The organism is Kitasatospora sp. NPDC085879 (genome assembly GCF_040686255.1).
Lineage (GTDB): Bacteria > Actinomycetota > Actinomycetes > Streptomycetales > Streptomycetaceae > Kitasatospora.
Window position 1 is genome coordinate 114,655 of sequence record NZ_JBFBJZ010000001.1, and the last position, 55,170, is coordinate 169,824.

At 75.2% G+C, this 55,170-nt stretch carries 53 protein-coding genes and 1 pseudogene (2 of these 54 cut by a window edge); 26 read left to right on the forward strand and 28 right to left on the reverse strand.

What is annotated here, in order from left to right; all coding sequences use genetic code 11:
* Positions 1–179: the final stretch of a methyltransferase gene (locus AB0P35_RS00475; RefSeq protein WP_363504372.1), read on the forward strand. The gene continues 1,513 nt to the left of window position 1, outside the view; only the last 179 of its 1,692 coding nucleotides appear in the window; the start codon falls outside the window, past its left edge; its stop codon occupies positions 177–179.
* A 46-nt stretch (positions 180–225) separates the two neighbouring features.
* On the opposite strand, the gene AB0P35_RS00480 is transcribed toward AB0P35_RS00475, so the two are convergent.
* Positions 226–819 (reverse strand): DUF308 domain-containing protein, encoded by a 594-nt coding sequence (locus tag AB0P35_RS00480; protein ID WP_363504374.1) that lies wholly within the window; start codon positions 817–819, stop codon positions 226–228.
* 190 nt (positions 820–1,009) lie between these two features.
* Here AB0P35_RS00480 and AB0P35_RS00485 point away from each other — a divergent pair, with 190 nt between their 5' ends.
* Positions 1,010–1,411, forward strand: a complete 402-nt coding sequence (locus AB0P35_RS00485) for an SHOCT domain-containing protein (RefSeq protein ID WP_363504377.1) — start codon at positions 1,010–1,012, stop codon at positions 1,409–1,411.
* Between the two features lie 93 nt (positions 1,412–1,504).
* Here AB0P35_RS00485 and AB0P35_RS00490 read toward each other — a convergent pair whose 3' ends face one another.
* Complete coding sequence (locus AB0P35_RS00490; protein ID WP_095872439.1) at positions 1,505–1,705, reverse strand: hypothetical protein; 201 nt, start codon at positions 1,703–1,705, stop codon at positions 1,505–1,507.
* A gap of 113 nt (positions 1,706–1,818) precedes the next feature.
* Positions 1,819–4,509, reverse strand: coding sequence for a LuxR C-terminal-related transcriptional regulator (locus tag AB0P35_RS00495; protein ID WP_363504380.1), 2,691 nt, complete (start codon positions 4,507–4,509; stop codon positions 1,819–1,821).
* A gap of 210 nt (positions 4,510–4,719) precedes the next feature.
* Between AB0P35_RS00495 and AB0P35_RS00500 the strand changes: the two genes are divergently transcribed.
* The 8 genes and pseudogenes from AB0P35_RS00500 (at position 4,720) to AB0P35_RS00535 (ending at position 13,170) form a co-directional block, all read left to right on the forward strand.
* Entirely contained in the window at positions 4,720–5,163 is a 444-nt protein-coding gene (locus tag AB0P35_RS00500) for a hypothetical protein (RefSeq protein WP_363504382.1), read from the forward strand.
* Positions 5,164–5,195: 32 nt separating this feature from the next.
* Complete coding sequence (locus tag AB0P35_RS00505) at positions 5,196–5,642, forward strand: DUF6325 family protein (RefSeq protein WP_363504385.1); 447 nt, start codon at positions 5,196–5,198, stop codon at positions 5,640–5,642.
* Positions 5,643–5,684: 42 nt separating this feature from the next.
* Positions 5,685–5,984: an SHOCT domain-containing protein gene (locus AB0P35_RS00510; protein WP_095872437.1), complete on the forward strand. Its 300-nt coding sequence runs from the start codon at positions 5,685–5,687 to the stop codon at positions 5,982–5,984.
* 30 nt (positions 5,985–6,014) lie between these two features.
* Positions 6,015–7,622 carry an MFS transporter gene (locus tag AB0P35_RS00515; RefSeq protein WP_363504389.1) on the forward strand — a complete coding sequence of 536 codons (1,608 nt, stop codon included), beginning with the start codon at positions 6,015–6,017 and terminating at the stop codon, positions 7,620–7,622.
* A pseudogene (locus tag AB0P35_RS00520) lies at positions 7,619–7,834 on the forward strand (hypothetical protein); the annotation flags it as partial. The gene AB0P35_RS00515 and the pseudogene AB0P35_RS00520, both read left to right, overlap by 4 nt.
* 107 nt (positions 7,835–7,941) lie before the next feature.
* The gene (locus AB0P35_RS00525) at positions 7,942–8,487 is read left to right on the forward strand and encodes an IclR family transcriptional regulator C-terminal domain-containing protein (RefSeq protein ID WP_363504392.1); all 546 of its coding nucleotides are present in this window, start codon (positions 7,942–7,944) and stop codon (positions 8,485–8,487) included.
* Between the two features lie 29 nt (positions 8,488–8,516).
* Positions 8,517–8,843: a putative quinol monooxygenase gene (locus AB0P35_RS00530; RefSeq protein WP_095872436.1), complete on the forward strand. Its 327-nt coding sequence runs from the start codon at positions 8,517–8,519 to the stop codon at positions 8,841–8,843.
* A gap of 193 nt (positions 8,844–9,036) precedes the next feature.
* Positions 9,037–13,170 (forward strand): bifunctional nitrate reductase/sulfite reductase flavoprotein subunit alpha, encoded by a 4,134-nt coding sequence (locus tag AB0P35_RS00535; RefSeq protein ID WP_363504395.1) that lies wholly within the window; start codon positions 9,037–9,039, stop codon positions 13,168–13,170.
* Between the two features lie 24 nt (positions 13,171–13,194).
* On the opposite strand, the gene AB0P35_RS00540 is transcribed toward AB0P35_RS00535, so the two are convergent.
* A complete protein-coding gene (locus AB0P35_RS00540; RefSeq protein WP_095872435.1) occupies positions 13,195–14,007 on the reverse strand; it encodes a hypothetical protein in 813 nt (270 codons plus the stop codon).
* 56 nt (positions 14,008–14,063) lie between these two features.
* Positions 14,064–14,996 (reverse strand): hypothetical protein, encoded by a 933-nt coding sequence (locus AB0P35_RS00545; protein ID WP_363504398.1) that lies wholly within the window; start codon positions 14,994–14,996, stop codon positions 14,064–14,066.
* A 246-nt stretch (positions 14,997–15,242) separates the two neighbouring features.
* On the opposite strand from AB0P35_RS00545, the gene AB0P35_RS00550 reads away from it, so the two are divergent.
* A complete protein-coding gene (locus AB0P35_RS00550) occupies positions 15,243–16,010 on the forward strand; it encodes a crotonase/enoyl-CoA hydratase family protein (protein WP_363504401.1) in 768 nt (255 codons plus the stop codon).
* A gap of 267 nt (positions 16,011–16,277) precedes the next feature.
* Here the strand turns inward: AB0P35_RS00550 and AB0P35_RS00555 are convergent, their stop codons facing one another.
* A complete protein-coding gene (locus AB0P35_RS00555; RefSeq protein ID WP_363504404.1) occupies positions 16,278–17,834 on the reverse strand; it encodes a PucR family transcriptional regulator in 1,557 nt (518 codons plus the stop codon).
* A gap of 245 nt (positions 17,835–18,079) precedes the next feature.
* Between AB0P35_RS00555 and AB0P35_RS00560 the strand changes: the two genes are divergently transcribed.
* The 4 genes from AB0P35_RS00560 to AB0P35_RS00575 all read left to right on the forward strand — a co-directional run bounded on the left by AB0P35_RS00560 (position 18,080) and on the right by AB0P35_RS00575 (position 22,669).
* Positions 18,080–19,546, forward strand: a complete 1,467-nt coding sequence (locus AB0P35_RS00560; protein ID WP_363504407.1) for a sodium:solute symporter — start codon at positions 18,080–18,082, stop codon at positions 19,544–19,546.
* A 38-nt stretch (positions 19,547–19,584) separates the two neighbouring features.
* A complete protein-coding gene (speB, locus tag AB0P35_RS00565; RefSeq protein WP_363504410.1) occupies positions 19,585–20,547 on the forward strand; it encodes an agmatinase in 963 nt (320 codons plus the stop codon).
* Entirely contained in the window at positions 20,544–22,172 is a 1,629-nt protein-coding gene (locus tag AB0P35_RS00570; protein WP_363504412.1) for a thiamine pyrophosphate-binding protein, read from the forward strand. The genes speB and AB0P35_RS00570 overlap by 4 nt, the downstream gene beginning before the upstream one ends.
* Before the next feature lie 77 nt (positions 22,173–22,249).
* Positions 22,250–22,669 (forward strand): acyl-CoA thioesterase, encoded by a 420-nt coding sequence (locus tag AB0P35_RS00575; protein WP_363504415.1) that lies wholly within the window; start codon positions 22,250–22,252, stop codon positions 22,667–22,669.
* 4 nt (positions 22,670–22,673) lie between these two features.
* Here the strand turns inward: AB0P35_RS00575 and AB0P35_RS00580 are convergent, their stop codons facing one another.
* Positions 22,674–23,597 carry a LysR family transcriptional regulator gene (locus tag AB0P35_RS00580; RefSeq protein WP_363504418.1) on the reverse strand — a complete coding sequence of 308 codons (924 nt, stop codon included), beginning with the start codon at positions 23,595–23,597 and terminating at the stop codon, positions 22,674–22,676.
* 84 nt (positions 23,598–23,681) lie between these two features.
* The gene (locus AB0P35_RS00585) at positions 23,682–24,110 is read right to left on the reverse strand and encodes a hypothetical protein (RefSeq protein ID WP_363504421.1); all 429 of its coding nucleotides are present in this window, start codon (positions 24,108–24,110) and stop codon (positions 23,682–23,684) included.
* A 212-nt stretch (positions 24,111–24,322) separates the two neighbouring features.
* On the opposite strand from AB0P35_RS00585, the gene AB0P35_RS00590 reads away from it, so the two are divergent.
* Positions 24,323–25,705: a glutamate decarboxylase gene (locus AB0P35_RS00590; RefSeq protein WP_363504952.1), complete on the forward strand. Its 1,383-nt coding sequence runs from the start codon at positions 24,323–24,325 to the stop codon at positions 25,703–25,705.
* 43 nt (positions 25,706–25,748) lie between these two features.
* Entirely contained in the window at positions 25,749–26,456 is a 708-nt protein-coding gene (locus AB0P35_RS00595) for a pyridoxamine 5'-phosphate oxidase family protein (RefSeq protein WP_363504424.1), read from the forward strand.
* Between the two features lie 10 nt (positions 26,457–26,466).
* Here the strand turns inward: AB0P35_RS00595 and AB0P35_RS00600 are convergent, their stop codons facing one another.
* Both AB0P35_RS00600 and AB0P35_RS00605 read right to left on the reverse strand, forming a co-directional pair.
* Positions 26,467–28,068 (reverse strand): amidohydrolase, encoded by a 1,602-nt coding sequence (locus AB0P35_RS00600; protein ID WP_363504427.1) that lies wholly within the window; start codon positions 28,066–28,068, stop codon positions 26,467–26,469.
* A gap of 19 nt (positions 28,069–28,087) precedes the next feature.
* On the reverse strand, positions 28,088–29,566 hold the full coding sequence (locus AB0P35_RS00605; RefSeq protein WP_363504430.1) for an APC family permease: 1,479 nt from the start codon (positions 29,564–29,566) through the stop codon (positions 28,088–28,090).
* A 122-nt stretch (positions 29,567–29,688) separates the two neighbouring features.
* Here AB0P35_RS00605 and AB0P35_RS00610 point away from each other — a divergent pair, with 122 nt between their 5' ends.
* Entirely contained in the window at positions 29,689–30,306 is a 618-nt protein-coding gene (locus AB0P35_RS00610; RefSeq protein WP_363504433.1) for a TetR/AcrR family transcriptional regulator C-terminal domain-containing protein, read from the forward strand.
* Between the two features lie 52 nt (positions 30,307–30,358).
* Here the strand turns inward: AB0P35_RS00610 and AB0P35_RS00615 are convergent, their stop codons facing one another.
* The 3 genes from AB0P35_RS00615 to AB0P35_RS00625 form a co-directional block, all read right to left on the reverse strand.
* Positions 30,359–32,353: a fructose-specific PTS transporter subunit EIIC gene (locus tag AB0P35_RS00615; protein ID WP_363504435.1), complete on the reverse strand. Its 1,995-nt coding sequence runs from the start codon at positions 32,351–32,353 to the stop codon at positions 30,359–30,361.
* Between the two features lie 119 nt (positions 32,354–32,472).
* Positions 32,473–33,417 carry a 1-phosphofructokinase gene (gene pfkB, locus AB0P35_RS00620; protein ID WP_363504438.1) on the reverse strand — a complete coding sequence of 315 codons (945 nt, stop codon included), beginning with the start codon at positions 33,415–33,417 and terminating at the stop codon, positions 32,473–32,475.
* Positions 33,414–34,175, reverse strand: a complete 762-nt coding sequence (locus AB0P35_RS00625) for a DeoR/GlpR family DNA-binding transcription regulator (RefSeq protein ID WP_095872420.1) — start codon at positions 34,173–34,175, stop codon at positions 33,414–33,416. Before AB0P35_RS00625 ends, pfkB begins: the two co-directional genes overlap by 4 nt.
* 301 nt (positions 34,176–34,476) lie before the next feature.
* Here AB0P35_RS00625 and AB0P35_RS00630 point away from each other — a divergent pair, with 301 nt between their 5' ends.
* Positions 34,477–34,755: an HPr family phosphocarrier protein gene (locus tag AB0P35_RS00630; protein WP_363504441.1), complete on the forward strand. Its 279-nt coding sequence runs from the start codon at positions 34,477–34,479 to the stop codon at positions 34,753–34,755.
* The gene (locus tag AB0P35_RS00635) at positions 34,752–36,419 is read left to right on the forward strand and encodes a putative PEP-binding protein (RefSeq protein ID WP_363504444.1); all 1,668 of its coding nucleotides are present in this window, start codon (positions 34,752–34,754) and stop codon (positions 36,417–36,419) included. The genes AB0P35_RS00630 and AB0P35_RS00635 overlap by 4 nt, the downstream gene beginning before the upstream one ends.
* Before the next feature lie 9 nt (positions 36,420–36,428).
* Here AB0P35_RS00635 and AB0P35_RS00640 read toward each other — a convergent pair whose 3' ends face one another.
* Both AB0P35_RS00640 and AB0P35_RS00645 read right to left on the reverse strand, forming a co-directional pair.
* Positions 36,429–37,616: a hypothetical protein gene (locus tag AB0P35_RS00640; protein ID WP_363504447.1), complete on the reverse strand. Its 1,188-nt coding sequence runs from the start codon at positions 37,614–37,616 to the stop codon at positions 36,429–36,431.
* Between the two features lie 37 nt (positions 37,617–37,653).
* Positions 37,654–38,184, reverse strand: coding sequence for a SigE family RNA polymerase sigma factor (locus AB0P35_RS00645; RefSeq protein ID WP_363504450.1), 531 nt, complete (start codon positions 38,182–38,184; stop codon positions 37,654–37,656).
* 108 nt (positions 38,185–38,292) lie between these two features.
* Here AB0P35_RS00645 and AB0P35_RS00650 point away from each other — a divergent pair, with 108 nt between their 5' ends.
* Complete coding sequence (locus AB0P35_RS00650; protein ID WP_363504453.1) at positions 38,293–38,835, forward strand: SLATT domain-containing protein; 543 nt, start codon at positions 38,293–38,295, stop codon at positions 38,833–38,835.
* Between the two features lie 13 nt (positions 38,836–38,848).
* Here the strand turns inward: AB0P35_RS00650 and AB0P35_RS00655 are convergent, their stop codons facing one another.
* The 6 genes from AB0P35_RS00655 to AB0P35_RS00680 form a co-directional block, all read right to left on the reverse strand.
* Positions 38,849–39,451: a DUF4291 domain-containing protein gene (locus AB0P35_RS00655; RefSeq protein ID WP_363504456.1), complete on the reverse strand. Its 603-nt coding sequence runs from the start codon at positions 39,449–39,451 to the stop codon at positions 38,849–38,851.
* 109 nt (positions 39,452–39,560) lie between these two features.
* Positions 39,561–40,406: a pentapeptide repeat-containing protein gene (locus AB0P35_RS00660; protein WP_363504459.1), complete on the reverse strand. Its 846-nt coding sequence runs from the start codon at positions 40,404–40,406 to the stop codon at positions 39,561–39,563.
* A 71-nt stretch (positions 40,407–40,477) separates the two neighbouring features.
* Positions 40,478–40,651, reverse strand: coding sequence for a hypothetical protein (locus AB0P35_RS00665; protein WP_363504462.1), 174 nt, complete (start codon positions 40,649–40,651; stop codon positions 40,478–40,480).
* 85 nt (positions 40,652–40,736) lie between these two features.
* Positions 40,737–41,261 (reverse strand): DUF4240 domain-containing protein, encoded by a 525-nt coding sequence (locus AB0P35_RS00670; RefSeq protein WP_095875333.1) that lies wholly within the window; start codon positions 41,259–41,261, stop codon positions 40,737–40,739.
* A 46-nt stretch (positions 41,262–41,307) separates the two neighbouring features.
* Entirely contained in the window at positions 41,308–41,724 is a 417-nt protein-coding gene (locus AB0P35_RS00675; protein WP_363504465.1) for an HIT family protein, read from the reverse strand.
* The gene (locus tag AB0P35_RS00680) at positions 41,721–42,506 is read right to left on the reverse strand and encodes a sterol desaturase family protein (protein ID WP_363504468.1); all 786 of its coding nucleotides are present in this window, start codon (positions 42,504–42,506) and stop codon (positions 41,721–41,723) included. The genes AB0P35_RS00675 and AB0P35_RS00680 overlap by 4 nt, the downstream gene beginning before the upstream one ends.
* Positions 42,507–42,659: 153 nt before the next feature.
* Between AB0P35_RS00680 and AB0P35_RS00685 the strand changes: the two genes are divergently transcribed.
* Positions 42,660–43,871, forward strand: a complete 1,212-nt coding sequence (locus AB0P35_RS00685) for an MFS transporter (protein WP_363504471.1) — start codon at positions 42,660–42,662, stop codon at positions 43,869–43,871.
* A 7-nt stretch (positions 43,872–43,878) separates the two neighbouring features.
* On the opposite strand, the gene AB0P35_RS00690 is transcribed toward AB0P35_RS00685, so the two are convergent.
* From AB0P35_RS00690 to AB0P35_RS00720, 7 genes are all read right to left on the reverse strand, one after another.
* Positions 43,879–44,727: a helix-turn-helix domain-containing protein gene (locus tag AB0P35_RS00690; protein ID WP_363504474.1), complete on the reverse strand. Its 849-nt coding sequence runs from the start codon at positions 44,725–44,727 to the stop codon at positions 43,879–43,881.
* A 105-nt stretch (positions 44,728–44,832) separates the two neighbouring features.
* Entirely contained in the window at positions 44,833–45,675 is an 843-nt protein-coding gene (locus AB0P35_RS00695; RefSeq protein ID WP_363504477.1) for a class I SAM-dependent methyltransferase, read from the reverse strand.
* The gene (locus AB0P35_RS00700) at positions 45,672–47,144 is read right to left on the reverse strand and encodes a 4-hydroxyphenylacetate 3-hydroxylase N-terminal domain-containing protein (protein WP_363504480.1); all 1,473 of its coding nucleotides are present in this window, start codon (positions 47,142–47,144) and stop codon (positions 45,672–45,674) included. The genes AB0P35_RS00695 and AB0P35_RS00700 overlap by 4 nt, the downstream gene beginning before the upstream one ends.
* Positions 47,141–47,668 carry a flavin reductase family protein gene (locus AB0P35_RS00705; protein ID WP_363504483.1) on the reverse strand — a complete coding sequence of 176 codons (528 nt, stop codon included), beginning with the start codon at positions 47,666–47,668 and terminating at the stop codon, positions 47,141–47,143. Before AB0P35_RS00705 ends, AB0P35_RS00700 begins: the two co-directional genes overlap by 4 nt.
* Positions 47,665–49,494, reverse strand: coding sequence for an asparagine synthase (glutamine-hydrolyzing) (gene asnB, locus AB0P35_RS00710; RefSeq protein ID WP_363504486.1), 1,830 nt, complete (start codon positions 49,492–49,494; stop codon positions 47,665–47,667). The genes AB0P35_RS00705 and asnB overlap by 4 nt, the downstream gene beginning before the upstream one ends.
* Entirely contained in the window at positions 49,494–50,282 is a 789-nt protein-coding gene (locus AB0P35_RS00715; RefSeq protein ID WP_363504489.1) for a hypothetical protein, read from the reverse strand. Before AB0P35_RS00715 ends, asnB begins: the two co-directional genes overlap by 1 nt.
* A gap of 271 nt (positions 50,283–50,553) precedes the next feature.
* Entirely contained in the window at positions 50,554–51,459 is a 906-nt protein-coding gene (locus tag AB0P35_RS00720) for a response regulator transcription factor (RefSeq protein ID WP_363504492.1), read from the reverse strand.
* Positions 51,460–52,060: 601 nt separating this feature from the next.
* On the opposite strand from AB0P35_RS00720, the gene AB0P35_RS00725 reads away from it, so the two are divergent.
* The 4 genes from AB0P35_RS00725 to AB0P35_RS00740 form a co-directional block, all read left to right on the forward strand.
* Entirely contained in the window at positions 52,061–53,005 is a 945-nt protein-coding gene (locus AB0P35_RS00725; RefSeq protein WP_363504495.1) for an ABC transporter permease, read from the forward strand.
* Position 53,006: 1 nt separating this feature from the next.
* On the forward strand, positions 53,007–53,849 hold the full coding sequence (locus AB0P35_RS00730; protein WP_095872402.1) for an ABC transporter permease: 843 nt from the start codon (positions 53,007–53,009) through the stop codon (positions 53,847–53,849).
* Positions 53,846–54,625, forward strand: a complete 780-nt coding sequence (locus AB0P35_RS00735) for an ABC transporter ATP-binding protein (RefSeq protein WP_363504498.1) — start codon at positions 53,846–53,848, stop codon at positions 54,623–54,625. Before AB0P35_RS00730 ends, AB0P35_RS00735 begins: the two co-directional genes overlap by 4 nt.
* A gap of 82 nt (positions 54,626–54,707) precedes the next feature.
* A protein-coding gene (locus tag AB0P35_RS00740) for an ABC transporter ATP-binding protein (protein ID WP_363504501.1) crosses the window boundary here: on the forward strand, positions 54,708–55,170 show its 5' portion. The gene runs 326 nt beyond the window's last position; the window shows 463 of its 789 coding nt (coding positions 1–463); the start codon lies at positions 54,708–54,710; the stop codon falls past the right edge of the window.

Genomic DNA, 55,170 nt, shown 5'->3' on the forward strand with positions numbered 1-55,170 from the left:
GCGACACCGCGCCCTCGCTCGCGGTGCCGTGGGACGTCCACATGCTGTGCAACGTCGGCGGCCGCGAGCGCACCGCCGAACACTACCGCCGGCTGCTCGCCGAGGCCGGCTTCGACCTCACCGGTGTGGCCGAACTCCCGCTGGACGGCGCCCTGCTGGCCGCACGGCGGATGCGCTGACAGCTCCGGGCGGGGCGGCGCGCAGGCCGTCCCGCCCGGCGTCCGCTCACTGCGGCGGCAGTGCCCGGCGCACTGCCGAGCGCAGGACGAACGCGCCGCCGACCTCGATCAGTCCGAGCAGCACCAGCCACAGTCCGAGCAGTCGGGCCAGCGCGACGGCCGACTCGACCGGGTAGGCGAGCACCACGATGCCCGCGATCACGCCGATCGCGCCCAGGAAGACCGACAGGCCGCGGCCGGGCATCCCCTTGCTGGAGATCGCCACGAACAGCGTGACCACGCCGGCCACCAGCCAGTAGAGGCCGACCACGATCGCCAGGAAGCCGACCGTCTGCAGCTGGTGGCGCAGCACCAGCACACCGGCGACGAAGGACAGCAGGGCGATCAGCACGTGCAGCACCCGGCCGCCGGTGCCGTCCTCGTGGGTGAAGGCGGTGACGAAGCGGACCACACCGGCCACCAGCAGCTGCAGGCCGATGATGATCGCCACCACCCGGGTGGTCTCCTCGGGCCAGGCGAGCATGACGATGCCCGCCACGAGCGTCAGCACACCGAATCCCAGCGGCCACAGCCACGACCGGCCGAGACCGGTCAGCAGGTCCTGCGGGTCCGCGGGGGCGGGGCGGGAGGGTGCGGTCATGGGGTGCTCCCTCGGGGGACGGAGCCGGCGCACACGGCGCCCGGAGCCTTCAGTCTCCCGCCCGTCCCGCCCGCGGAGATCACCCGCGCCGGGTGGTGCGGGTCCACCCCGGGCCGGGGACGGTGGATGCCGGAGCACCTCTCGCCTGCCGCACCTCCCGGGGCAGGCCGCCCGAGACAGGAGGCGCACGGTGAACGACTACCCGCTGCTCAACATCTTCTGGACCATGCTGTGGTTCTTCCTGTGGATCCTCTGGTTCTTCCTGCTGTTCCGGATCTTCGGTGACCTCTTCCGGGACGACTCGGTCGGCGGCTGGGGCAAGGCAGGCTGGAGCATCTTCGTGATCCTGGTGCCCTTCCTCGGCGTGTTCGTCTACCTGATCGTCCGCGGCAAGGGCATGGGCGAACGCGAGCTCCGGATGAGGATGCAGGCCGAACAGGACTTCCGCTCCTACGTCCAGCAGGCCGCGGCCGGCTCCGGCACCGGGCCGTCCGGACACGTCGACGAACTCGCCAAGCTCGCCGACCTCAAGAAGAGCGGGGCCATCACCGACGAGGAGTACCAGCAGGCCAAGGCGAAGGTGCTGGCCTGACCGGCCCGGCAGGAACGACGGCGCCGGACCGCCCGTCACGGGTGGTCCGGCGCCGTCGTCCGCGCGCCCGCGGCCCGGCACACCGTCCGGCACTCAGTCCGGCAGCTGCCGGAACTCCACCACCCGCAGCCCGAGCGCCCGGAATCGGTCCAGCAGGCCGTACAGGTGCGCCTCGTCGACCACCTGGCCGAACAGCACGGTCTGGCTCGGCACGACGTAGCTGTCGAGCTCGGGGAACCCCTCGGAGAGCATGGTCTCCGACATCGTCCCGGCGACGCGGATCTCGTAGTGCATGGGCACACGCTTCCCTCGACACCCCACGGCCTCGGCCCCCCTGCACCACGGTCCCCGGTGGGGCCGTCCGGGTCATCACCCGGCCGGAGTGAGAGCCCGCCCGGCGGCCCGGCTCAGAGCAGGTCCAGCTGGCGGGCCCGGCGCACCGCCTCGCCGCGGCGGGTGGCGCAGAGCTTGCGGTTGATGCTCTTCAGATGCGTCTTCACGGTGTTCACCGACAGGTGCAGGTCGCCGGCGATCTCGTCGGTCGACATCATCTGGGCCACCCGGACGAGCACGTCGTGCTCCCGCTCGCTGAGCCGTTCCACCACCGGCGCCGGCGCCGCCGGTTCGTCCGGCCGGGGCAGCCCGGCGACCAGGTCCCGGGGCAGCCAGCCGTGCGCGGCGGCGAGCGCCGGCCGCTCCTGCAGCCGCCGCCGCACCCACGGGCCGGCCTCACGGAACGGGCGCCGCAGCCGGTCCGGGCGGGCCGCGGTCAGCGCCTGCGCCAGCAGCCGGTGGGCGGCCGCCGGGTCGCCGGCGGCCGACACCGCCCGGGCCCGCACCAGTTGGGCCCGCACCGCGACGGCCGGCCGCGCCCCGCGGGCGGGCACCGCCTCCAGCGCGGCCAGCGCGGCCCGCGGATCGCCCGCCGCGAGGTGCGCCTGCGCGGCGGCGACGGCCGGCTCGGGCCCCTCACCGGCCGCGGTCAGCGCCCGCAGCGCCGCCGCCGGGTCGCCCACCGCCAGGTGCGCCGCGCACTGCCCGAGCGCGATCCGCTCCCGGGCCCACGGCGAGGGCTTGTCGGCGGGCGACGGACGCTCCGCCGCGGCCAGCGCCAGCAGGGCCGCCCGGGCGTCCCCCGCAGCCAGCAGCAGCCGGGCGCGCAGCACCGCGAGGCCGACCACCAGCAGCGGATCGCGCCCGGCCCCCGACCCGGCGGCGGCCCGCTCCAGGGCCGCCCGGGCGACCGCCAGGTCGTCCCGGTCGAAGGCGACCTCCGCCAGCACCAGGTGGCCCACCCCGCTGTGCGCCGAGGGCGGCAGCCCGCACCGTGCGGCCTCGGCGATCGCCTCCACGGCGTGCGCCTCCGCCCGCCCCGGCGAACCGAGCAGCAGGTCGATCAGCGCCAGCCGGCCCAGCGACTCGTGCCGCGCGGCGGCCTGCGCCGCACCGTCCGCGGCCTCGGCCGCCGCCGTCAGGCCGGCCCGCGCCGCGTCGAACCGGCCCTCCCACAGCTGCGCCGAGCCGAGCTCCGCCAGCAGCAGGGCCCTCAGCTCCGGGTGCGCCCGCAGCCGCTCCTCCGGTACCGCCCGCTCCAGCTCGGCCGCGGTCTCCGCGGCGTTCTCCGCCATGTCCGCCGACCCCAGCAGCCGGGCCGCCAGGACCCGCAGCACGGCGCCGCTCAGCCGGGCCGCGGCGCTGCCGGTGCCGGGCGGCGCGGACTCCTCGGCCCGGCCCAGGTGCGCCAGCCCGCGGTCGACGTCCCAGCGGGCGAGCGCCAGGGCGGCCCGGACGAGTTCCACCGCAGGCCCCTCGGCCTGCTCGGGCATCCGGGTGAACAGCGCGCCCAGCCGGGCGGCGTCCAGGCCGCCCAGCAGCTGACCGAGCGCCAGGTCGTCGACCAGCCAGGCGGCCGCCTGCTCCCAGTCCCCGGCGGCCGCCGCGTGCGGCAGCGCATCGGCGAGCCGGCCCGCCGCGTGCAGCCAGCCGGCCGCCCGCCGGTGCAGCTCCTGCTCCAGCCCGGGGTTCCGGGCGCGCAGGTGCACCCGCAGGATCTCCGCGAACAGCGTGTGCTGCCGGTACCAGCCGTGGCCGAGCGGGGTGACGAAGGCGTTGGCGTGCCTCAGCTCCTCAAGGATGCGGGCGGCGTCCTGCCGTCCGGTCAGGGCGTCCGCCAGCCCGGTGTGCGTCCGCTCCAGGACGCTGGTGCGCAGCAGCAGGTCCTGGGTCTCGGCCGGCTGCGCCTGCAGCACCTCGGCCAGCAGGAAGTCCGCCACCGTGCTGTTGCCGGCCTCGAACTCGCGCAGGCACGCCTCCGGGTCGTCGGCGTGCTCGGTGGCCAGCGCGCAGAGCCGCAGCCCCGCCGCCCAGCCCTCCGTCCGGCGGTTCAGCGCGTGCACGCCGTCCTCGGACAGCGCCAGGCCGTGCCGGGCGAGCAGGACGGCGGTCTCCTCGGCGGTGAAGGCGAGGTCGGTGCCGCGGATCTCGGCGACCGCGTCGGCGGCCCGGTAGCGGTGCAGCGGCAGCAGCGGCTCGGCCCGGCTGATCAGGACCGTCCGCAGCCCGCCCGCCGCGTGCCGCAGCAGCCCGTCCAGCCCCTCGGCGACGGCCGGCGAGCCGGCGTGCTCGAACTCGTCCAGCACCAGGACGACCGGGGTGCCGCGCCCGCTCAGCCCGGCGGCCAGCCGGTCGGGCAGGGCGGTGTCCACCTCGGCGGCGCGGGCCGGGCCGGCCACGTCCGCGGGCAGCGGGACGCCGGCGTGGCGCAGCGCCGCCAGCAGCTGGGCCCAGAACACGCCGGGGGCCTCGTCGCCGCGCTCCAGGGTGAGCCAGACGACCGGACCGGGAAGCTGCGCTGTCGCCGCCCAGTCCGCGACCAGCAGCGTCTTGCCGGCCCCGGCCGGGCCGTTGACCAGCAGCAGCGGCCGTTGCAGCCCCTCGGAGAGCCGCTCGCCGAGGCGTTCCCGGCGGACGAAGGTCCGGGGGACGGGCGGCGCGGCGAACCGCGCGGCCAGCACCGGGTCGCCGCCGGGCAGCGGGGAGGGGAGCGGGACCGGCGCACCGTCGGCGGGCGGCCGCCGCGAAGGAGCACTGTCTGGCATGGCGACCACCGGAGGATCGGGCGCGCGCCGGGTGCACACGTCGTCCCGGCTTCAATCATCGGCAGGCACTCCGACCGCCGCAACGCACGCAGCGTGACCGCCGCGGGGCCGGTCACCCGCGCGGGGTGGTGCGAAGCCGACCGGTTGCCCGCACCCTGATCTGGGGGGAGTACGCCGGGCCGGCCGGCCCCACCCCGTACGGAGGTCTCGATGGCGACCGCACCCTATCCCGCCGGACAGTTCAGCCCGACCCCGCCGAGGGCGGCGGAGGAGGGCGAGTCCATGCGGATGTTCGCCGCCGTCATGCTGGGCGTCCTCGCCCTGTTCAACGGGCTGGACGGCATCGCGGCGATCGCGCAGTCCAAGGTGTTCGTCGGCGACGCGCGCTTCGTCTTCGGCGACCTGCGGGCCTGGGGCTGGGCGATGCTGGCCCTGGCCGTCGCCCAGGGCTTCGCCGCGGCCGGCGTCCTCGCCCGCAACCAGCTCGCCCGCTGGTTCGGCGTGGCCGTGCTCGTCCTCAACGCCTTCGCCCAGATGGCCTTCATCCCGTCCTACCCCGTCTGGTCCGTGCTGGTCATCGCGCTCGACGTGATCGGCCTGTACGCGCTGATCGCCTATGGCGGGCGCCCCCGGCCGGCGCCACCGGCCGCCTGAGCCCCCACCCGCACCGCACCCGAGGAGCCGATGTGACCGACCAACTCAACGAGATGGGCCCGATCGACTACGTGGTGATCGAGTTCCCCGGCAGCAAGATGACCGGGGAGGGCCTGCCACTGCTTGTCGATCTGGTCGACCGGGGCATCGTCCGGATCATCGACCTGATGTTCATGAAGAAGGAACTCGACGGCTCCGTCGTCGGCCTGGAGATCGCCGACATGACCGGCGACGGCGAACTCGACCTCGCGGTCTTCGAGGGCGCGGCCTCCGGGCTGCTCGGTTCGGAGGACCTCGCCGAGGCCGCCGCCGCCCTGGAGCCGGGCAACTCGGCCGGCCTGATCGTCTACGAGAACCTGTGGGCCGCGCCGTTCGCCGCCGCACTGCGCCGGGGCGGCGCCCAGCTGGTCGCCAGCGGGCGCATCCCGCTGCAGGACGTCATCGAGGCCCTGGACGCGCTGGACTCCGAAGGCAAGTGACCCCGCCCGTCGGTTGTCCGCCGAAGATCTAAGGAGAGAACCGTGCCCGGACTGATCCGAGGAGTCGCCCGCACCGCCGTGGTCGCGGGCACCGCGACCGCCGTCTCCAACCGCGTGTCCCGGCGCCAGGCCGGCCGCTGGTCTCAGCAGGAGGCCCAGCAGGCCCCGCCGCAGCAGGTGGTCTACCAGGAGGCGCCGCCTCCGCCCCCGCCGCCGGCCGCCGCCCCGGCGAGCATGGACAGCAAGATCGACCAGCTGAAGGAGCTCGCCACGCTCAAGGAGCAGGGCGTCCTCACCGAGGCGGAGTTCCAGGTCCAGAAGGAACGCATTCTCAACGGCTGAGACGGCTGCGCACGGCCCCCTGGAGGTGCAGTGAACCGGTGGAAGGCGCTGATCGTCCTCGGCACGGGCCAGTTCCTGATGGTGCTGGACGCCTCCGTGATGAACGTGTCGATCAGTCAGCTCGTCGAGGACTTCGACACCGAGGTCACCGCCATCCAGGGGGTCATCACCCTGTACACGCTGGTGATGGCCGCCTTCATGCTCACCGGCGGCAAGCTCGGCGACATGTACGGCCGACGGCGGATGTTCACCGTCGGCCTCGTCGTGTACGCCGTCGGCTCCGGTCTGACCGCCGTCGCCCCCGAACTGTGGGTGCTGGCGCTCGGCTGGTCGGTCATCGAGGGCCTCGGAGCCGCGCTCGTCCTGCCGGCCCTGGCGGCGCTGGTGGCCGGCGCGTACCAGGGCCGGGACCGGGCCGTCGCCTACGGCGTCATCGGCGGCCTGGCCGGCGCAGGCATCGCCGTGGGCCCGCTGCTCGGCGGCTGGGTGACGACCTACCTCACCTGGCGTCTGGTCTTCGCCGGCGAGGTCGTGCTGGTCGTCGCGATGCTCTGCCTCATCCGCTGGGTCCCGGAGGGACCACGGGTCACCGGCCGTACCCGCCTCGACGTCGGCGCCGTCATCCTGTCGGCCGCGGGACTGGCCCTCGTCGTCCTCGCCGTCCTGCAGAGCAGCAGCTGGGGGTGGTTGGCGCCGCGCAACGCACCCTTCACCGTCCTCGGCTTCTCCCCGACGCTGTTCGTCATCGCCCTCGGCTGCGTCCTCCTCGTGCTCCTCGTCCGTCTGGAACGCAGCCGGGAGGCCGCCGGACTGCCCGTCCTCGTCCGTGTCGGCCTGTTCCGCATCACGGGGCTGCGGTCCGGCCTGGTCACGCTCTTCAACCAGAACACCATCCTGCTCGGCCTCTTCTTCGTCATCCCGCTCTACCTCCAGGTCGTGCTGGGCAAGGACGCCTTCGAGACCGGGCTCAAGCTGCTGCCGGTGTCGGTCACCATGCTGATCGCCTCGATGGGCGGCTCCGTGCTCCTGCGCATCGCCTCCCCCCGGGCGATCGTGCGGATCGGCTTCGTCGTCCTGATCGCCTCGATCGTCTGGCTGCTCGCCACCATCGAACCGGACCTCGACGAGACCTCGTTCGCGTTCGCCATGGGCACCATGGGCCTCGGCATGGGGATGCTGGCCTCCCAACTCGGCAACGTCGTGCAGTCGTCCGTCGGCGAGGCCGACCGCAGTGAGGCCGGCGGCCTCCAGTACACCTCGCAGAACCTCGGTTCCTCACTCGGCACCGCGCTGATCGGCGCCATCCTCATCGGCGCGCTGGCCGCCTCCGTCAGCTCCACGATCAAGGACGATCCGCGGATCTCCGACGCGGTGGCGCAGCAGGCCGGTGTCAGGATCGAAGCAGGTCTGACCTTCGTTCCGGCGGACGACGTCGCCTCCGCGCTCGCCGAGACTCCCGTCCCCCCGGCCGAGGCGGCCGCGATCGTGGAGGACTACCAGGACGCCCAGATCACCGGACTCAAGGTCGCGGTGCTGGCCGCCGGCGGCATCGCGCTCGTCGGACTCCTCTGCACCGGCGGACTCCCCGCCGGGCAGGAACGGCGGACGAAGGCAGCCCCCGGCCGCAGCGGGACGTGAACCCGGGCCCGGCACGTCCGCTTCCGGCAGGGCCGGAATCACCGGCGGGACCGTTTGGGCGGCGGGCCCGGGATCGGGCAGGCTGTGGGACGACCGGCCCGCACGGGCCGCGCGCCGAGAGGAGCCCCGCCATCGCCGCCGCGCACGGCCCGCAGTCGCTCGACCGGGCGCTCGACCTGCTGGACGCCGTCGCCGACGCGCCCGGCCCGGTGGCGGCCCGCGACCTCGCCGCCCGGCTCGGCTGCTCGCTCTCCACCGTCTACACCTGCTCGGCCCCCTCACCGACCGCGGCCACCTCGCCCGCACCCGCGGCGGCTACGTGCTCGGCCCCCGCATCCCCGCCCTGCACCGCGCCTACCGGCGCCGGGAGCCCGCCGAACCGGACGTCCGCGACCTGCTGCTGCGGGTGGCCCGCGCCGTCGGCACCCCCGCGTACTACAGCACCTACCGGGACGGCCGGATCGCCGTGGTGGAGAGCACCGGGCCGGCAGCCGCCGGCGGCGACCCCTTCGAGGCCGGCACCGAACCGCAGGCCCACGCCACCGCGCACGGCAAGGTCCTGCTCGCCGCGCTGCCCCGCCCGGTCCGCCGCCGCTACCTGGCCGAGCACGGCCTGCCCCGGTTCACCGAGCACACCATCACCGACCCCGACCGGCTGGACGCCGAACTCGGTCTCGTCCGCCGGCTCGGCCTCGCGGTCTCGGTCGGCGAGTACGACCCCGACTGGACCTGCCTGGCCGTACCGCTGCCGCCCGCCGGCGGCGGGGCGGCCAGGGCGCTCTCCGTCTCGTTGCCCACCGCCGACCGGGCCGCGCGCGGCCGGATCGGCGACGTCCTGACCCGCGCCGCACGGCAGTTCGGCTGACCGTCCGCCACATCACCGAGGAGCACCGCATGATCCTGATCAACGTCAAGTTCACCGCCCGGCCCGAGTACGCGGACAGCTGGATGTCGCTGGTCGGCGACTTCACCCGGGCCACCCGCGAGGAGCCCGGCAACATCTTCTTCGAGTGGTCCCGCAGCGTCGACGACCCGCAGGTGTACGTGCTGCTGGAGGCCTTCGAGTCCGCCGACGCCGGAGCCGCCCACGTCAACTCCGACCACTTCAAGGCGGCCATGGCCGAACTGCCGAGGACGATCGCCGCCAAGCCGCAGATCATCTACGTCGATGCGCCGGTCGACGGCTGGGGCGAGATGGCCGAGCTGGCCCCCGAGGGCTGACCCGCCGCGGGGCCTCACACCCCGGGCGACCTCCGGTGCGGCAGGCTTAACGGCCGCGGAACCCCGCACGTCACCTCCGTGCAACAGGGCCTTTCTACGGTGGACACAGGTGGGAGCGACCCGCCCGGCCGGTCGGCGCGGCCCCGTACACCGCACGCGGGGGCCCGGACCGGCGGCCACGAGAGGGGCAGCCGTGACGGTGCCGACACAGCAGACCGAGACCAGCCGGGTGAGGACGGCCTGCTCGTACTGCGGGGTCGGCTGTGGCATCGTGCTGGACGTCGCCCGTGACGCCGAGGGTCGCCGGAGGGCCGTCAAGGCCTCCGGCGACCAGGCGCACCCCGCCAACGCCGGCCGGCTCTGCACCAAGGGCGCCACCCACGCCGACATGATGGCCGCGCCCGGCCGGATCGGCACCGCCCTCGTCCGGGCCGGCCGCGGCGAGGAACCGTCGGCCGTCGACGTGGACGCCGCGGTCGCCGCCGTCGCCGGACGGCTGCGCGCGATCATCGACGAACACGGGCCGGACGCGCTGGCGCTCTACGTCTCCGGCCAGATGTCGCTGGAGGCGCAGTACCTCGCCAACAAGCTGGCCAAGGGCTTCGTCCGGACCTCCCGGATCGAGTCCAACTCCCGCCTGTGCATGGCCAGCGCGGGCTCCGGCTACAAGCTGTCGCTGGGCGCCGACGGGCCGCCCGGCTCCTACGAGGACTTCGAGCGGGCCGACGTCTTCCTGGTCATCGGCTCCAACATGGCGGACTGCCACCCGATCCTCTTCCTGCGGATGATGGACCGGGTCAAGGCCGGGGCCAAGCTGATCGTCGTCGACCCGAGGCGCTCCGCGACCGCCGACAAGGCCGACCTCTTCCTGCAGATCCGCCCCGGCACCGACCTCGCCCTGCTCAACGGCCTGCTGCACCTGCTGGTGGCCGGCGGGCACACCGACCCGGCGTTCATCGAGGAGTTCACCGAGGGCTGGGAGGACCTGCCCGACCTGCTGGCCGACCACCCGCCGGCCGCGGTCGCCGAACTGACCGGGCTCGCCGAGGCGGACATCCGGCAGGCCGCGGAGTGGATCGGCACCGCGGGGGAGTGGATGAGCTGCTGGACGATGGGGCTCAACCAGTCCACCCACGGCACCTGGAACACCAACGCCCTGGTCAACCTGCACCTGGCCACCGGCGCCATCTGCCGCCCCGGCAGCGGCCCGTTCTCGCTCACCGGCCAGCCGAACGCCATGGGCGGCCGCGAGATGGGCTACATGGGCCCCGGCCTGCCCGGACAGCGCTCCACCCTGGTCGAGGCCGAACGGGCCTTCATGGAGGACCTCTGGGGCATCGAGCGGGGCGCGCTCCGCCCGGAGGGCGGCGCCGGCACCGTCGAGATGTTCGAGCGGATGGCCGAGGGGGAGATCAAGGCCTGCTGGATCATCTGCACCAACCCGGTCGCCTCGGTGGCCAACCGGCGCACCGTCATCGAGGGCCTGGAGACCGCCGAACTCGTCATCACCCAGGACGTGTTCACCGAGACCGAGACCAACGCCTACGCGGACGTGGTGCTGCCCGCCACGCTCTGGGCCGAGTCGGACGGCGTCATGGTCAACTCCGAGCGCAACCTCGCCCTCGTCCAGGGCGTCGTCGACCCGCCCGGGCAGGCCCGGCCCGACTGGCGGCTGATCGCCGACGTGGCCTGCGCCATGGGCTACGCCGACGCCTTCAGCTACGCCTCCGCCGAGGAGGTCTTCGAGGAGCTCAAGCAGGCCTGGAACCCCAAGACCGGCTGGGACGTCCGCGGCGTGTCCTACGACCGGCTGCGGGAGGGCCCCGCCCAGTGGCCCTGCGCCCCCGGCGGGCCGGACCGCAACCCCGTCCGGTACCTCAACGACGGCGTCAGCCAGGAGCCGCTGGTCCGCGCGGACGGCTCCCGGCCGCGCCTCGCCTTCCCGACCGCCTCCGGGCGGGCCCGGTTCTACGCCCGCCCGCACCTGGCGCCGGCCGAACTGCCCGACGACGACTACCCGTTCGTGCTGAACACCGGCCGGGTGCAGCACCAGTGGCACACCCTCACCAAGACCGGCAAGGTCGCCAAGCTCAACAAGCTCAACCCGGGCCCGTTCGTCGAGGTCCACCCCGAGGACGCCGCCACCCTCCACGTGGCCGACGGCGACCGGCTGGAGGTCGCCTCCCGGCGCGGGCGGGCCGTGCTGCCCGTGGTCGTCACCGACCGGGTCCTCCCCGGAACCTGCTTCGCGCCCTTCCACTGGAACGACATGTTCGGCGAGTACCTCGGCATCAACGCGGTCACCAACGACGCCGTCGACCCGGTCTCGTTCCAGCCCGAGTTCAAGGTCTGCGCGGTCTCGCTCACCCGGGTCGCGGCTGTCGCCGACCCCGCCCCGGAGCCCGGGCCCGTCCTCACCGCGGCGGTCGCCGCCGGCACACCCGCTGCGGCCCTCACCCGGCTCTTCGCGCTCACCGACCTGGCCGCGCCACCCGCCCTCGCCGACCACGAACGCCGTTACCTGGCCGGGTACCTGGCCGGCCTCGGGGCCACCGCCCCGGCCGGCAGCGTGCCCGTGCTGCCCGCCGACGCCCCCTTCGACCCGGCGCACGCACTCTGGGTCGACGGCGTCCTCGCCGGCATGTTCTCCCGTGCGGCCGCACCCGACCGGGCCCCCGGGCCGGGCCCGCTGCCGGCTCCGGCACCCGCGCCCGAGGCCGCCCCCGGCGCCCGCCCGCTGGTCCTGCTGTACGCCTCGCAGACCGGCAACGCCGAGGAGCTCGCCGCGGCCGCCGCCGCCCGCCTCGCCGAGACCGGGCGCACCCCGACCGTCCTCGCCATGGCGGACTGCGCCCCCGGCATGCTCGCCGCCGGCACCGACCTGCTGGTGGTGAGCAGCACCTTCGGCGACGGCGACGCCCCCGACAACGGCGCCGACTTCTGGCAGCAGCTCACCGGCGCCGGTGTCGCCCGCTTCGACGACGTCCGGTACGCGGTGCTCGCCCTCGGCGACTCCAGCTACCACGACTTCTGCGGCCACGGCCGCCGCCTGGACGAGCGCCTCGCCGAACTCGGCGCCGTCCGGCTGCTGCCGCGGGTCGACTGCGAACCCGACTATGAGCCGGCCGCCGCCGCGTGGCTGGAGCAGGTGTTGACCGCCCTCGCTGCCGGGGCCGCCCCGGCGGTGGCGCCCCCGGCCAGACCGACCAAGGCCGACCCGTTCACCGCCACCCTGGTCGGCAACCGGCTGCTCAGCCTGCCGGGCGCCGCCAAGGAGGTCCGCCAGTTCACCTTTGACCTCGGCGACAGCGGCACCCTGGCCTACGAGTCCGGCGACGCGCTCGGCGTCTGGCCGGTCAACTGCCCCGAGCTGGTGGTGGAGTGGCTGGCGGCGACCGACCAGCACCCCGACACCGAGGTCGAACTCGCCGGAGCGGGGCGCACCACGCTCTCCGAGGCGCTGCACCGGCACCTCGACCTGACCCGGATCACCACCGACCTGCTGCGCTTCGCCGCCGAGCGCACGGCCGACGACCGGCTGCTCCGCAAGCTGCTCCGACCGGACAACAAGGACGAGCTGGCGCAGTGGAGTTGGGGTCGGCAGGCGGTCGACCTGGTGACCGAGTACCCGGTGAAGGCGACCGCCCAGGAGTGGGTGGACGTGCTGAAGAAGCTCCAGCCGCGGCTCTACTCGATCTCGTCCAGCCCGCTCGTCGACCCGACCAAGGTCCAACTCACCGTCTCCGTGCTGCGGTTCGACAACCCGGCCGGGCGCCGCCGCAAGGGCGTGGCCTCGTCCTTCCTGGCGGACGCGGCCCCCGACATCCCGGTGCGGGTCTTCGTGCAGCGCTCGCCGCACTTCCGCCCGCCGGCCGACCCGGCGGTGCCCGCCGTGATGGTCGGGCCGGGCACCGGCGTCGCTCCGTTCAAGGGCTTCCTGGACGAGCGCCGCGCGCGCGGCCACCACGGCGGCAACTGGCTGTTCTTCGGCGAACAGCGGCGCGCCACCGACCACTACTACGAGGACGAGCTCACGGCCCTCGGCGCGGACGGCGTGCTCTCCCGGCTGGACCTGGCGTTCTCCCGCGACCAGCGGAACAAGGTCTACGTCCAGGACCGGATGCGTGAGCACGGCCCCCGGCTGTGGACGTGGCTGGAGGCGGGCGCGCACTTCTACGTCTGCGGCGACGCCGGCCGGATGGCCAGGGACGTCGACCGCGCCCTCCACGAGATCGTCGCCGCCCAGGGCGGGCTGAGCGAGGAGGGCGCGGCCGCCTACGTCAAACAGCTGGCCGCGGACAAGCGCTATGTCCGCGACGTGTACTGATGGATCGTCGGTGACTGGTGGGCGTCAGCAGTTCTTGAAGGCGTCGCAGAGCGGGGCCCCCAGCAGGCGCAGCACGGCGGTGTCGTCCTTGACCGTCCAGGCCGCCTTGGGCTTCTTGGTGCCGTACGGGCCGTAGACGGTCAGCTCGGCGACGGTGGTCGAGGTGGTCGTCAGGTACTCGTGGACGGTGATGCCGCCGCTGCCCTGCTTGAGGGTGATGGTGGCGGCCAGGTAGGCCGGGTCCTCGGCGGTGACCTTCACCGAGGGGGTGGCGCCGTCGGGGGCGCAGGCCTTGACCTCCTCGGTCAGGCCGCGCAGCAGCGCGCCAGCCGACTGCACGGCACCGCTGGAGGTGCCCTTGAAGTGGACGACGGTCTGCTGGACCTGCCACTCGTCGGTGCCGCCGCTGAGCAGGGACTGCGCGCCGTCACTGCCGGTCCCGAGGCCGGTGAGGTCCTGGGAGCGGGCGGAGTCGCAGAGCGTCTCGAAGGCGAACGGCTCGCCGTTCTTGACCGCCTTCGCCTTCCCGGCCTGCGCGGGCCAGTGGTAGGCGGCGTTCAGCGGCAGGTCGGCGCCCTTCATCCAGGCGGAGGCGGGGATGCCGCCGACGGCGGGGCCGGTGGCACCGCCCGACTTGGTGCCGGGGGAGGCGGCCGGCGAGGCGGCGTCCCCGGCGGCCGGGGTGGTGTCGGCGGCGGACGGCGCGGCGGGGCTCGGGGCGGCGGCGCTCGGCGCGGCGGACGGTTCGGCCGGGTCGCAGGCGGTCAGCGCGCCGAGGGCGAGCACGGCGGCGGAGACGGCGGTGGCGGCGCGCAGCGCCGTGGTGTGTCGGGACACGGTGTGGTGGCTCTTCCTGTTTTCGACGGCCGGCCGCACGGGGCCGGCGCGGACGGTCAGTAGCCCTGCGGGCCGTGGTTCGGGTTGGCCTGGGCGACCTTGGCGGCCAGGTCGTGGCCGTCCGGTGAGACGTGGTACCGCGCCATCATGTAGTTCATGGACGCGCACGCGCTGGCCACCGGGTCGTAGATCTTGGTGGACGTGCCCGGCTGGTGGTAGGCGGCGAAGGTGTCCGGGATGCACTGCCAGGGGCCGCGCGAGGAGTGCAGCGGCGCGCCGTCCGCCTGGGTCGGGCCCCAGGCGTTGCTGTCGTTCTTGTTCACCAGCCAGTGCGAGTCGTTGTACGAGGACTCGCGCTGGGTCATGGTGAGCAGGCCGCGCATCCAGTTGGCCCGGGCCTGCGGGTCCTTGATGCCCATGGTGTCGAGCGCCTGGTTGACGTAGTCCTCGCAGGCGGCCCGGCCGCTCTTCCACGATCCGGCGCCGCCGTAGTCGACGTCGGACATCGGGATCTTGCCGTGCGGGTTCGGCGAGGAGGGCATCGGGTGGTGCCCGCCGCTGCCGCCGCCGTCGTGACCGCCGCTGCCGCCCTGGTGGCCGCCGCCGTGGTGGCCGCCGCTGCCGCCGGGCTTGCCGGGCGACTTGGGCGGGGTGTGGTGGCCGCCGCCGGGCAGCTGCTTGCCGGCGTGCTCCTCGGCCTCGCGGTAGTTGTCGGCGCAGTGCCTGATCCCGGCGGCGTCCTTGTGCAGGGCCTTCGCCGTCGTGGCGGCGCTCTGCCCGGCGTCCTGGACGGCCTGTTCGGCCGCCAGCACGATCCCGGTGGCGAGCACGCCGCGGGTGATCAGGGTCTCGATCTCGGCGGTGCGGAACTTGCCCGAGAGCGCGTCGACCTTGGCCGCGACCCGTTCGAGGCGTTCGGCCTGGGCCTGCCACTCCTTCGCCAAGCGGTCGAGCTGGTCGGGCGACACTCTGTAATGGCTGCCTGCCATGGCGGTCCTTCCCCCGTCGGACGGCTTCCCGTCCGCGCTGTCCCCGTCGGGTCGGACGGCTGTCGGCGGTGTGGCCGCCGGATCGTGTGCCACCCAATCCCCGGCGGCAGATCATAGTATGAGCGGCTGTCAGTGGACCGCCCGGACCCCGCCGCGCGGCGCCCTCGTCCGGGCGGCGGAGTTCTGGTTCGATGGGGTCCGTCCACCGGTCGGCGGTGGCCGAGGCAGCGAGGAGGACCGGCACACATGCCCGTACGCACCGAACGCAGCGGACCGGTGACCACCGTCGTGATCGCCCGGCCCGAGTCCCGCAACGCCGTCGACGGGCCCACCGCCCAGGCCCTCGCCGAGGCCTTCCGCTCCTTCGACGCCGACCCCGAGGCCTCCGTCGCCGTCCTCTGGGGCGAAGGCGGCACCTTCTCCGCCGGCGCCGACCTCAAGGCCTTCGGCACCGCCGACGGCAACCGGGTCGCCCCCGAAGGCGACGGGCCGATGGGCCCCACCCGGATGCGCCTCTCCAAACCGGTGATCGCCGCCGTCTCCGGCCACGCCGTCGCGGGCGGCCTCGAACTCGCCCTCTGGTGCGACCTGCGGGTCGCCGAGGAGGACGCCGTCTTCGGCGTGTTCTGCCGCCGCTGGGGCGTCCCCCTGATCGACGGCGGAACCGTCCGGCTGCCCAGGCTGATCGGCGCCGGCCGCGCCATGGACCTCGTCCTCACCGGCCGCCCGGTCGACGCCGCCGAGGCCAAGGCCATCGGCCTGGTCGACCGCGTCGTACCCCGCGGCACCTCCCGGCAGGCCGCCGAACGGCTCGCCGCCGAGATCGCCCGCTTCCCGCAGACCTGCATGCGCGAGGACCGGCTCTCCGTCCTCGAACAGGACGGCCTCGGCGAGCAGGCCGCCCTCGACAACGAACTCCGGCACGGCCTGCGCTCCCTGCCCGAGGCCGGCGAGGGCGCCGCCCGCTTCGCCGCCGGCGCCGGCCGCCACGGCTCCTTCACCGACCGGCACTGACCACCACCCCCGGGGGGCCTCGTGCGGTTCCGTGGCCCCGCCGGCGGGTGCCTGGTCGTGGTCCGGCTGCTGTTCGGCGCCCGGCGGAACGTCCGGCCCGTCCACGGCGCGGCCTTGGAGCCGTCGCCGCTCGCCGCCGCCGAATACGTCACCTTCGCCGGATGGACGGCCGCCACCCTCGGACTGCCCGGCCACCGGCTGCTCACCTCGGCCCGCCGAGGCCGGCGAGCCCGAGGAGGTAGGGGCGGAGCCGACCGGGGGCGCGTCCTACCCGTCGGCCGGGAGGTGGCGGAGGGCGAACCAGAGTTCCATGCGGACGTCGGGGTCGTTCAGGTCGGCGGCGAGGAGGTCGCCGACGCGGGTGATCCGCTGGCGGACGGTGTTGCGGTGGAGTCCGAGGGCGGCGGCGCTGCGGTCCCAGCTGCCGTGGTGGGCGAGCCAGACGGTCAGGGTGTCGCGGAGCACGTCCGGGCCGGGGGCGCCGGCCTCGGCGAGCGGCGCGAGGAGGGCCTCGGCGTGGGCCCGCGCCTCGCCCTCGGGGACGAGCGCGTGCACGCTCAGGGCCTCGTCCCGCTGCTGTGCGGCGGCCCGCCCGGCCGTGAGGGCCCGCCGCAGGGCGCGGTCGGCATGGACGGCGGCGTGCCCCAGCGTGTCCGCTCCGGTGGGGGCGCTCAGGCCGAGGGTCCAGCCGAGTCGGGCGGCCGCGGCCGGGTCGGGGGCGGACGCCCCGGGGACGAGGGCCCGCAGGCCGCTGCCGGAGACGTCCAGGTAGGGGGTGCCGAGGGCGGTGCCGAGCGCGGCCACCTGGACGGGGTCGTCGCCGCGGCCGGGCCGGGTCCGCCGTCCGGCGACGACGATCCAGCGGCCGTCGCCGGCGCCGTCCGGTTGCAGCAGGGCGGCCACGTCGGTGGGCGCCGCGCCGAGCAGCAGCCGGACGAGGGCCCCGGAGCCGCGGGTGTCGGCGCCGAGCGCGTGCCGCGGGCTGGTGAGCAGGGCGAGCAGCACGGCCGCGACACCGGTGACCGAGCGGTGCACGCTGCTGGGCGGGGTGTCGGCGGCGATGCCAAGGGCGAGGCCGCCGGGCAGGGTGTGGACGGTCAGGTGCCGCCCTTCGAGGTGTTCGGCGGCGGCGGTCGGCGGCGCGGTGCGGCCCGGCCGGTCGGCGCGCCGGGCGGCGGTGCGGGCGGCGAGCTCGCGCAGTTGCCGCGGGGCCGGGGCGGCGGGGCGCTCCCCGGCGGCGAAGAGCTCCTGCCCGGACGCGTCCAGCAGCACCGTCCAGGAGCCGGTGCGGACGGCCAGCTGGTGCAGGACGGCCTGCAGGGCGTCCGGCCGGGCGGCGGCCGAGGCGAGCGCCGACTGGGCCTCGGACACCAGCCGCAGGTCACGGCTGCGGGCCTCGGCCATGAACGCGTACGCGGCCCGGTTGACCGCCACGAACGGCGTCGCCGGCGGCACCCGGACCAGCGGCAGTGAGTGCCGCTCACAGGCCTCGACCAGCACGGCCGGCACCTCGTCGTGGACGGGCGCGATGCCGAAGCCGAGCGCCGCGATCCCCGCGGCGGCGACACTGCGCACATAGGCGTCCACCGCCTCCGGGGTCGGAGGGAAGCGGACACCCGCGGTCAGCAGCAGCTCCCCGCCGGACAGGTAGGGCGCCGGGTCGGGCAGCTCGGTGGTGCCGATGGTGCCGATCAGCCGGTCGTCGCGGGGCCCGGCGATCTGCTCCAGGCCGAGGCCGGGCGCACCGAGCAGCACCCGCAGCGGCAGGGCGGGCGTGCCCGGCTCCGGAGCGCGCGGAACCGCCGGGACGGGCAGTGCGGACATGCCGGGCCTCCTTCCGATGGGCGAATCATCCACTCGGAGCATAAAGAATGGACGGTTACGACACTTCAACACCCCTGCCGTTGCTCTTACCGTTTCAGCACGGGCCGAGGACGCCACCGAGCGTCGGGCCCGCACCCGTCCCCCTCAGGCGCCGCGGCCGGCCCCCCTTCCGGCCGCGGCAGCCGTCCCCCACGAGCACCCCGGCACCCGCACCCGCAGCGCGGCGAGCCGGATCGGAGGACCACATGGCCATCGACTACGTCGTGATGACCTGCTACCTGGCGGGCATCATCGCCGTCGGCTGGTGGGGCAGAAGGCGCGCCCGCTCCAAGAGCGACTTCCTGGTCGCCGGACGCCGCCTCGGCCCGCTGATGTACACCGGAACCATGGCGGCCGTCGTGCTCGGCGGCGCCTCCACCATCGGCGGCGTCCGCCTCGGCTACACCTACGGCCTCTCCGGCGCCTGGATGGTCTTCGCGATCGGCCTCGGCCTGCTCGCCCTGAGCATCCTCTTCTCGGCCCGGATCGCCCGGCTGAAGGTCTACACCGTCGCCGAGATGCTCTCGCTGCGCTACGGCGACGCGGCCAGCGTCATCTCCGGCGTGGTGATGTGGGTCTACACCCTGATGCTGGCCGTCACCTCGACCATCGCCTACGCCACCGTCTTCGACGTGCTCTTCGACGTGCCCCGCTGGGCGGCCGTGGTGATCGGCGGCGCCATCGTGGTCGGCTACTCGGCGCTCGGCGGCATGTGGTCGATCACCCTCACCGACATGGTGCAGTTCGTGGTCAAGTCGATCGGCGTGCTGGTGCTGCTGCTGCCGATCGCCGTGATCAAGGCCGGCGGCTGGAGCGCCATGGCGGACAAGCTGCCCGACGGCTACCTCTCCTTCGGCTCCATCGGCGGCGAGTCGATCCTCACCTTCGTGCTGATCTACACCTTCGGCATGCTGATCGGCCAGGACATCTGGCAGCGCGTGTTCACCGCCCGCAGCGACAGGGTCGCCTCGCACGGCGGCACCGTGGCCGGCCTCTACTGCCTGGTCTACGGCCTCGCCGGCGCCGTCATCGGCATGGCCACCAAGGCCCTGCACCCCGAGCTGGCGGGCGCCGACAGCGCCTTCGCGACCATCGTCAAGACCACCCTGCCGACCGGCGTGAAGGGCCTGGTGCTGGCCGCCGCGCTCTCCGCGATGATGTCCACCGCGAGCGGCGCGCTGATCGCCTCGGCGACCGTCGCCAACAACGACATCTGGCAGTGGCTGCGCGCCCGCGGCGGAAAGGTCCGTCCGCAGGGCGACGACCACGACGAGGTCGGCTCCAACCGGCTGGCGATCATCGTCCTGGGCGCCGTCTCCATCGGCCTGGCCTGCCTGCTCGACGACGTCCTCGCCGCCCTCACCGTCGCCTACAACCTGCTGGTCGGCGGACTGCTGGTGCCGATCCTCGGCGGCCTGGTGTGGCGCCGCGGCAACCTGCCCGGCGCGCTCGCCGCGATGACGGCCGGCGGCGTCACCGTGATCACCCTGATGGTCCTCAAGGGCACCCTCGCCAACGAGCCGATCTACTACGGCCTGGGTGCCAGCCTGGTCGCCTATCTGGCCGTCAGCCTGGCCACCCGGCCCACCGACGAGCGCCTGCTGGAGCGCTGGCGCGAGCGCCTGGACGGCCGTGCGCCGGTCGAGGCCGAGGCCGTCCCCGCGGCCGCCTGACCGGCACCCCCGACCCACCGACCCATCCGAGGGAAGACATGAGCACCACCGAACCGCGCGGCCCGATCGACTCGTCCCGCGTCCCGCGCTACGCCGGCCCCGCCACCTTCGCCCGGCTGCCCCGCCTGGACGAGGTCGGCAGCACCGACATCGCCGTGGTCGGCGTCCCGTTCGACACCGGGGTCTCCTACCGGCCGGGCGCGCGGTTCGGCGGCAACGCGATCCGCGAGGCCAGCCGCCTGCTGCGGCCCTACAACCCGGCGCAGGACGCCTCGCCGTTCGCGCTCGCCCAGGTCGCCGACGCCGGCGACATCGCGGCCAACCCGTTCGACATCAACGAGGCCGTCGACACCGTCGAGGCCGCCGCCCGCGACCTGCTCGCCACCGGCGCCCGGCTGATGACCCTCGGCGGTGACCACACCATCGCCCTGCCGCTGCTGCGCGCCGTCGCCGACAAGCACGGCCCGGTCGCCCTGCTCCACTTCGACGCCCACCTCGACACCTGGGACACCTACTTCGGCGCCGAGTACACCCACGGCACCCCCTTCCGCCGCGCCGTCGAGGAGGGCATCCTCGACACCTCCGCCCTCAGCCACGTCGGCACCCGCGGCCCGCTCTACGGCCGCCAGGACCTCACCGACGACGAGAAGCTCGGCTTCGGCATCGTCACCTCCGCCGACGTGATGCGCCGCGGCGTCGACGAGATCGCCCAGCAGCTCCGCGAGCGGATCGGCGACCGCCCGCTGTACGTCTCCATCGACATCGACGTCCTCGACCCCGCACACGCCCCCGGTACCGGCACCCCCGAGGCGGGCGGCCTCACCTCCCGCGAACTCCTGGAGATCCTCCGCGGACTGGCCGGCTGCAACCTCGTCTCCGCCGACCTCGTCGAGGTCGCCCCCGCCTACGACCACGCCGAGATCACCTCCGTGGCCGCCTCCCACACCGCCTACGAGCTGACCACCCTGATGGCCCGCCGGATCGCCGAGGAGCGCGCATGACCCACGTCCGCAACGGCGGCGACCTGGTCGTCGAGTCCCTCGCCAACCTCGGCGCCGAAACCGTCTTCGGCCTCCCCGGCCAGCACGCCCTCGGCCTGTTCGACGCGCTGCGCCGCTCCCGGCTCCGCTACGTCGGCCTGCGGGTGGAGAACAACGCCGGCTTCGCCGCCGACGGCTACGCCCGCACCGCCGGCACCGTCGCCCCGCTGTTCCTCTCCACCGGCCCCGGCGCGCTCACCTCGCTCGCCGCCCTGCAGGAGGCCGCCGCCGCCTCCGCCCCCGTGCTCGCCGTCTCCTCGCAGATCCCCTCCGCCGGACTCGGCGGCCGCCGCCGCGGCTACCTGCACGAACTCGTCGACCAGCAGGCCAGCTTCCGCGACGTGGTGAAGTCCGTGCACACCGCGCGCACCGCCTCGCAGATCCCCTCCGCGCTGGCCGCCGCGTGGGAGTCCGCGCTCACCGTCCCGTACGGGCCGGTCTGGGTCGAGATCCCGCAGGACGTGCTGCTCGCCCCCACCACCGTGCCGCGGGTCACCGGACTGCGGGCCGAGCCCCGGCCGCTGGCGCCGCGTGCCGAACTCGTCGCCGAGGCCGCGGTGTTGCTCGCCGAGGCCGAGAACCCGGTGATCCTCGCCGGCGGCGGAGTCGTCCGGGCCGGCGCGACCGACGAACTGCTGCGTCTGGCCGAGCTGTTGCGTGCCCCGGTGGCCTGCACCTTCGGTGCCAAGGGCGCCTTCCCCTGGGAGCACCCGCTCTCGCTGCAGTCCTGGCTGGAGGACCGGCACACCACCGAACTGCTGGAGAACGCCGACGTCCTGCTCGTCGTCGGCTCCGGCCTCGGCGAACTCTCCAGCAACTACCACACGTTCGCCCCGCACGGGCAGCTGATCCAGGTCGAGGCCGACCTCGGAAAGCTCGAGTCCAACCACCCCGCCTTCGGCATCCACGCGGACGCCCGGCTCGCCCTCGCCGCCCTCGCCGACTCCGTCCCGGGACGGGAGCCCGACGGCCGCGCGGAGGCGGTCGCCGCCGACCTGCTGAAGCGGGTCCGGGCCCGGATCGACGGCCAGGGGCTGGAGTTGGAGCAGCAGGTGCTGGCCGCGGTGCGGGCCGCACTGCCGGACGACTCCCCGGCCTTCTTCGACATGACCATCCTCGGCTACTGGGCCTGGTCCGCGTGGGACGCCCGCCGGCCCGGCGCCATGCACTCCGCGCAGGGCGCAGGCGGCCTCGGCTACGGCTTCCCGGCCGCCCTCGGCGCGGCCGCCGCCCTGCCCGGCCGCCCCGTCCTCGCCGTCTCCGGCGACGGCGGCGCCATGTACTCGATCGCCGAACTCGCCACCGCCCGCCAGCACGACCTCGACGTCACCTGGCTCATCGTGGACGACGGCGGGTACGGCATCCTCCGCGAATACATGACCGACACCTTCGGCGAGGCCACCGCCACCGAACTCGCCCGCCCGGACTTCCTCCGCCTCGCCGGGTCCTTCGGCGTCCCGGCCACCGCCACCACCCGGGAGACCCTCCGGGCCGACCTCGCCACCGCCCTGACCACCCCAGGCCCGAGCGTGGTCGTCCTCCCCGCCCTCCTCCGCATGTTCGCCCCCACCCACCTCGACGCATAGGAGAGTTCCCCGCGCCCCTGACGGCGCACCCGCCATTCCACGGCGCCCCCGGCACGATGCCCCGTACTGTTCGGGGCATGACCGAATTCACTGTGCCGATCACCGTCCGCGGCTACGAGACCGATTCGCAGGGCCACCTCAACCAGTCGGTCTACCTCCAGTACGCCGAGCACGCCCGCTGGGCGTACCTGGAGCACGCCGGGATCCGGCAGGCCGATCTGCTGGCGAAGGGCGTCGGGCCGGTGGTGCTGGAGACGACGATCCGCTACCGGCGGGAGCTGCGGGCCGGTGACGAGGTGGCGGTCAGCTGCCGGTTCGTGTGGGGCGGCGGCAAGACCTTCGGCGTCGAGCAGACGATCGTGAAGGCGGACGGCACCCTCGCCGCGGAGGTCAGTGGTGTCGGCGGCTTCCTCGACCTCGCGGCCCGCCGACTGGTCGAGGACGCGCGCGAGCCGATGCGCGCCCTCGCCGCCGACCCCGCCGCGGTGGGTCTCTGACGTTTCACCAGCCGGGCGCCGCCGCGAGCAGCCGTTCGCGGACCCGCGCGACCGGGCGGGGTTCGGCGGCGCCGGCCCGCCGGACCAGCCAGGCCGTGTTGATCGGCGGGTCGTCCGGTTCCAGCAGCGGCACCAGCGTGCCGGCGGCGAGTCCGGCCGCGCACAGGTAGCGGGGCAGCACGCTGATCCCGGCGCCCGCGGCGACCGCCGCGGCCACCCCGCGCAGGTCGGGCACCACGGCGGCGGCCGGCCCGGTCAGCCGGGTGCCGAAGACGTGCCGCCAGTACCGGCGGGCGATCGGCAGGTCCTCGGCGTAGACGACCAGCGGCACACCGCGCAGCGCGGCCGGCCCCTCCGCGGCGACCCGTCCGGGGCCGATCCGCCCGGCCCAGTCGGGCCCGGCGACCAGCACGAACTCCTCGTCGGCGAGCGGGACGGCGCTGAGCGCCCGCCCGCGCGGCCGGGAGGTGGCCACCACCAGGTCGTGCTGGCCGGCCCGCAGCCCGGCCAGCAGGTCGTCGGTGAGCCCGGCGGTGACGCGCAGCCGAAGTCCGGCCCCGACCAGCTGGGCGAGGGCGGGCAGCGCGCAGACGCTCAGGAACTCGGCCGGCCCCGCGAGGTGCACCGGTTCGGCCGCCGCCTCCGTGCCGTCGGCGCCCCGCTCGGCGACGGCCGCGAGCGCGTCCAGCGGGCCGGCGACCTCCGCGGCGAGGGCGTCCGCCGCGGCGGTGGCGGCGACCCCGCGCGGCAGCCGTTCGAACAGCGGCCGGCCGAGCTGCTGCTCCAGGGTGCGGATCTGCGCGGTGACGGTGGGCTGGGAGAGCCGCAGGAGCCGGGCGGCGGCGGTGAAGGAGCCGGAGCGGTGCACGGCCAGGAAGGTCCGCAGCAGGCCGAGGTCGAGCGGTCCTGAGGTGTCACCACTGGGCATGCCCGGCAGCCTAGGGCCTGCCCGGGGACGCGGGCGGCCGCGGCACCCGCCCGGGGTGCCGCGGCCGGTCCGCAGAGGCCCTGCTCAGTCCTCGTGGTACAGGGCCAGCGCCCAGATCACGAGGATGTCCAGCGTGATCAGCACCCCGCTCCACACCGGGTAGTACGGCAGCCACAGGAAGTTGGCGATGGCGCTCAGCGCGGCCAGCCCCATGCCCGCGTAACGGGCCCAGGTGATGCCGCGCAGCACGAAGGTGCCGATCACGGCGACCAGGATGCCGAGCACGATGTGGGTCCAGCCCCAGGCGGTCACGTCGAAACGGAACACGTAACGCGGCGTGGTCACGATCAGGTCGTCCTGGGCGACGGCCACGATCCCCTGGAACAGGTCGAGCAGGCCGGTGACCAGCATGACCACGCCCGCGAACAAGGCCAGGCCGGTGACCCAGCCGCTGTACGAACGCGTGGGCGGGCCGCCCGCGGGGGTGCCCGGAGGGACGGAGGTGGACGCCATGGCGATCTCCCTTTCGGAGACGTGCGGATGTCCCGACCGTCCGTCCGGTCCGGAGTCCCGGCAATCGGGACTGCGCCGTCCGGGTGCCGGACGCGGGTCGGGCCCGGCCGCACCCGCCCGGGATGGAGTACACCCGCTGTCGGGGCCCGGCGGCCGACCGTAGGGTCCGGGAGGAAGCTGTCGGACAAACACGAAGAGGTGCCGCGGTGGCTCTGCACAACGCCCAGGAACCGGCGGCCGACCCGGCCGTCGACATCTTCGCCTCGCCGCTGAGCGAGCGCCCGCTGCCGAAGCGGGCCATGCCGGACTTCCCTGCGCCGCCGTCGGTGGTCTTCCAACTGCTGCGCAACGAGCTGCTGCTGGACGGCAACGCCGCGCAGAACCTCGCCACCTTCTGCACCACCTGGGCTGACGACGAGGTCCGCCGTCTGATGGACCTGTGCCTCGACAAGAACATCGTCGACAAGGACGAGTACCCGCAGACCGCGGAGATCGAGTCCCGCTGCGTGAACATCCTCGCCGACCTCTGGCACGCCCCGGCCGGTGCCGCCGGCACCAACGCGGTCGGCTGCTCGACCACCGGCTCCAGCGAGGCGGCCATGCTCTGCGGCCTCGCCCTGAAGTGGCGGTGGCGGGACCGGCGGCGCGCCGCCGGCCTCTCCACCGAGCGCCCGAACCTGGTGTGCGGGCCGGTGCAGGTGTGCTGGGAGAAGTTCGCCCGGTACTTCGACGTGGAGCTGCGCCAGGTGCCGGTGGAGCCCGGGGCGACCGGCCTGCAGCCGCACCAGCTGCGCGAGTACGTCGACGAGAACACCATCGGTGTCGTCGCGATCCTCGGTGTGACCTACACCTGCACCTACGAGCCGGTCGCGGAGATCGCGGCCGAGCTGGACCGCATGCAGGTGGAGAGCGGCCTCGATGTGCCGCTGCACGTCGACGCGGCGTCCGGCGGGTTCATCGCGCCCTTCCTCCACCGTGACCTGGTCTGGGACTTCCGCCTGCCGCGGGTCGCCTCGATCAATGCCTCGGGCCACAAGTACGGCATGGCCCCGCTCGGTGTCGGCTGGGCGCTGTGGCGGGACCAGGCCGCGCTGCCGGACGACCTGGTCTTCCACGTCGACTACCTCGGCGGGGACATGCCGACCCTCGCCCTGAACTTCTCCCGCCCCGGCGGACAGGTCGTCACCCAGTACTTCATGTTCCTGCGCCTGGGCCGCGAGGGGTACCGGCGGGTCTACCAGGTCTGCGCCGACACCGCGCAGCATCTCGCCCGGCAGGTCGCCGAGATGGGCCCCTTCACCCTGCTCTACGACGGCGTCGGCGCACTGCCGGCCGTCTCCTACACGCTGACCGACCCGGACTCGGTCAGCTGGAGTCTGTACGACCTCTCCGACCTGCTGCGGATGCGCGGCTGGCAGGTGCCCTCGTACCCGCTGCCGCCGGACCGCCAGGAGACGGTCATCCAGCGCGTCCTGGTGCGGCACGGCGTCGACCGGGACGAGATCGAGCTGCTCGCCGAGGACATGCGCCGGGCGATCAAGCGGCTCGAACAGGGACATCCGCACGAGGCGGACCGCGTCGGTTTCCACCACTGAGTACGGTGGTGGCATCGGGACGAACGAACGGAACGGGAGGCCGATGGTGGCGGGCGACGGGTTCGACAGGTACCGGCCGAGCCCGGTCGGCGAGATGCTGCGCGACCGGCCGCCGATGGTCCGCGAGCTGCCGCTCTTCGACCCGGACCTGGCCCCGGCCGAGCCGGGACCGCTCTTCGTGGACTGGCTGGTGCAGGCCTTCGAGGCGGGCGTGCTCGACCCTCAGGTGATGACCCTCTCCACGGTCGACGCCGACGGCGTCCCGGACGCCCGGGCGCTGGTGCTGCGCGACGTGGACGCGGCCGAGGGCACCTGGGTCTTCGCCGGCGAGGCGGACAGCCCCAAGGGCCGCCAGCTGGCGCTCAGCCCGATGGCCGCGCTCAGCGTGTACTGGCCGCCGCTGGGGCGTCAGGTCCGGGTCCGGGGGGCCGTCGAGGCCGCCCCGCCGGGCGTCTCGGCGGACGAGTTCCGCGGGCGCTCGCCCGGCGCCAAGGTGTCCTCGCTGGTGGGCCGGCAGAGCGAGCCGCTCGGCTCGCTCGCGGCGTACGACCTGGCGGCCGACGAGGCCCAGCTGCTGCTGGAGACCGACCCGGAGCTGGTGGCCGCCGGGCACACCGTCTACACGCTGCGCGCCGCCGAGGTGGAGTTCTGGCAGGGCGACCCGGGCCGCCGGCACGTCCGGCTGCGGTACACCCGCACCGGGCCCGGGATCGGCCGGGCCGCCTGGACCAGCACGCTGCTCTGGCCGTAGGTCGGACTGTTCAGACGGTGCGGTGGACGATCCGGCCGGCGACCACGGTGAGCAGGACGGGGGCGTCGGCGACCTCGTCGGCGGGGGCGTCCACCGGGTCGAGGGCGAAGGCGGTGAGGTCGGCGCGGTAGCCGGGGGCGATCCGACCGGCCACGGCCTGCTCGCCGATCGCCCGGGCCGCGTGCGTGGTGCACCCCTCCAGCGCCATCAGCCCGGTGAGCGCCTGCTCCGGCCGGACGGGGACGGTGTCCGGCGAGCCGGCCGGGCGGCGCAGCCGGGCCGCGGCGAGCACCCCGCGGGCGTCGTACGGTGCGATCGGCCAGTCCGAGCCGAGCACCAGGGTGGCGCCGGCCTCGCGCAGGTCGCGGCAGCGCCAGGCGCGGTCGGCGCGTTCGGTGCCGAGCCGCTGGGACCAGGCGTCGGAGTGGTCGGCCCGGGTGTAGGCGGTGTGGCCCGGCTGCATGGAGGCGGCGACGCCGAGGGCGGCGAACCGCGGCAGCTGGCTGTCCGGGACGGTCTCGATGTGCTCGATCCGGTGCCGGGCGCGCGGGGTGCCGAGTGCCTCGACGGTGTCCAGGACGTGCCGGACGCCGGCGTCGCCGATGGCGTGCGTGGCGGTGGCCACGCCGGCCGCGTCCAGCCGGTGCAGTGCCCGCGCGTACTCGGCCGGGTCGGGCCAGAAGGCCTCGGTGCCCTGGCCGTGGCAGTCGGGGTGCTCCAGCCAGGCGGTGCCGCCCTCGACGGTGCCGTCGATGAAGAACTTGACGCCGCCGACCAGCCAGTCGCGGCCGGCCCGCTTCTGCAGGCCGATCAGGTGGTCGACGCCCTCCTCGCCGTCGCCGGGCATGCACCACGGGTGGAGGCGCAGCCGGACCGGCAGGTCGGCCGTGTCCTCCAGGCCGGTGAGTAGCTCCAGGGCGTCCGCGGTCTGGAGGTCCATGACGTGGCCGGCGGTGAGGCCGGTCGCGGCCATGCCGTGCAGCAGCTCCAGCAGCCGGGCGCGGCGCTCGGCGGCGGGGGCGGGCGGGACGAGGCGGGCGACGAGGTCGATCGCGGCGTGCTCGACCAGGTGGCCGGTGGGCCGGCCGTCGGCGTCGCAGACCACCTCGGCGCGCTGGGCGAAGCGGTGCGGGCCGTCGATGCCGGCGGCGGCCAGGGCGGCGCCGGAGGCGAGCGCGGAGTGCGCGTCGTAGAGACGGAGCAGGGCGGGGGCGCCGCCGAGCACGTCCTCGACGAGGTCGCGGCTGATCGGGCGGTCGCCGAAGGTGTTGTGGTCGAGGTTCCAGCCGGTGATCCAGCCGCCGGGCGGGGTGCGGCGGGCGGCGTCGGCGAGCACCGCCCGCAGCTCGTCGAGGGTGCGGCAGCCGCCGAGGTCGAGGCCGGTGGCGAGTTCCAGGCCCATCAGCGGGTGCATGTGGCCGTCGGTGAGGCCGGGGGTGAGGGTGGCGCCGCCCAGGTCGAGGACGGTGGTTCGGGGGCTGCGCAGCCCGGCGAGGTCGTCGCCGACCGCGGTGATCAGGCCGTCGGTGACGGCGACCGCGGTGGCGTGGGGGCGGGCGGGGTCCAGGGTGCGGACACGGGCGCCGGTCAGCAGCAGGTCGGCGGTGGCCAAGGGGTGCTCCTCGGGTTCGTCAGTGGTCGGCGGTCTCGGCGGACGCTGTGGCCCCGGCGGTCTCGGCCGCGAACCGGGCGTAGGCGTCGGGGCGGGTGCGGCGCAGCCGGGCGGCGACCAGCAGGCCGACGGCGAGGACGGCCGGGACGAGCAGGACCAGCAGCAGGTTGGTGCCGGTGCCGGCCGCCGTCAGGTACTCGATCTTGTCGATCAGCAGGTAGAGCGCGCCGAGCAGCAGCACCGCCGCGCCGGCGGGGGCCCACACGGTGCGCAGGGCGCCCTCGCGGTGCCGGATCCTGCGGAAGTGCACCAGCACGGCGATCGCGGTGAGCGCCTGCAGCAGCACGATGCCGAGCAGTCCGGGGCTGTTCACCCAGAGCAGCAGCTGGGCGTACGGGTCGGCGTCGGCGAGGGCGAAGCCGGCCACCACGACGAGGGCGAGGACGCTCTGCGCGGCGCCGGCGAGGTACGGGGAGCGGTGCCGGGGGTGGACCCGCCCGAGCGCGGCGGGCAGCACGCCCTCGTGGGCGAGCGCGTGGCCGTAGCGGGTGATGGCGTTGTGGAAGGCCAGCAGGGAGGCGAAGACGCTGGTGACGATGAGGACGTGCATGGCGTCGGCGGCCCAGCTGCCGACGTACTCGGTGGTGGCGGTGAAGAACAGGCCGGCCGGGTCTGCGGCGACGGCCTGCAGCACGCCGTCGGCGCCGAAGGCCTGGACGACCGTCCACACCATGAAGGCGTAGAACAGGCCGAGGAAGCCGACCGCGAGGTAGGTGGCGCGGGGGACGGTGCGGCGTGGGTCGCGGGCCTCGGAGCGGTAGATGGCGGTGGACTCGAAGCCGCAGAAGGCGGCGAAGGCGAAGGCGAGGACGGCGCCGGTGCCGGGCGTCCAGGCGTGCTGCGGGGCGAAGGAGTCCAGGTGCAGGCCGTGGGCGCCGCCGCGGAGCAGGACGCCGCCGGCGAGCAGGACGAGGATGCCGGTCTCGGCGACGAGCAGGACGCCGAGCACCTTGGCGCCGAAGTCGATGGAGCGGTACCCCGCGAACCAGACCACGCCGACGGAGACCAGGGCGATCGGCTGCCAGGGCACGTCCAGGCCGAACAGGGCGTGCAGGGTGGTCCGGGTGCTGGTGGCGATCAGGCCGTACATGCCGATCTGCAGGCCGTTGTAGGCGAGCAGAGCGAGGATCGCGCCGGCGATGCCGGCCGGGCGGCCGAGGCCACGGGTGATGTAGGCGTAGAAGGCGCCGCCGTTGGAGACGTGCCGGCCCATGGTGGTGAAGCCGACGGCGAAGACCGCGAGCACGGCGCCCGCGATCAGGTAGGCGACCGGGGCGCCGATGCCGCCGATGGCCAGGGCGAACGGGGCGACGCCGGCCATCACGGTGAGCGGGGCGGCGGCGGAGACCACGAAGAAGGTGATGTCGCCGGTGCCGAGGCTGCCGGCTCTGAGCGTCTGGTCGGCCTGCGGCGGGGATGCCTGGGTGGTCACGGACATGGGGGTGCCCTTCGTACGGCGGCGGGGGAGCGGGGGACCGGCGTAAACCTAAAGGCTTTCGGTTTTCGGCACTGTAGACCGCGGCCGTAGCATCTGGGAAGACCTTCGAGCTGGGAGTACGGATGGGGCGGCCGAGCAAGGCCCTGCTGGACAAGGAGCGGATCGGCGCCACCGCGCTGGCGCTGGTCGACGAGCACGGCGACTTCAGCGTGCCGCAGATCGCCAAGCGGCTCGGCGTGCAGACCGCGTCCGTCTACCACCACGTGGAGGGCCGGGCAGGCGTGGTCGAGCTGCTCCGCGAACGGGTCGTCGCCGCCATCGACGCCTCCACGCTCGACCTGCGGCCCTGGGACACCGCCCTGGTCGCCTGGGCCCGCTCCTACCGGGCCGCCTTCGCCGCCCACCCCCGGACCATCCCGCTGCTGACGCTGTCACCCGTCCGGGAACCGCGCGTGTTGACGTACTACGAGCAGGCGGTCGGCGTGCTGGGCGAGGCCGGCTTCGCGCTGCCGGACGTCATGCCGGTGCTCACCGGGCTGGAGAACCTCGTCCTCGGCTCCGCCCTGGACCACGCCGCCCCCGAGACCATGTGGGAGGTCGGCGACGAGACCGCCACCCCCCGGCTCGCCGCCGCCCTCGCCGCCAGCCCCGCCCCGCGCGCCGACGCCGCCTTCGAGTTCGCGCTGGCCGGCTTCGTCGAGCACTGCCGCCGACTGCTCGCCGCCCCGCCCGCGGCATGACGACGGGGTGCGGCGCGCAGGTCGCGCACCGCACCCCGAAGGTGACGTGTCGTCAGGCCGCCGCCAGCACCTTGCCCGAGGGCTCCGTCTCCGGCGCGGCCGCCGGGACGGGCCGGCGCAGCCCCTTCAGCAGGATCACCAGACCGGCGGTGACCACCGTGCCGGCGGCGATCGCCACCAGGTAGAGCATCGGGCTGCCGATCAGCGGCAGCACCCAGATGCCGCCGTGCGGGGCCCGCAGCGTCGAACCGAAGGCCATCGTCAGGCCGCCCGCGACCATGCTGCCCGCAATCGCCGAGGGGATCACCCGCAGCGGGTCGGCCGCCGCGAACGGGATCGCGCCCTCGGTGATGAACGAGGCGCCGAGCACCCAGGCCGCCTTGCCGTTCTCCCGCTCCTCGCGGGTGAACAGCCGGCGCCGCACGGTGGTCGCCAGCGCCAGGCCCAGCGGCGGCGTCATCCCGGCCGCCATCACCGCGGCCATCACCTTCAGGCTGCCCGCGTCCGGCACCGAGCCCGCGGTCGTCAGCGCGCCGGCCGCGAAGGTGTACGCCACCTTGTTCAGCGGACCGCCCATGTCGAAGGCCATCATCGCGCCCAGCAGCAGGCCGAGCAGGATCGCGTTGGTGCCCGACAGGCCGTTCAGCCAGTCCGTCAGCGCCGACATCGCGGAAGCGATCGGCGAACCCAGCACCACGAACATCAGGAAGCCGACCACGGCCACCGACAGCAGCGGTATCACCACCACCGGCATGATCCCGGCGATCCCCCGCGGCACCTTCCAGCCGACCATCCAGCGCACCAGCAGGCCCGCGATCAGACCGGCGGCGATACCGCCCAGGAAGCCCGCGCCGACCGTCACCGAGACCGCGCCGCCGACGATGCCCGCGGCCAGTGCCGCCCGGTCCGCGATCGCGTACGCGATGAACCCGGCCAGGATCGGCACCAGGAAGCCGAACGCGGCCGCGCCGGTCTGGAAGAGCAGCGCCGCCCAGCTGTGCTGGGAGGCCCAGTCGAAGTGGCCGACCACCGACGGCGCCGAGGAGATCCGGTACCCGCCGAGCGCGAAGCCCAGCGCGATCAGCAGACCGCCCGCCGCGACGAACGGGATCATGTAGCTGACGCCCGTCATCAGGTAGCCGCGCAGCCGCCTCGCCCAGTGCTCCTGCCGCTGCGCCGGCACCGGGGCGGTCGCCGGCTCCGCGGTGCGGGCAGGGGCGGCCGCGGCCAGTGCCACGGCCTCGGCGACCAGCTCGTCCGCGCGGTTGACGCCCGCCTTCACTCCGACGTCCACCGTGGGCTTGCCGGCGAACCGGGCGCGGTCGCGGACCTCCACGTCGTGCGCGAGGATCACCGCGTCCGCGGCCGCGATCACCGCCGGGTCCAGCGGGGTCGAACCGGCCGAGCCCTGGGTCTCCACCCGGATGTCGGCGCCGGCCCGGGCGGCGGCCTGCTCCAGGGCCTGGGCGGCCATGTAGGTGTGCGCGATGCCGGTCGGGCAGGAGGTCACCGCGACCAGCCGCGGGCCCGCGGCGGCCGGCTTCGCGGCCTCGGGCGTGGCAGCCGGCTCCGGGGCCCCGGGCGCGGCAGGGGCGTCCTCGCCGTTGACCAGGGCGGCCACCGTGCCCGGGTCGGTCGCCGAGCGCAGCGCGCCGGTGAACTCCGGGTCCATCAGTCGGCGGGCCAGCGCGGCGAGGATCTGCAGATGGGCGTCGTCCGCGCCGTCCGGCGCGGCGATCAGGAAGACCAGGTCGGCCGGCCGTCCGTCCGGGGCGGCGAAGTCCAGGCCGCGGGTGCTGCGGCCGAACGCCAGGCTCGGCCGGGTGACGTGGGCCGAGCGGCAGTGCGGGATGCCGATCCCGTCACCCAGGCCGGTCGGCGCCTGCGCCTCGCGGGCGGCCACGTCGGCGAGGAAGCCGTCGAGGTCGGTGACCCGGCCGTCGGCGGCCAGCCGCTGGGCCAGGGCGCGGAGGGCCTCCGTCTTGTCGTCGGGGGCGAGGTAGAGATCCACGAGCGCAGGTGTGATCAGTCTGCCGTTGTCGCTCATCGTGTCGGTCCTTCACCAGTCGTGCATCGGTGCTGCGTGGTCGGTTCCTGCCCCCAGGTCCTTCCGGTCGGCCGCACGGCGGCCGGTGCGCGTCCGCGGCCCTCAGGGCCGCCCGTGGTTCAGCGACCCAACGGCAGCTCCCTCGGCATGTCGGCGGTCACCACGACGCCGTCCGGCTCCAGATCCGCCGGGATCGGCATCACGCTGCCGGGAAGCCGGACGGCCGCCGCACCGTGCGCCAGCGCGGAGGCCAGCGCCTTGGGGCCGCTGCCGCCCGCGCTCAGGAAGCCGGCCAGCGAGGCGTCGCCGGCGCCGACGTCGCTGCGGACCTCGTCCACCGGCGCCGTGCCGTACCAGGCGCCGTCATCGGCGACCAGCAGCATCCCGTCCGGGCCCAGGCTGGCCAGCACCTGCTGGGCGCCCAGCTCGCGCAGCCGGTGGGCCGCGTCCAGCGCCGCGCCGAGGGTCGCGACCGGCCGGCCGACCGCCTCGGCGAGCTCCTCCCGGTTGGGCTTGACCACGTCCGGGCCGGCCGCCAGCGAGGCGAGCAGGGCCGGGCCGGAGGTGTCCACCGCGATCCGTGCGCCACCCCGGTGCGCCTCGGCGACCAGCTCGGCGTACCAGGCGGGGGCGAGGCCGCGCGGCAGGCTGCCGCAGCAGGCCAGCCAGTCCACGTCCGCGCCGGCGGCCTGCCGGCGGACCGCGGCGAGCAGGGCCGCGGACTCCTCGGCGGACAGGTGCGGGCCGGGCGCGTTGACCTTGGTGAGCGGGCCGCCGCGCTCGACGATCGACACGTTGATCCGGGTGTCGCCGGCCACCGGGACGGCCGCCACGTCGATGTCCTGACGGTGCAGCAGCTCGGCCAGCAGCCGGCCGGGGGCACCGCCGAGCGGCAGTACGGCGGCGGTGCGGTGGCCGGCCGCGGTCAGCGCACGGGCCACGTTCACGCCCTTTCCGCCCGGGTCCAGCCGGTCCCCGGTGGCCCGGTTCACCTCGCCGCGGGCGAGCTCGGGCAGCTCGTAGGTGCGGTCGAGGCTGGGATTGGGGGTGACGGTGACGATCATGCGCGGATCACTTCCGGTCCGAGTAGTTCGATCTCTGCGGTCTGCCGGTCGGTCAGCCCGGTGTCGGTGACCAGGACGTCGACCTGCTCCAGCGAGCCGAACCGGGCGAAGTGCCGGGCCCCGTACTTGGAGGAGTCCGCGACCAGCACGATCCGGCGCGCCCCCGCGATCATCGCCCGCTTCACCGCGGCCTCGGCGAGGTCCGGCGTGGAGAGCCCGCCCTCCGGCGAGAAGCCGTTGGTGGCCACCACGGCCACGTCGGCGTGCACGTCGGCGAGCGCGCGCAGCGCCCAGTCGTCGACGGCCGCGTGGGTGCGGTGCCGGAGCCGGCCGCCGACCAGGTGCAGCGAGAGCGACGGGTGGTCGGCCAGGCGGGCCGCGACCGGCAGCGCGTTGGTGACCACGGTCAGCGTGCTGTCCGCGGGCAGCAGCGCCGCCAGCCGGGAGACGGTGGTGCCGGCGTCCAGCAGCACGCTGCCCTCGGCGGGCAGCAGGGCCAGCGCGGCCCTGGCGATCCGCTCCTTCTCGTCCGCGGCGGTGGAGTCCCGCTCGGCGAGCCCGGGCTCCAGGTGCAGCGCGCCGGCGGGCAGTGCCCCGCCGTGCACGCGGCGCAGCAGCCCGGCCCGGTCGAGGGTGCTGAGGTCGCGCCGGATGGTCTCCTGGGTGACGTTGAACTCCTCGGCGAGCGAGGGGACGTCGACGCGGCCCCTGCTCTGGGCGAGCTGCAGGATCTGCTGCTGACGCTCGGGAGCGTACATGTGGGATCGGGTCCGTTCATGTCTGTTTACGCCTGGTTGCCTCCGACGATACGCGGAAGCCCCGGAAAATCAAGAGTCCGAACATGTGGGATTTCTGCCCGATTGCGTTGACATGGCGAGCGAACCGGGCGTAAAACCAAATGAACGGCCCGGTGACGGGCGCGTAACCCACCCGACCGCCCGGTACCCGCGGCCCGCCCCCACCGCCGGTACCGGGCCTGCGGCCCCGTTCCGGCCCGCCCGCACCCCGACCGGACCCACCCGCGTGAACCCCACCCGCGTGAACCCCGAAGGACTCCCCATGCCCCAGCTCCAGGTCACCGTCGGCTCGCAGAGCGGCCTGCACGCCCGGCCCGCCTCCCTCTTCGTCCAGGCCGCCGCCCGGCAGAGCGTCAAGGTCGGCGTCGGCCGCCCCGGCCAGACCCCGGTGGACGCCCGCAGCCTGCTCTCCGTCCTCTCCCTCGCCGCCGGCCACGGCGACACCCTGGAACTCACCGCCGACGGCGACGAGACCGCCGCCCGGGCCGCCCTCGGCGAACTCGCCGCGCTGCTCGCCGACGACCTGGACGCCGTCCGGTGACCGGCGCACCCCTCACCGGCATCGGAGTCGGACGCGGCGTCGCCGCCGGGCCGGTCGCCAAGGCGGCCCCGGCCCCGGAGCTGCCGCCGCCCCGCCCGGTCACCGACCCGGCGGGCGAGACGGCAGCCGTCCGGGCCGCCCTCGCCGCGGTCGTCGCCGACCTGGAGGCCCGCGCCGCCCGGGCCGGCGGCACCGCGGCCGACGTCCTCACCGCACAGGCGATGATCGCCGCCGACCCGGTGCTCGCCGTCCGGGCCGCCGAACTCGTCGCCGCCGGCACCGACGGCCCGCACGCCGTCACCGCCGCCTACGAGGGCTTCCGGGGCGCGCTGCTCGCCGCAGGCGGCTACTTCGCCGAACGCGCCGCCGACCTCGACGACCTCCGTGACCGCGCAGTCGCGCGGCTGCTCGGACTGCCCCCGCCGGGCCTGCCCGACCCGGGGCACCCCTGCGTCCTCGTCGCCGACGACCTCGCGCCGGCCGACACCGCCGACCTCGACCCCGCCAAGGTGCTCGCCCTGGTCACCGTCCGCGGCGGCCCCACCAGCCACACCGCGATCCTCGCCAAGGCGCTCGGCCTGCCCGCCGTCGTCGGCTGCGCCGGTGCCGGCGCGCTGCGGGACGGGCAGAGCGTGCTCGTCCTCGCCGCGGACGGCACCGTCCACCCCGACCCGGCGCCCGAGGCCGTCCGGCGCGCGACCGAGGAGGACCGGGCCCGCCGGGCCCGCGCCGCCCGCAGCACCGGACCGGGCCGCACCGCCGACGGACACCCCGTCGCGCTGCTGGTCAACCTCGGTGCCGCGCACGAACTCGCCGCCGCGGCCGCCGCCGATTCCGAGGGCGTCGGCCTGTTCCGCACCGAGTTCCTCTACCTCGACCGCGAGCAGGCACCCGGCCTCGCGGAGCAGACCGCCGCCTACCGGGCCGTCTTCGAAGCCTTCGCCGGACGCCGCGTCACCGTCCGCACCCTGGACGCCGGCGCCGACAAACCGCTGCCCTTCGCCACCGCCGCCGACGAGGAGAACCCCGCGCTCGGCGTCCGCGGACTGCGCACCGCCACCCGCGACCCGCAGCTGCTGGAGACCCAGCTCGCCGCCGTCGCCGCGGCCGCCCGCGGCAGCGGCGCCGAGGTCCGGGTCATGGCGCCCATGGTGTCGCTGCCCGCCGAGGCCGCCGACTTCGCGGCGCGGGTGCGCGCCCACGGCCTCCCCCTCGCCGGGGCCATGGTGGAGGTGCCGGCCGCCGCACTGCGCGCCGACCGGCTCGCCGAGGCCTGCGACTTCCTCAGCATCGGCACCAACGACCTCGCCCAGTACACCTTCGCCGCCGACCGCACCCTCGGCGCCCTCGCCGATCTGCTCGACCCGTGGCAGCCCGCACTGCTCGACCTGGTCGCGGCCACCGCGCAGGGGGCCGCGCCGCACGGCGTGCCGGTCGGGGTGTGCGGCGAGGCCGCCGCCGACCCCGACCTCGCGCTCGTCCTCGTCGGCCTCGGCGTCACCGGACTCTCCGCGGCACCCGCCTGCCTCCCCGAGGTCCGGGCCGCCCTCGCCGGGCGCACCCTCGCGGACTGCCGACGGCTCGCCGCGATCGCGCGCAGCGCACCGGATGCGGTGACCGCGCGGGAGCGGGTGCGCGGGGCCCTGCGGGCGGCCGGGGGCTGACCCGGCCCGTCAGCCGCGCCACGCGGGGGCGGTGGCCAGGGCCCTGAGCTGGTCGACGGTGAGGGCTGGGGTGCCCGGCAGGAAGGTGCGGGCGTCGGGGCCGTTCCACTCGTCGACGGTCACCCGGGTGCCGTCCGGGTGGAGAGCCTCGGCGCCCCACTGCACCTCCGGGCCGTCCGTCCCGTCGGACTCCCGCTGGGCGCGGACCACCACGGAGGTGCCGTCCGCGGTGTGCGTCAGCTCCGGGCCGTGGCCGGACTCGAACGTCCTCCGCGGGTCGGACTGCTCGCCCTCCTGCCACTTCGGCTCCACGGTGACCGAGAGCCAGCTCGTCCGGCCGTCCAGGGTGACCTGCAGCCGCACCCGGCCCGGCATCGCGAGCCCGTCGGCCGGGCCCGCCACCGCGCCGTCCGGCAGCAGCTTCGTCACCGTGGCGAGCAGGGCGGACGGCGGCGGCGTGGACACCCCGGGCTTCGGCGGGTCGGTCACCCGGGCACCGTCGAACGTGACGTCCCAGACACCGCTCGTCGCCACCGCGACCGCCTGCTCGGGGGTGAGCGGGGGCTCAGGCCGCCCGTCCCGGTTGTAGGTGTCGACGCGCACCTGGCGCCCGTCCGGCCTGGTGTACGTCGCGACCAGGGTCTTGCCCATGCCGGGCTGCTCCGGCAGCAGCACGTTCACCATCAGCACCGAGCCGTCCGGCCGCACCGTGCGGCTGCAGCTCTGGGTCGCCCGCTCCGACGGGTCGAAGCAGTGCGCACCGCGCGAGGACTCGGTCACGGGCGTGGAGATCCGGTCGACGGAGAGGGTGATCTGCCCGCCGGTGTTCGCCGTCTCCAGGTCGACGACGGCGAACGGGCCGCCCTTCACCTCGCTCTCGTTCCCGGTGAAGCCCATGGCACTGGTGACCCGGCCGCTCGGCAGCAGCGAGACCAGGGCGTCGCGCATGTACTCCCCGCTGACCGAGGACCCGGGCTGGGCCGCCGGTGCGCGGTCGCCGTGCAGGGCCGGCAGCGAACCGGTGGCCAGCACGGCCGCGACCATCGCCGCGGCACCGGCCAGCACGCTGGCCCGGCGCCGCCGGCGGCGGCGCACACCGCGGGCCGCGGCACCCTGCGCGAAGGCCAGGGCGTTCGGCTCGGGGGCTAGGTCGGCCGCCGACCGCAGGACGGTGGTGAAGCTCTCCTCGACGGACATCGTCGTTCTCCGCATCCTTTCGTACTCTGGTCGTCGGTCAGGGGTGGACGAGCGCGTCGAGGTCATCGCCGAGCACCGTCCGCATCCGGGCCAGTGCCCGGCTGCTGCGCGAGCGCACCGTGCTCGGGCTGAGCCGCAGCACCGCCGCGGTCTCCTCCGCGCTGCGGTCCTCCCAGTAGCGGAGCACCAGCACCGCCCGGTCCTGGGGCGGCAGTTCGCCGAGCGCCTTCAGCAGCGTCACCCGTAGCGCCGGGTCCGGTGCGGCCTGCGCCGTCTCGGCGAAGGTGTCCGTCACGTGTTCGCTGCTGCTGCGCCGGCGCCGGTACGACAGGAAGGTGTTGACCAGGACGGTCTGCGCGTACCCTGCCGGGTTCGCCATCCGGGACACCTTGCGCCACCGGCCGAACAGCCGACCGAGCGTCTCCTGCGCCAGGTCCTCGGCGAGGTGTGCGTCACCACCGGTCAGCAGATAGGCCGTTCTGACCAGGTGGTGCCCCCTCGCCGCAGCAAAGTCGAGGAAGGCCGGCGGCTCGGTGGGCGCCGGGCGCGTCGTCGTTGTGCGGTCCATGACCTTCTAACGCGGTGGGGCGGGTTCCGCGTCCCACCGGATTCCGCACGGGTGGCCGGGCGAGCTGGCAGACTGGCGGTTCCGGCCGCGGGGGAGAGGAGCTGGCCAATGGCGGGGAGCGCTGCGGACGGTGCGGGCGAGAGCCCGGTCCGTCGTCAACTGTCCTTCGTGGAGGCGGAGGTGCGCGGCCAGCTGCGGATCCGCACCCGGCGCCGGGATGCCGACCGCAAGCGCGCCTTCGGTCTGCAGATCTCCACGGTCAGTCTCTCGGCGCTGATCACCGTGCTGCTCGGCGTGCAGGTGGGCGAGCCCACCCGGCGGTGGCTGTCCGACGTCGCGCTCGGCCTCGGCGCCGCGATCACCGTGCTCGCCGCCTGGCAGGCGTTCTTCTCGCACCGCGCCCTGTGGCTGCAGCGTTCCGACACCGTGCACCGGCTCGCCGCGCTGGAGCGCCGGCTCGCCTTCCACCGCACCGGCCTCACGGACGACGAGCCCGACCCGGCGCAGGTCGCGGAGTTCCTCGCCGCGTACGAGGAGATCGTCCAGGCCGACCACGACTCCTGGACGCGGGTGCGCAGCGCCTCCGACCCGCAGGTCGCCCTGCCGCCGGGGCCGGTGCTGCCCGCCGCCCGGCAGGAGCCGCCCGCCTGAGCGGCCCGCCCGGTCAGGCGGTGGCGCCGATCCGGGCCGCCAGGTGCTCGGGCAGCGGGTACGGCGTCTCGGCCGGGATCAGTGCGTCCGCGAGGTCGGTGCGCCCGTCGCGGACCAGTGCCCGGGCCTCGTGCGCGAGCGCGGTCGCGTCGGTGATCCCGAGGATCCACTCGTCCACGTAGTCGGCCACCACCCGCCCGGACAGGCCGAGTTGCAGCGCCCGGTGCTCCAACGCGCCGAGCCGGGTGGACCGTTCCGGATCCCACTGGACGCGGACCGGGCTGGTCGCCAGCTCGGCCCGCCACTCCTCGCGAGAGGCGTGGCAGCGCCGGTCGTGATGGCTGGGGCAGGCCAGCGCGAGCGCCTGCTCGAAGCCGGCCCGGCTGATCCGGACCGCCAACACCCGTTCCTGGCCCGGCTTGGACGCCCAGCCCGAGCGGTACATCATCCAGCGGAACGAGGGCTTGATCCAGGTCATCCGCTCCCGCTTGAACGGCGGGACGAACGTGCCCGCCGACAGGGCCGCCTCCGCGATCTCCACGCGGTACGCCTGGTAGACGACCAGGCTCCGCTCGTCGTGAGCGGCCCGGACGGCGCGGAACGGCAGGTCGGTCACTCGGACTCCAGAACTGTGCGCGGACATCCCGGCGAGCCTAGACACCGTGCCGCGACCGGTCATCCGATTTCCGCCCGCTGCGCCGGCGGGGTCGGCCACCGGGCCGGCCTCAGCGGGCCGCGGACCAGTGGGCCGGGCGGTCGAGGCCGGTCGGCAGGCGGGTGGCGGCGTCGCCGCGGGCGGCGTTGACCTGCGCCTGGGTGAGGAAGATCGCGCCGGTGAGGTCGGCGCCGCTCAGGTCGGCGTCCCGCAGGTCGGCCCCGATGAGGTCGGCGCTGCGCAGGTCGGCGCGGTTGAGGTCGGCGGCGATCAGGCAGGCGCCGCGGAGGTTGGCGCCGCGCAGGTTCGCCCCCTTGAGGCGGGCGCCGATCAGGTCGGCGCCGCGGTGGTTGCGGGTGCGGCCGGGCACCCCGGCGCGGACGAGTTCGCCGACCCGCAGCAGCAGGGTGTTGACCTCCTGGCGGACGGCCGGGACGTCCAGCGCGGTGATCTCCTCGGCGGTGCCGAGGGTGAGGCGCTCGGTCGCCTCGAAGGCGCGCCGCAGTTCGGGGTGGACGGGCCGGGCGGCGGGCAGGGAGAGGCCCTCGGCGAGGTAGTGCAGCAGCTCCTGGAGCTGCCGCAGCACCGGGAACACCGCGAACATCTGCCGGGCCGAGCCCGGGTTCTGCCGCCAGTCCTCGCCGCCGAAGGTGATCTGCGAGACCTTCTGCCCGGCGCCGAAGCACTCGAAGACGGTGCAGCCGCGGTAGCCCTTCTCGCGGAGCCGGGTGTGGATGCCGCAGCGGAAGTCGGCCTGCAGATTGCCGCAGGGGGTGCCCGCGTCCTTGGTGGAGGCGAAGTCCGAGGAGGCGGCGAACGGCAGGGCGACGCAGCACAGGCCGAAGCAGTGTGAGCAGTCGGACCGCAGGTCGGGGCGGTCCGTGGCGGGCACGGGGGCGGGCTGCCGGCTGGACAACGTGCGTCGTCTCCTCGGTATGGAGGTACTCGGTACCCGCCCATTGTCCCCGATCGGCCGGGCCGCCCGGATCACTCCCCGTCGAGGTACACCTGGAGCTGCTTGAGCTTGCCGGTGGTGGAGACGACGGCGGTGACGGGCTGCTTGCCGCCCACCCCGGCCTTGCGCGCGGCCAGGACGAACTTCTCCAGTTCGTCGAAGGTCAGGTTCTTCGAGGCTCCGCTGAACTTCATGAGACCTGTCATACCGTCATTGTGCGCGGGCCCCGGCGCGGGCGGCCGATGGCCGAGGCGCGTGTCGGGCGCGCACGTTGGGCCCGCGCGCCGGGGTTCACCGCCTGTACAGGGCGGAGAGCAGGGGCAGCTCGCGGGCCGTGGCCTGCGCGTCCTCGAAGTCCCAGCCGAAGACGATCTCCGGGTAGGCGATGGTGTAGCAGTCACCGGACAACTGCTCGCCGGTGGCGGCGAGGTGCGCGTCCCAGGCCAGGCCGAGGGTGCCCTCGCACTCCATCTCCTCGTACTCCGCGGCCGCCGCGCGGACGACCGGCAGCTCGGCGAGGCTGTCGGGCGAGGCGACGGCCCGCTCGAAGACCTCGCGTCCCCGGGTGATCAGCCAGCCGCGGAAGTAGTCGAAACCGTCGTCCGAGCAGCCGCCGTTGATCAGGTACGCGGCGCCCCACAGGTCGCCCCGGTAGGACTCCGCCATCAGGTCCCAGAGGAGCTGCTGGGCGGCGATGATCTCCTGCCGCGGGCGGGCGGCGAGGAGGGCGCTGGCCCGCTCGACGACGGCCTCGGCGTCGTCCGGGCCCGGCCTGCGGGCTTCTTCGATCACATCCCAGAACTGCTGCTTGTCCATGCCGCGGAGCATGCCCCATGCCTCTGACAGCCGGCGCCGGGCCCGCTCAACCGGCGTCCAGCGCGGACCGGATCAGGGCGGCCGTCCCGGCGGCGTGCTCCTCGTCCCGGTAGCGCGTCCGGGGCCAGAAGAAGCCGCGCAGGCCGTCCTTGGGATTGCGCGGCACCACGTGGACGTGCAGGTGCGGCACCGACTGGCTGATCCGGTTGTTCGCGGCGACGAAGCTGCCCGCCGCCGCCATCGCCGACTCCACGGCCGCGGCGATCCGCTGGACCCGGGCGAAGTACGGCCCGATCTCGTCCGGCAGCAGGTCGGTCAGGGTCGGCACGTGCCGCGGCGGCACCACCAGCACATGGCCGGGGAACAGCGGACGGTTGTCCAGGAAGGCCACCGCGGCCTCGTCCTCGAACACCCGGTGGGTGTCCGAACCACCGGCCACGACCTCGCAGAAGAGACAGCTCATGCCGGTGATTGAAGGGCATCCGACAGCCGGGCGGCGGCAGGGTCGACGGCGTGTCGCATCCGGTCGTACGCCGGGTCGACGGTGCCGAACAGGCGGTCCCACACGGTCGTGTAGAAACCGAAGTTCACGCCCGGGTCGAGATGGTGGCCGACGTGGAACATCGGCAGCGCCACCCAGCGGAAGAGCGGCCGCCGCCGCACCCGGGCCGGCAGCGGCTCCACCCCGAGGTGGCCGAGCAGCCCGAACGCCAGGTTGAGCAGCACGAACCCGCCGAGCGCGAGCGCCGACAGCTCCCACACCGTCAGGATCGTCAGCCACGCCCCGCCGAAGCCCATCACCTCCAGCGGGTGCAGCACGAACAGCGTGGAGGGCCGGGGATCCGGATAGCGGTGGTGCATCTCGTGCGCCAGCCGGTACAGCCGGCGGCGGTGCGCGATCCAGTGCCCCGCGTACGCCAGCGCGTCCATGACCAGGGTGAACGCCAGGAGTTCGAGCAGCACCCGCGGGCCGGTCGCGGCGGACAGGCTGATCCGGCCCGCCTTCCACAGCGCCCAGCCGGCCACCCCCACACCGCTGTTGAGCACGACCGCGACCACCGTCAGCGCGACCTCCGCGCCGGTCACCGGCCCGGGGACGGGTGCCACCCGCCGGTCGCCGTACCGCCGGACCAGCAGCTGCCCGGCGGCCACCGCCGCGGCGAGCAGCCCGACGTTGAACAGCAGCGCCCCCGCCACCACCTCGCCCGCGCCCAACCGGGCGGCCCACCCCAGGAATCCGTCCACCGCCCCAGCCTGCCACGTGCCCGGGACGCGCGGGAGCCTGTGAGCGGCGGTCACAGGATGATCGCCTGTCTGGTTGGCCGCCCGGCACCGGCACACGATGGCCCGGCCTGAATCCATCTGCCCGAGAAGGGCCTCCCGAAGGGTGTGAGGGCCGTGGCCAGTGTGTCCGCGTCGCCGCCGACCTCCGAAGCGCCGGCGCAGCCGTTCGACCGGCTGCGGTACGCCGGAGTCTTCCTGCTGCTGTTCCTGTTCGGCACCGAGACCTTCCTGGTCTCCCCGCTGCTGCCGACCATCGCCGACTCGATCCGGGTGAGCGAGGCCGCCGCGGCCTCCAGCGTCACCGCGTACGTCCTGGTGTACGCGGTCTTCGCGCCCTTCCTCGGGCTGCTCAGCGACCGGTTCGGACGGCGGCGCACACTGATCGCGGGGACGCTGCTCTTCGTGCTCTCCAACGCTGCCGCGGCACTCTCCACCGGGCTGACCCTGCTCGTCGTCTCCCGCGCCGTGGCCGGGCTCGCCGCCGCCGCGGCCGGACCGGCGATCTGGGCACACATCGCGGAGACCGCACCGGACGCCGTCCGCGGGCGCGCCCTCGGCCTCGGCATGGCCCTGTTCTCCGCCGGCCAGGTGATCGGGGTTCCGCTCGGCGGCTTCCTCGCCGGGCTGGCCGGCTGGCGCTCCGCCTTCTGGGCGCTCGCGGTCGGGACGGCGGCGGCCGTGCCGCTGCTGCTCAGGCAGGTCGGCGGCTCGGCGGTGCAGGGGCAGGCCGGCGGTGCGGTCCGGGCCGTGCTCGCGGGCTGGGCCGATCCGGCGCTGCGGCGGGCCCTGCTCGTCAACACCGTCTTCCACGCGGCCAACCTCGGCGCGTACACCTTCCTCGGGGCGGTGCTGGTGCAGCGGTTCGACCTCTCGGTGGAGGCGCTGGGCCTGGTCGGCGTGCTCGTCGGCGCCGGCAGCGTCGTCGGATCTCTCCTCGGCGGGCGGCTCGGGGACCGGGCGCGGGCCGCCGGACGGGACGACCTGCCGCTGCTGCCGCTCTGGGGCCTGCTGCTGGCGGCCGGCATCGGACTGGCCGTCGGCGGGCCCGGAATCGTCCTCGCACTCGCCGGCGTGACGGTGTGGTTCCTCGCCTCGGGCGGCTTCGTGACCGACCAGCAGACGCTGGCGGGGACGGTGGCGCCGGAGCTGCGGGCCACCTCCAGCGCCTGGCTGACCTCGACGATGTACGCGGGGACGGGGCTCGGCGCCTGGGCGGTCGGCTCCTTCGCGGACGTCGCGGTGGGGGCCGGCGCGGTCGGCGTCGGGCTGGCGGTCGTCGCGGCGGCCGGCGGGTGGCTGGTGACCGCGCGCCTGCAGCGGGCCTGACCGGGGCCTAGCCCGCGCTGCGGAGGGGGTGGTCGAGGAGCGCGGTCATGCGGGTGCGCGCGGCGGGGTCGGCGGGGGTGAAGAGGAGGACGAGGGCGGTCGGGTCGTCGACCGGGTGGAAGGACGACAGGGTCAGCCGGACGGGGCCGATGCCGGCCGGTTCGACGGTGACCGTGCGGGCCGTGAGCTCCGCCACGGAGTGGCATCCCCACCAGTGGCGGAGTTCCGGCGCGTCGGCGTCCAGGTGGCGGTAGACCTCGCCGGTGCGCGGGTCGGCGAGGGCGGGGCCGGCCTGGGCGCGGAAGTGCTGGAAGACGTTCATGGCGAGCGGCTCCCAGTCGTGCAGGACCTCGCGCAGCCGGCGGTCCGCGGCCATCAGCCACATGAGGTTGCGGCGGTCGGCGGGGACGGCCTCGGGCGGGCCCCAGAGCGCGGCCCAGGGGGTGTTCCAGCCGAGCAGGTCGAAGTGCCGGTCGAGCAGGACGGCGGGGCTGGTCGGCCAGGAGTCGAGGACGGGCTGGACGGCGGCGGCGAGCCGGTCCGGGCCGGTGTCGCCGCCCGGGGCGGCGGGCTCGTGGTAGCCGGCGAGCCGCATGGCGTGCCGCAGCCCCGCCGCGTCGAGGCGCAGCGCGCGGGCGACCGCCTCCAGGACCTGCCGGGAGGCGGTGACGCGGCCCTGCTCCAGCCAGGTGTACCAGGCGAGTCCCACGCCGGAGAGCGAGGCGACCTCCTCGCGGCGCAGCCCGGGGGTGCGGCGGCGGGCGGTGGCGGTGAGGCCGACGTCGGCGGGCTTGAGCAGTTCGCGGTGGGCGCGCAGGAAGGCGCCGAGTTCCTGGCTCGCGGCGGGAGTTGACACGGTGGGCTCCTCGGGCGGAGGTGGTGCGGTCGGGTCCAGCGTAGGCGCCGCCGGCCGGCCGTCGCGGGAGGTGCGGCGGTCGGCCGGCGGCCTGTTGACGGTGCGTCAGTGCGCGGTGAGCTGCCAGAGGCGGACGGGCATGTGGCTGACGTGGCCGAGCTGCCGCTGCCGCTGCCGGGCGGCCTCGCCGACGGCGCGGAAGAAGCCGGCGCGCAGGTCCGGCGGTGCGAGGCGGCTGTAGTAGTCGCCGAAGGTGGCGGCGTGGAAGTGCGCGTACTGTTCGGCGCTCTCCACGGTGACGACGGCGTCCCGCTCCCGGTGGCCGGCGACGGAGAGGTGCGGTCGCAGCACGCGGGCCAGGTCGTCGACGGTGCGGGTGCGGGTGGCGATCGGCAGCACGCCGGCCGCGGCGAACAGGCCGGGCACGTCCGCGCGTGCCGTGCCGAGGGCGACCAGGGCGTCGCGGACGATGTCGTCCTCGCCGCCGAGGCCGTGCTCGTCGCGGGCCGGGTGGTAGGTGGTGAGCAGGAACCGCCCGCCGGGGGCGAGGTGCCGGGCCGCCCAGGCGAAGATCCGCTCCTCGTGCGGGAACAGCCAGTGCAGGACGGAGGTCATGGTGACGGCGTCCGGCCGGTGCGGCAGTGGCTGCGGGTCGGTGAGGTCGGCCTGGTGCAGGGCGACCCGGGCGCCGTACGCGTGGAGGCGTTCGGCGGCCTCGGCGATCCGGTGCTCGGAGCGTTCCATGCCGACGGCGACCCGCAGCGAGGGGAAGCGTTCCAGGGCGGCCTGCAGCAGTTGGCCGATGCCGCTGCCGAGGTCGACCAGGGTCTGCGGCCCGTCGGGCAGGAGGTCGAGCACCCAGTCGCGGTCGTGGACCTGGCGGAGCCGGCTGGCGTCGGCGTACCCGGCGAGGGTGCGGGCCTGGATCTCGACGGCGGACGCGGTCACTGCTGGGCCTCCTGGGGGTTGTCGACGAGCCGTAGCAGCCGCGTGCGGGCGGCGCTCTGGTCGTAGCGCTTGAACAGGTTGATCCGGTTGCGGGCGAGGTCGCCGCGGTGCACGTACTCGTAGAGGTCCTGGCGCTGGCCGAAGCCGTCGCCGGTGAGCTCCCAGGCGAGCCGGAACAGTCGGGACTTGCGTTCCGCGTCGATGCCGCGGCCGCGCATGTACCGGTCGAGGTGCGGCCGCAGCCGGGGGTTGGCGAGGTCGCCGGCGGTGGGCTGCATCAGCAGGCCGGAGGCGCCGATCCGGCGGACGATCGCGACCGCCTCGGCAGCCACCTCGGCCGACCACACCCGGGAGGCGGCGGTGTCGCCGGGTGCGAACAGGCCGCCGTCGGTGACGCCGCCGCGGGCCTCGGCGGCGTCCAGGAAGTACTCGGTGAGCTCGGCGTACCCGGCGAGCCGGCCGAGGTCCTCCTGGACGTTGCGGAAGCCGTCCACGCCGATCGACTCGGCGACCAGCGTGGCGGTGGCGAGCAGGGCGCGCAGCCGCTCCCGGTAGCGGACGTGGCCGATGTACGCGCTCCAGGCGTTGATCCGGCCGAGGCCGACCCGGGCGAGGTCGGCGTCGCGGAGCAGCAGGACGCGGTCCCAGGGGACGAACACGTCGTCGAAGAACAGCATGGCGTCCTGCTCGTCGAAGCGGGCGCCGAGCGGATGGGCGTGGCCCCAGGGCGCGCTGCCGAGCGGCTCCCGGGCCAGGGTGACCAGGCCCGGGGTGTTCAGCGGCAGCGCGAACCAGACCACGAACTGCTCGCCGCGGCGCTGCGCGAACGAGGCCGACAGGTACACCAGCACCTCGTGGGCGAGCGGCGCCAGCGTGGTGAGCTGCTTCGCGCCGCGCACCACGATGCCCCGGTCGTTCTCCTCCAGCACCCGCAGCGCCAGTTCGGGCTCCTCCACCGGGTCGGCGGAGCGGTCGATCTGCGGGTCGCCGAGCGCGTGCGACAGGACGAGGTCGTTGGTCGCGCAGTGCCGGTACCAGGCCTCGGCGTTGGCGCCGAACCGCGGGTCGTTGCCGGCCAGCCGGTGCCGGAAGTCGTACACACCGACGGCGATCGAGGCCATGAAGGCGGGGGAGCGACCCTGCTGTCCGAGCGCCTCGGCGTGCCAGAACTCGGCGCTGCGCCGCTGCACCTGCAACTCCTCCGGGGTGCGCGGCGGTTGGTAGGCGCGCGCGAGCCTGAGGCCGGTCTCCGGGTCCTTCCAGGTGAGCAGCTCGCGGTGCTCGGGGTCGTGCTGCAGGTCGAGCAGGCGGGCGAGTTCGTCGGCGGCGGGCCGGAAGGCGGGGTGCTCGGCGGGGTTGCCGATCCGCTTGCCGTCGAGGTAGAGCTCGCGCCCGTCGTCGAGCTCGGCCCGGTACCGGTCGCCGGTGAGCAGGCCCCGCGCGGTGGCGGGGGTGTCGAGCAGGGTCATGCGCCAACTCCAGGTGAGGGATGGGCGAGTGTGCGGTACTGGCCGTCGTGGTAGAGCAGCGGTTCCCCGGGGACGGCGTCCGCGGCGGCGACCCTGCCGACCAGCAGGACGTGGTCGCCGCCGGGCAGGACGCCGTGCAGCCGGCAGTCGAACCAGGCGAGCGCGGCTTCGAGAACGGGTGCGCCGGTGGCCTCGGCGCGCATCGGCACGGCGGTGAACTCCCCGAGTGCCCGTCCCGCGCCCGGGGTGGCGAACCGCCGGGCCGCCGCGATCTGACGGTCGGTCAGGACGGAGAGCGCGAACCGGCCGCTGCCGCGGACCGCGGCCGCCAGCGGGCTGTGCCGGGTGACGGCCACGCTGACCAGCAGCGGGTCCAGCGAGAGGGTGCAGAACGAGGAGACCGTCTTGGCGAACACCTCCTCGCCGGAGCGGGTGGTGACCACCGCGACGCCGGTCGTCCAGCGGCGGGCGGCGGCCCGGAAGGCCTCGTCGAGGGCCGGCGCCGGGCGGGCGGGGGCGCTCATCGCAGCCCCACCCGGTAGGCGCGCAGCCACTCGTCGACCTGGACGAGGTGGTCCAGGCCGCCGACCGGGTTCGGTGCGGTGCGCGGGCTCGGCAGCGGCCACCCCTCGGCGAGGTGCCGGCGGACGAGTGCCCGGTCGACCAGGTCGAAGACCGGGGCGTTCGGGTCGGCGAGCAGGTCCCGGGCGCGGGCGGTGAGCACCTCGGTGTAGCGGACGGCCGGGGTCGACGGGTAGCCGCTCTTGGGCCGGTCGGTGACCTGCGGCGGCAGCAGGTCGCGGACGGCGTCCCGCAGCAGCCCCTTGGAACGGCCGCCGGGGGCCTTGAGCGCCCACGGCACGTTCCACAGGTACTCCACCAGCCGGTGGTCGCAGAACGGTACCCGAACCTCCAGGCCGACCGACATCGAGACCCGGTCGACCCGGTCCAGCAGCGGCGGCAGCCAGCGGGTCAGCGCCAGGTGGAACACCTCGCGCACCTTCGCGTCCGCGGGCGCCTCGCCCGGCAGTCGCGGCACCTCGGCGAGGGTGCGCCGGTACGCCTCCGCGGTGTACTCCCCGGGCCGGACCTCGGCGCGCACCTCGGGCCGCAGCAGCGCGGCCGGGGTGGTTCGGTCGTGCAGCCAGGGGAAGGTACCGGAGCCCAGCGCGGCCGGGTCGTGGAAGTACGGGTAGCCGCCGAAGATCTCGTCCGCGGCCTCGCCGGACAGCGCGACCGTCGAGCGCCGCCGCACCTCGCGGAAGAGCAGGTGCAGCGAGGCGTCCATCTCGCCCCAGCCGGGCCGGTCGCGGGCGCGGAGCACCGCCGCCCGGGCGTCCAGCAGGTCGTCGTCGGGGACGAGGACGGAGGTGTGCAGGGTGCCGATGTGCTCGGCGGCGGCCTGCACGTAGGGGGCGTCGCGGGTGGTGCGCCAGGCGTCCGGCGTGCGGTCGGCGCTGCCGGGGAAGTCCACCGAGAAGCTGGTGATCTTGCCCTGGCCGGCCCGCTCCCGGGCGGCGGCGGCCAGCGCGGTGATCGCGCTGGAGTCGACGCCGCCGGAGAGCAGGGTGCACAGCGGCACGTCGCTGACCAGCTGGCGTTCCACCGCGTCGGCCAGCAGCGCCCGCACCCGCTCGCGGGTGGCCTGCTCGCCGTCGTCGTGCGGCTGCGACTCCAGTGCCCACCAGCGCAGTTCGCGGGTGGAGCGCCGGGTGACGGCGACCAGGTGGCCGGGCCGCACCTCGTGCAGCCCGCGGAACAGGCCGTGCCCCGGCGTCGGCGCGGCGGGCAGCGCGAACAGCTCGGCGACGCCCGTGGCGTCGAGTTCGGCAGGCAGCAGCGGGTTCGCCAGCAGCGCCTTGGGCTCCGAGCCGAACAGCACCCCGGTGCGGTGGGCGTGCCAGTACAGCGGCTTGATGCCGAGGTGGTCCCGGACGAGCAGCAGCTCCTCGGTGCGGGCGTCCCACAGGGCGTACGCGAAGATGCCGTTGAAGCGGCGCGGCGCCTCGCGGCCCCACACGAGGTGGGCGCGGAGCACCACCTCGGTGTCCGAGCGGGTGCGGAACACCTGCCCGAGGGCTTCGAGTTCGCGGCGCAGCTCGCGGTGGTTGTACAGCTCGCCGTTGTAGCCGAGGACGACGCCGGGCGGGGCGGTGTCGGCCTGCGGCTGGGCGCCGCCGTCCAGGTCGATCACCGACAGCCGGCGGTGGCCGATCGCGGCGTGCCGGGACAGCCACAGGCCGTCCGCGTCCGGGCCGCGGCAGGCCAGGGTGGCGGTCATCTCCCGGAGCAGGCGCTCCTGGTGGCGCAGGTCGGTCTCCCAGTCGACCCAGCCGGTCACTCCGCACATCAGGACTCCCGGGTCTCGTCGGTCTGCTGGTCGGGGCGGGCGGCCTCCCAGCGGCAGCCGTGGCCGGTGGGGCCGCTGCGCAGCCGGTGCGCGGGGCGGTAGCCCTTGGCGCGGATGTTCGCGGACAGCGCCTCGGTGCAGTAGGTGCACGGGGAGGCGAGGGTGAGCCGGACGCCGCCGCGGCGGGCCTTCTCCCGGTAGTCCCAGATCGCGCAGTGCGTGATGGTCAGCGCCGCGCGGTCCGCGCCGGGCGGCTCGTCCTCGTCGAACTCGTAGTCGGAGCCGTAGAGTTCGGCCTGCCGGGCGATCCGGTGGATCGGGTCGGCGGCGCCCCGGCCGAGGTCGGGTTCCACCTCGCGGTGCACCTCGGCGTTGGACCGCGCCCAGTCCGCCAGCACCTGCTCGCCGTACCGGGCGACCAGGAAGCGCTCCATCAGCGCCTGCCCGCGGAAGAAGACCCGCTGCCACTCGGCGGCGGGCGCGGTGGCCGGGTCGGGCAGGTCGGCGAAGATCTCCGCCTGCAAGGCGAACCAGTCGGCCAGTTGCACCTCGTCGCCGCGGGAGACCAGGTACCGGGTGAGCCCGGCCTCGGCCTCGTGCAGGCGGCGGCGCCACAGGGCGGAGCGTTCGGCGTCCGGCATCGACCGGTACGGCGAGCGCTGCGGTTCGGGCCGGTGGCCGCCGTCCCGGTGCGCGGCCAGGACGGCCGTGGTGGCGGGCGGATGCGCCGGTGCCGGGCCGGCCCGGTCGCCGGTGTGTGCGATGGTGCCGTCGGACGCGTCGCTCATCGGGCTCTCCCTTCGGCCGGACGTGGCCTGAGACGTGGGGGCGTGGCGGCCTTCGGGCTCCGCCTCGCTCGTCGCCACGCTACGAAGCGCCGACGTGCCGTCAGAAGCCCCGAACGGAGCCGCCCCGGGCGACGATCGGCGGCGTCGATGTGCTCCGAAGGTCGCCCATCGTCCCCGCGTCCGTCGACCGGTCGCCCGTCGTCCCCGGACGCGCCGGAGGGCGGGCCCCGTGCGACGGGACCCGCCCTCCGGGCGGTGGTGCGGCGGGTGCTCAGCCGGCCAGGCCGTGCCGGTGCGCGTACAGCGCGGCGCGCAGCCGGTCGGAGTGGCCGGTCTTGCGCATCGCCTGCGTCAGGTGCTTCTTCACGGTGGCTTCCGCGAGGGCGAGTTCGCGCCCTATCTCGGCGTTGCTCAGCCCGAGCGCGAGCTTGGCGAGCACCTCCCGCTCCCGTGCGGTCAGCCCGACCTGCTGCGGCGGGGGCTCGGCCGGCTGCCCGGGCGGCCAGGCGGCGTGGCTGCGGGCCGCGGGCGGCGCCGGGAGGAACACCGAGCCGCCCGCGGCGGCGAGTTGGACGGCAGAGATGATCCGCTCCTCGGGCAGGTCGAGCGGGAAGCAGCCACTGGCGCCGGCCAGCAGGATCCGGCTCGCCTCGGCGGTGGACTCCGCCCGGCGCAGCAGCAGCACCCGCGCGTCCGGCGCGCCGTCGGGCCCGCGCAGCGCCGCCACCGCCGCCAGGTCCTCGCCGAGGCCGCCGCCGCGGCCCAGCAGCAGCACGTCGGGGCGGACCCGCCGGACCGCGGGCAGCGCGCGCAGCGGGTCGGCGGCCGAGCCGGCCACCGTCAGCCCGGGCACCGTGGACAGCACCGAGCGCAGCCCGGCCGCGGCCACCGGGTGCCGCTCCACCAGGAACACCCGGACGGTGTCCGGCCGGTGGCCGTCACCCGGGCACATCGGGTGGCCGCAGGGGCAGCCGGCGGCCGCCGCGCCCGGTCTGCCCGGCGGCTCCGGGGCGGGATCGGCGAGCAACTGGTGGCCGGCCAGCAGGTCGAGCGGATTGTCGATCTCGGCGTGCAGCGTGTCCACCGGTGCGGCGGCCGCGGCGCGCGGGGCCCGGCGGACCGGGTGCCGGCAGTTGCGCGGCCCGGTCGGCACGGCCAGCTGGGTCAGTGTTGCCATCGCGAACCCCCCTGGTCGGAGGGCGAGTCGGTGCGGTACGGCATGGCGGTGCGTCCCCTCGGAGGTGGCGGGCCGGCCGGACGGGCGCGGCACAACGGCGGGGAGCCGCCGACCGCGGCGGCCGACTCCGGGCAGGCGGAGACGGCGGGCGGGGGCGGATCCCGGAAGGAGGAGGGGCGCCGGCCGGGCGGCGGGCGGTCGCCGGGCGGTCAGCGCGGGACGCGGCGCGGACACAGCTCGTCGAAGCACCTGCGGTGCCACGAGCCGCCGATCCCGACATGAGTGAAGTCGGTCCGCCGATAAGCCATATGAGCACCCTAGGTCCGGCTCTCGCAGCAGGTCAAGGACAGGACGGGCCCCTGCCGGGCGGGGCAGCGGCAAACGGAGTCCCACCCGTCCCGGCACCGGCTCCTATGACCGGCGGTATCAGCATGAACTCCTGACTGGCTGTCCGCTCCGCCCGACCGCAACCTTCGTCACAGCGAACACCGCAGGCCCAGGCCGCGGGACCGGCCGCACCCTCGAACCGCCCCGGAAGGACACCCGCCATGCCCAGCCCGTCCGCCGTCCCGCGCGGCGCCCCGCCCCGGAGGGCCGGCGGGTGACCGGATTCCTGCTCCGCCGCCTGCTGCTGGCCGTCCCGACCCTGCTCGGCGTCACCGTCGTGGTCTTCGCCACCGTCGCCCTCGTCCCCGGCGACCCGGTGGCCGCCTTCCTCGGCCCCGGCGCACCCCCCGAGGCCCGTGCCGAACTCACCGCCCGCCTCGGCCTGGACCGCCCGCTGCCCGTCCAGTACCTCTCCTGGCTGCGGCACGCCCTCACCGGCGACCTCGGCACCTCGATCGCCGACCAGCGGCCGGTCGGCCGGCTGCTGCTCCCCGCGATCGGCCAGACCCTGACCCTCACCGCCGCCGCCTTCCTGCTCGTCCTCGTCGGCGGCGTCCTGCTCGGCGCCCTCGGCGCGCTCCGGCCGCGCGGCCCGCTCGGCCGGCTCTCCGGTGCCGCCTCCACCCTCGCGGTCTCCGCCCCGCAGTACTCGGTGGCGCTGGTGCTGATCGCCGTGGTCGCCGTCCGGCTGCGCTGGCTGCCCGCCGGCGGCACCCACGACGTGTTCGGCGACGGCGGCGCCGCCGACCTCGCCCGGCACCTGGTGCTGCCCGCCGTCGCCGCCGCCCTCGTCCCGCTCGGTCTCACCGCCCGGGTCTTCCGCGCCGCCCTCGGCACCGTCCTCGCCGGCGACCTCGCCGACGGACTGCGCGCCCGCGGCCTCTCCCGGGCCGCCGTCCTGCGGCACTGCGTGCACAACGCCTCGCCCGCCCTGCTCGCCATCGGCGGCCTGCAACTCGCCTACCTGCTGGAGGGGGTGGTCTTCGTGGAGACCCTGTTCGCCTGGCCCGGCCTCGGCCGGCTGCTGTACGACGCGCTCGCCGCCCGCGACCTGCCGCTCGTCCAGGGCGGGGTGCTGGTCGTCGCCACCGCCTTCGTCGGCGTCAACCTCCTCGTCGACACCGCGCACGCCGCCATCGACCCGCGGACGAGGACCTGACATGGCCCGCAGTCCGCTCCGGGACCCCGCCGTCGCCGTCCCCGCCGCACTCGCGCTGCTCGTCGTCCTCGTCGCCGCCGCCGCACCACTGCTCGCCCCGTACGACCCGACCGCCGGCCACCTGCAGGACCGCCTCCTCGACCCCGGCAGCCCCGGCCACCCGCTCGGCACCGACAGCCAGGGCCGCGACCTGCTCAGCCGGCTGATCTGGGCCGGCCGGGCCTCGCTCACCGGCGGCCTGGTGCCCGTCGCCGCCGCCACCGCCGCCGGCACCCTGCTCGGCATCACGGCCGGCCTCGGCGGCCGGATCCTCGAACAGGCACTGCTGCGCACCCTCGACGTGCTGTACGCCTTCCCCGGCGTGCTGCTCGCCATCGCCGTCGCCACCCTGCTGAGGCCCGGCCTCGGCGCGACCCTGCTCGCCCTCTCCGTGGTCCTCACCCCCGCCGTCGCCCGGGTCGCCTACACCGAGGTCCGGCGGATCCGCACCGCCGAGTACCTGGAGGCCGCCCGGGTCTCCGGCGCCGGCCCGCTCACCGTGGCCCTGCGCCAGGTCGTCCCGGTGGTCGCCCCGGTCGTCCTCGTTTACGCCTCCTCGCTGGTCGGCCTCGCCGTCGCCTACGCCGCCGGGCTCTCCTTCCTCGGGCTGGGCGTCACCCCGCCCACCCCTGAATGGGGCGCCATGCTCGACGAACTGCGGCCCGCCCTGTTCACCCACCCCTGGCCCGCGGTACTGCCCGGCCTGGCCGTGCTCGCCGTCTCGGTGGTGTTCACCACCCTGGGGGAGGGGCTGCGGCAGCGGATCGGCGACCGCGGCGCACTGCTGCCGGAGGCCGTCCGATGAGCCTGCTCCGCGTCGACGACCTCACCGTCACCTACCCCGGCGGCGTCCGGGCCGCCGACGGCGTCACCCTCGACCTCGCCGCCGGCGGCGCCCTCGTCCTGCTCGGCGAATCCGGCAGCGGCAAGACCACCGTCGCCCGCAGCATCCTAGGCCTGCCCGGCCGCGGCGCCGCCGTCACCGGACGCATCCGGCTCGCCGGCACCGACCTGCTCGGCCTCGACGAACGCGCCCTCGGCCGGATCCGCGGCCGCCGCATCGGCTACGTCCCGCAGGACCCTGCCGCCGTCCTCGACCCGCTGCGCCGGATCGGCCCGCAGATCACCGAGGTGCTGCGCCGCCACAAGGCCGCCGACTCCCGCCGGGCCGCCCGCGCCGACGCCCTCCGACTGCTCGCCACCGCCGGCGTCCCCGACCCCGAACGGGTCGCCCGCGCCCACCCGCACGAACTCTCCGGCGGTCTCCGCCAACGTGCCGCGATCGCCGTCGCCGTCTCCTGCGGCCCCGAACTGCTCATCGCCGACGAACCGACCACCGCCCTGGACGCCCTCGTCCGCAGCCGCATCCTCGACCTCTTCGGCACCCTCCGCACCGACTGCGGCATCGCCCTGCTGCTCGTCACCCACGACCTGGCGGCCGCCCGCCGGATCGGCGGCGAGGTCGCCGTCATGCAGGCCGGCCGCATCGTCGAACGCGGCCCCGCCACCCGCGTCCTCGACGACCCCGCCCACACCTTCACCGCGACCCTGGTCGCCGCCGACCCGGGAGCGCCCCGATGACCGCCACCACCGCCACCAGGAGAAGCCCGGCCCCCATGGGGCGTTCCCTTCCGGGTGGGGGCATCCCCGGGACGGTGGCCCGATGACCCGGCCCGCCGACGCCGCACGCACCGTCCCGCTGCTCCACATCGACAAAGTGACAAAGCACTTCGGCCCGCGCCTCGCGCTCGACGGCGTCGACCTCACCGTCCGCGCCGGGGAGACCGTCGGCCTGGTCGGCGAGTCCGGCTCCGGGAAGTCCACTCTCGCCCGGCTCGCCCTCGGCCTGCTCCGCCCGGACACCGGCACCGTCCGTTTCGCCGGCCAGGACCCGTCCAGGCTGCGCGGCCGCAGTGGCCGCGCCGTCCGCGCCGAGCTCCAGTTCGTCCCCCAGCACCCGCGCGGCTCCCTCAACCCCGCCCTGCGGTCCGGCGAGGCGGTGGCCTTCGCGCTGCGCCTGCACGGCACGCCGCGCCGCGAGCGGCCCGAGGCGGTGGCGGCGCTGTTCCACCAGGTCGGCCTGGATCCGGCTCTGGCCCGCCGCTTCCCGCGGGAGCTGTCCGGCG

Bases quoted from the DNA above. Each gene is read 5' to 3' on its own strand.
- AB0P35_RS00480 (WP_363504374.1), bottom strand. From the start codon at position 819: ATGACCGCACCCTCCCGCCCCGCCCCCGCGGACCCGCAGGACCTGCTG.
- AB0P35_RS00490 (WP_095872439.1), bottom strand. From the start codon at position 1,705: ATGCACTACGAGATCCGCGTCGCCGGGACGATGTCGGAGACCATGCTC.
- AB0P35_RS00495 (WP_363504380.1), bottom strand. From the start codon at position 4,509: ATGCCAGACAGTGCTCCTTCGCGGCGGCCGCCCGCCGACGGTGCGCCG.
- AB0P35_RS00500 (WP_363504382.1), top strand. From the start codon at position 4,720: ATGGCGACCGCACCCTATCCCGCCGGACAGTTCAGCCCGACCCCGCCG.
- AB0P35_RS00530 (WP_095872436.1), top strand. From the start codon at position 8,517: ATGATCCTGATCAACGTCAAGTTCACCGCCCGGCCCGAGTACGCGGAC.
- AB0P35_RS00545 (WP_363504398.1), bottom strand. From the start codon at position 14,996: ATGGCAGGCAGCCATTACAGAGTGTCGCCCGACCAGCTCGACCGCTTG.
- AB0P35_RS00550 (WP_363504401.1), top strand. From the start codon at position 15,243: ATGCCCGTACGCACCGAACGCAGCGGACCGGTGACCACCGTCGTGATC.
- AB0P35_RS00555 (WP_363504404.1), bottom strand. From the start codon at position 17,834: ATGTCCGCACTGCCCGTCCCGGCGGTTCCGCGCGCTCCGGAGCCGGGC.
- AB0P35_RS00560 (WP_363504407.1), top strand. From the start codon at position 18,080: ATGGCCATCGACTACGTCGTGATGACCTGCTACCTGGCGGGCATCATC.
- speB (WP_363504410.1), top strand. From the start codon at position 19,585: ATGAGCACCACCGAACCGCGCGGCCCGATCGACTCGTCCCGCGTCCCG.
- AB0P35_RS00570 (WP_363504412.1), top strand. From the start codon at position 20,544: ATGACCCACGTCCGCAACGGCGGCGACCTGGTCGTCGAGTCCCTCGCC.
- AB0P35_RS00575 (WP_363504415.1), top strand. From the start codon at position 22,250: ATGACCGAATTCACTGTGCCGATCACCGTCCGCGGCTACGAGACCGAT.
- AB0P35_RS00580 (WP_363504418.1), bottom strand. From the start codon at position 23,597: ATGCCCAGTGGTGACACCTCAGGACCGCTCGACCTCGGCCTGCTGCGG.
- AB0P35_RS00585 (WP_363504421.1), bottom strand. From the start codon at position 24,110: ATGGCGTCCACCTCCGTCCCTCCGGGCACCCCCGCGGGCGGCCCGCCC.
- AB0P35_RS00595 (WP_363504424.1), top strand. From the start codon at position 25,749: ATGGTGGCGGGCGACGGGTTCGACAGGTACCGGCCGAGCCCGGTCGGC.
- AB0P35_RS00605 (WP_363504430.1), bottom strand. From the start codon at position 29,566: ATGTCCGTGACCACCCAGGCATCCCCGCCGCAGGCCGACCAGACGCTC.
- AB0P35_RS00610 (WP_363504433.1), top strand. From the start codon at position 29,689: ATGGGGCGGCCGAGCAAGGCCCTGCTGGACAAGGAGCGGATCGGCGCC.
- AB0P35_RS00615 (WP_363504435.1), bottom strand. From the start codon at position 32,353: ATGAGCGACAACGGCAGACTGATCACACCTGCGCTCGTGGATCTCTAC.
- pfkB (WP_363504438.1), bottom strand. From the start codon at position 33,417: ATGATCGTCACCGTCACCCCCAATCCCAGCCTCGACCGCACCTACGAG.
- AB0P35_RS00625 (WP_095872420.1), bottom strand. From the start codon at position 34,175: ATGTACGCTCCCGAGCGTCAGCAGCAGATCCTGCAGCTCGCCCAGAGC.
- AB0P35_RS00630 (WP_363504441.1), top strand. From the start codon at position 34,477: ATGCCCCAGCTCCAGGTCACCGTCGGCTCGCAGAGCGGCCTGCACGCC.
- AB0P35_RS00640 (WP_363504447.1), bottom strand. From the start codon at position 37,616: ATGTCCGTCGAGGAGAGCTTCACCACCGTCCTGCGGTCGGCGGCCGAC.
- AB0P35_RS00645 (WP_363504450.1), bottom strand. From the start codon at position 38,184: ATGGACCGCACAACGACGACGCGCCCGGCGCCCACCGAGCCGCCGGCC.
- AB0P35_RS00650 (WP_363504453.1), top strand. From the start codon at position 38,293: ATGGCGGGGAGCGCTGCGGACGGTGCGGGCGAGAGCCCGGTCCGTCGT.
- AB0P35_RS00665 (WP_363504462.1), bottom strand. From the start codon at position 40,651: ATGACAGGTCTCATGAAGTTCAGCGGAGCCTCGAAGAACCTGACCTTC.
- AB0P35_RS00670 (WP_095875333.1), bottom strand. From the start codon at position 41,261: ATGGACAAGCAGCAGTTCTGGGATGTGATCGAAGAAGCCCGCAGGCCG.
- AB0P35_RS00675 (WP_363504465.1), bottom strand. From the start codon at position 41,724: ATGAGCTGTCTCTTCTGCGAGGTCGTGGCCGGTGGTTCGGACACCCAC.
- AB0P35_RS00700 (WP_363504480.1), bottom strand. From the start codon at position 47,144: ATGACCCTGCTCGACACCCCCGCCACCGCGCGGGGCCTGCTCACCGGC.
- AB0P35_RS00705 (WP_363504483.1), bottom strand. From the start codon at position 47,668: ATGAGCGCCCCCGCCCGCCCGGCGCCGGCCCTCGACGAGGCCTTCCGG.
- asnB (WP_363504486.1), bottom strand. From the start codon at position 49,494: ATGTGCGGAGTGACCGGCTGGGTCGACTGGGAGACCGACCTGCGCCAC.
- AB0P35_RS00715 (WP_363504489.1), bottom strand. From the start codon at position 50,282: ATGAGCGACGCGTCCGACGGCACCATCGCACACACCGGCGACCGGGCC.
- AB0P35_RS00720 (WP_363504492.1), bottom strand. From the start codon at position 51,459: ATGGCAACACTGACCCAGCTGGCCGTGCCGACCGGGCCGCGCAACTGC.
- AB0P35_RS00730 (WP_095872402.1), top strand. From the start codon at position 53,007: ATGGCCCGCAGTCCGCTCCGGGACCCCGCCGTCGCCGTCCCCGCCGCA.
- AB0P35_RS00735 (WP_363504498.1), top strand. From the start codon at position 53,846: ATGAGCCTGCTCCGCGTCGACGACCTCACCGTCACCTACCCCGGCGGC.